General features: G+C 60.6%; 59 protein-coding genes, 4 pseudogenes and 1 riboswitch (2 of these 64 cut by a window edge). Of the genes and pseudogenes, 27 read left to right on the top strand and 36 right to left on the bottom strand.

All coding sequences use genetic code 11. From position 1 onward, the window contains the following. The 7 genes from ABIE33_RS17300 to ABIE33_RS17270 form a co-directional block, all read left to right on the top strand. Window positions 1-317, top strand: the final stretch of a protein-coding gene (locus tag ABIE33_RS17300; RefSeq protein WP_429127178.1) for an ABC transporter ATP-binding protein. The gene continues 832 nt to the left of window position 1, outside the view; the window shows 317 of its 1,149 coding nt (coding positions 833-1,149); the start codon falls outside the window, past its left edge; it ends in the stop codon at window positions 315-317. A gap of 20 nt (window positions 318-337) precedes the next feature. Next, complete coding sequence (locus ABIE33_RS17295; RefSeq protein WP_429127175.1) at window positions 338-1,570, top strand: ABC transporter substrate-binding protein; 1,233 nt, start codon at window positions 338-340, stop codon at window positions 1,568-1,570. Between the two features lie 19 nt (window positions 1,571-1,589). After that, window positions 1,590-2,546, top strand: a complete 957-nt coding sequence (locus ABIE33_RS17290; RefSeq protein ID WP_429127172.1) for a carbohydrate ABC transporter permease — start codon at window positions 1,590-1,592, stop codon at window positions 2,544-2,546. Further along, window positions 2,539-3,351, top strand: a complete 813-nt coding sequence (locus tag ABIE33_RS17285; RefSeq protein WP_025429197.1) for a carbohydrate ABC transporter permease — start codon at window positions 2,539-2,541, stop codon at window positions 3,349-3,351. Before ABIE33_RS17290 ends, ABIE33_RS17285 begins: the two co-directional genes overlap by 8 nt. A 3-nt stretch (window positions 3,352-3,354) precedes the next feature. Then, window positions 3,355-5,058: an amylo-alpha-1,6-glucosidase gene (locus ABIE33_RS17280; RefSeq protein WP_429127169.1), complete on the top strand. Its 1,704-nt coding sequence runs from the start codon at window positions 3,355-3,357 to the stop codon at window positions 5,056-5,058. Between the two features lie 127 nt (window positions 5,059-5,185). Next, window positions 5,186-6,220 carry a LacI family DNA-binding transcriptional regulator gene (locus ABIE33_RS17275; RefSeq protein ID WP_429127167.1) on the top strand — a complete coding sequence of 345 codons (1,035 nt, stop codon included), beginning with the start codon at window positions 5,186-5,188 and terminating at the stop codon, window positions 6,218-6,220. 127 nt (window positions 6,221-6,347) lie between these two features. Continuing rightward, entirely contained in the window at window positions 6,348-8,360 is a 2,013-nt protein-coding gene (locus tag ABIE33_RS17270) for a beta-galactosidase (RefSeq protein WP_429127164.1), read from the top strand. Between the two features lie 45 nt (window positions 8,361-8,405). Here ABIE33_RS17270 and ABIE33_RS17265 read toward each other — a convergent pair whose 3' ends face one another. Both ABIE33_RS17265 and ABIE33_RS17260 read right to left on the bottom strand, forming a co-directional pair. After that, entirely contained in the window at window positions 8,406-8,900 is a 495-nt protein-coding gene (locus tag ABIE33_RS17265; RefSeq protein WP_429127161.1) for an SRPBCC family protein, read from the bottom strand. Window position 8,901: 1 nt separating this feature from the next. Next, a complete protein-coding gene (locus tag ABIE33_RS17260) occupies window positions 8,902-9,285 on the bottom strand; it encodes an ArsR/SmtB family transcription factor (RefSeq protein WP_429127159.1) in 384 nt (127 codons plus the stop codon). Between the two features lie 147 nt (window positions 9,286-9,432). Between ABIE33_RS17260 and ABIE33_RS17255 the strand changes: the two genes are divergently transcribed. After that, the gene (locus ABIE33_RS17255; protein ID WP_429127482.1) at window positions 9,433-9,594 is read left to right on the top strand and encodes a hypothetical protein; all 162 of its coding nucleotides are present in this window, start codon (window positions 9,433-9,435) and stop codon (window positions 9,592-9,594) included. Window positions 9,595-9,614: 20 nt separating this feature from the next. Then, window positions 9,615-10,034 carry a DUF2165 family protein gene (locus ABIE33_RS17250; protein ID WP_429127471.1) on the top strand — a complete coding sequence of 140 codons (420 nt, stop codon included), beginning with the start codon at window positions 9,615-9,617 and terminating at the stop codon, window positions 10,032-10,034. Between the two features lie 96 nt (window positions 10,035-10,130). Here ABIE33_RS17250 and pcaF read toward each other — a convergent pair whose 3' ends face one another. The 3 genes from pcaF to ABIE33_RS17235 are packed head-to-tail and all read right to left on the bottom strand — an operon-like array spanning window position 10,131 to window position 12,989. Then, complete coding sequence (gene pcaF / locus ABIE33_RS17245; protein ID WP_429127156.1) at window positions 10,131-11,336, bottom strand: 3-oxoadipyl-CoA thiolase; 1,206 nt, start codon at window positions 11,334-11,336, stop codon at window positions 10,131-10,133. Continuing rightward, a complete protein-coding gene (locus ABIE33_RS17240) occupies window positions 11,336-12,118 on the bottom strand; it encodes a CoA-transferase subunit beta (RefSeq protein ID WP_429127154.1) in 783 nt (260 codons plus the stop codon). Before ABIE33_RS17240 ends, pcaF begins: the two co-directional genes overlap by 1 nt. Before the next feature lie 10 nt (window positions 12,119-12,128). Next, entirely contained in the window at window positions 12,129-12,989 is an 861-nt protein-coding gene (locus ABIE33_RS17235; protein ID WP_429127151.1) for a CoA transferase subunit A, read from the bottom strand. A 241-nt stretch (window positions 12,990-13,230) separates the two neighbouring features. Between ABIE33_RS17235 and ABIE33_RS17230 the strand changes: the two genes are divergently transcribed. Continuing rightward, a complete protein-coding gene (locus ABIE33_RS17230; protein ID WP_429127148.1) occupies window positions 13,231-13,986 on the top strand; it encodes an IclR family transcriptional regulator in 756 nt (251 codons plus the stop codon). A 111-nt stretch (window positions 13,987-14,097) separates the two neighbouring features. Here the strand turns inward: ABIE33_RS17230 and ABIE33_RS17225 are convergent, their stop codons facing one another. The 5 genes from ABIE33_RS17225 to ABIE33_RS17205 form a co-directional block, all read right to left on the bottom strand. Then, window positions 14,098-14,763, bottom strand: coding sequence for a thiamine phosphate synthase (locus tag ABIE33_RS17225; RefSeq protein ID WP_429127145.1), 666 nt, complete (start codon window positions 14,761-14,763; stop codon window positions 14,098-14,100). Further along, entirely contained in the window at window positions 14,760-15,533 is a 774-nt protein-coding gene (locus ABIE33_RS17220) for a thiazole synthase (RefSeq protein ID WP_429127142.1), read from the bottom strand. Before ABIE33_RS17220 ends, ABIE33_RS17225 begins: the two co-directional genes overlap by 4 nt. Before the next feature lie 2 nt (window positions 15,534-15,535). Further along, a complete protein-coding gene (gene thiS, locus ABIE33_RS17215) occupies window positions 15,536-15,733 on the bottom strand; it encodes a sulfur carrier protein ThiS (protein WP_429127140.1) in 198 nt (65 codons plus the stop codon). Then, window positions 15,723-16,718 (bottom strand): glycine oxidase ThiO, encoded by a 996-nt coding sequence (gene thiO, locus ABIE33_RS17210; protein WP_429127137.1) that lies wholly within the window; start codon window positions 16,716-16,718, stop codon window positions 15,723-15,725. The genes thiS and thiO overlap by 11 nt, the downstream gene beginning before the upstream one ends. Window positions 16,719-16,941: 223 nt before the next feature. Next, window positions 16,942-17,072, bottom strand: a riboswitch (TPP riboswitch). A 284-nt stretch (window positions 17,073-17,356) separates the two neighbouring features. Then, complete coding sequence (locus tag ABIE33_RS17205; protein ID WP_429127134.1) at window positions 17,357-17,611, bottom strand: hypothetical protein; 255 nt, start codon at window positions 17,609-17,611, stop codon at window positions 17,357-17,359. A gap of 14 nt (window positions 17,612-17,625) precedes the next feature. Between ABIE33_RS17205 and ABIE33_RS17200 the strand changes: the two are divergent. Further along, window positions 17,626-17,805 (top strand): annotated as a pseudogene (locus tag ABIE33_RS17200) (aspartate 1-decarboxylase); the annotation flags it as partial. Between the two features lie 275 nt (window positions 17,806-18,080). Here the strand turns inward: ABIE33_RS17200 and ABIE33_RS17195 are convergent. From ABIE33_RS17195 to ABIE33_RS17175, 5 genes and pseudogenes are all read right to left on the bottom strand, one after another. Beyond that, entirely contained in the window at window positions 18,081-18,464 is a 384-nt protein-coding gene (locus ABIE33_RS17195; protein ID WP_429127131.1) for a type II toxin-antitoxin system VapC family toxin, read from the bottom strand. Beyond that, a complete protein-coding gene (locus tag ABIE33_RS17190) occupies window positions 18,461-18,661 on the bottom strand; it encodes a type II toxin-antitoxin system VapB family antitoxin (RefSeq protein WP_429127129.1) in 201 nt (66 codons plus the stop codon). Before ABIE33_RS17190 ends, ABIE33_RS17195 begins: the two co-directional genes overlap by 4 nt. A 399-nt stretch (window positions 18,662-19,060) precedes the next feature. After that, window positions 19,061-19,261 carry a hypothetical protein gene (locus ABIE33_RS17185; RefSeq protein WP_429127126.1) on the bottom strand — a complete coding sequence of 67 codons (201 nt, stop codon included), beginning with the start codon at window positions 19,259-19,261 and terminating at the stop codon, window positions 19,061-19,063. A 490-nt stretch (window positions 19,262-19,751) separates the two neighbouring features. Beyond that, window positions 19,752-20,019, bottom strand: a pseudogene (locus ABIE33_RS17180) (YMGG-like glycine zipper-containing protein). Window positions 20,020-20,434: 415 nt separating this feature from the next. Further along, entirely contained in the window at window positions 20,435-21,238 is an 804-nt protein-coding gene (locus ABIE33_RS17175) for a L,D-transpeptidase (protein ID WP_429127123.1), read from the bottom strand. A 414-nt stretch (window positions 21,239-21,652) separates the two neighbouring features. Here ABIE33_RS17175 and ABIE33_RS17170 point away from each other — a divergent pair, with 414 nt between their 5' ends. Together ABIE33_RS17170 and ABIE33_RS17165 are read left to right on the top strand one after the other, a co-directional pair. Further along, window positions 21,653-22,423 (top strand): SDR family NAD(P)-dependent oxidoreductase, encoded by a 771-nt coding sequence (locus ABIE33_RS17170; RefSeq protein WP_429127120.1) that lies wholly within the window; start codon window positions 21,653-21,655, stop codon window positions 22,421-22,423. 225 nt (window positions 22,424-22,648) lie between these two features. Then, on the top strand, window positions 22,649-24,538 hold the full coding sequence (locus tag ABIE33_RS17165) for an adenylate/guanylate cyclase domain-containing protein (RefSeq protein WP_429127117.1): 1,890 nt from the start codon (window positions 22,649-22,651) through the stop codon (window positions 24,536-24,538). Between the two features lie 160 nt (window positions 24,539-24,698). Here the strand turns inward: ABIE33_RS17165 and ABIE33_RS17160 are convergent, their stop codons facing one another. The 3 genes from ABIE33_RS17160 to ABIE33_RS17150 all read right to left on the bottom strand — a co-directional run bounded on the left by ABIE33_RS17160 (window position 24,699) and on the right by ABIE33_RS17150 (window position 25,626). Beyond that, entirely contained in the window at window positions 24,699-24,899 is a 201-nt protein-coding gene (locus tag ABIE33_RS17160) for a helix-turn-helix domain-containing protein (protein WP_429127468.1), read from the bottom strand. Window positions 24,900-25,080: 181 nt separating this feature from the next. Then, window positions 25,081-25,317 carry a hypothetical protein gene (locus ABIE33_RS17155; RefSeq protein WP_429127114.1) on the bottom strand — a complete coding sequence of 79 codons (237 nt, stop codon included), beginning with the start codon at window positions 25,315-25,317 and terminating at the stop codon, window positions 25,081-25,083. A 21-nt stretch (window positions 25,318-25,338) separates the two neighbouring features. Beyond that, window positions 25,339-25,626, bottom strand: a complete 288-nt coding sequence (locus tag ABIE33_RS17150; protein WP_429127113.1) for a hypothetical protein — start codon at window positions 25,624-25,626, stop codon at window positions 25,339-25,341. A gap of 389 nt (window positions 25,627-26,015) precedes the next feature. Between ABIE33_RS17150 and ABIE33_RS17145 the strand changes: the two genes are divergently transcribed. From ABIE33_RS17145 to ABIE33_RS17135, 3 genes are all read left to right on the top strand, one after another. Further along, on the top strand, window positions 26,016-26,249 hold the full coding sequence (locus ABIE33_RS17145) for a hypothetical protein (protein ID WP_429127110.1): 234 nt from the start codon (window positions 26,016-26,018) through the stop codon (window positions 26,247-26,249). Between the two features lie 517 nt (window positions 26,250-26,766). Beyond that, the gene (locus ABIE33_RS17140; protein ID WP_429127107.1) at window positions 26,767-27,138 is read left to right on the top strand and encodes a COG4315 family predicted lipoprotein; all 372 of its coding nucleotides are present in this window, start codon (window positions 26,767-26,769) and stop codon (window positions 27,136-27,138) included. Between the two features lie 579 nt (window positions 27,139-27,717). Beyond that, window positions 27,718-28,830, top strand: a complete 1,113-nt coding sequence (locus ABIE33_RS17135) for an AI-2E family transporter (RefSeq protein WP_429127106.1) — start codon at window positions 27,718-27,720, stop codon at window positions 28,828-28,830. Between the two features lie 116 nt (window positions 28,831-28,946). Here ABIE33_RS17135 and ABIE33_RS17130 read toward each other — a convergent pair whose 3' ends face one another. The 7 genes and pseudogenes from ABIE33_RS17130 to ABIE33_RS17100 form a co-directional block, all read right to left on the bottom strand. Further along, entirely contained in the window at window positions 28,947-29,255 is a 309-nt protein-coding gene (locus ABIE33_RS17130; protein ID WP_429127104.1) for a hypothetical protein, read from the bottom strand. 243 nt (window positions 29,256-29,498) lie between these two features. Next, on the bottom strand, window positions 29,499-30,002 hold the full coding sequence (locus ABIE33_RS17125) for a ferritin-like domain-containing protein (protein ID WP_429127102.1): 504 nt from the start codon (window positions 30,000-30,002) through the stop codon (window positions 29,499-29,501). Between the two features lie 534 nt (window positions 30,003-30,536). Beyond that, a complete protein-coding gene (locus ABIE33_RS17120) occupies window positions 30,537-30,854 on the bottom strand; it encodes a hypothetical protein (RefSeq protein ID WP_429127100.1) in 318 nt (105 codons plus the stop codon). 129 nt (window positions 30,855-30,983) lie between these two features. Beyond that, window positions 30,984-31,196, bottom strand: coding sequence for a hypothetical protein (locus tag ABIE33_RS17115; RefSeq protein WP_429127098.1), 213 nt, complete (start codon window positions 31,194-31,196; stop codon window positions 30,984-30,986). Window positions 31,197-31,410: 214 nt separating this feature from the next. Then, window positions 31,411-31,593, bottom strand: coding sequence for a hypothetical protein (locus tag ABIE33_RS17110; protein ID WP_429127096.1), 183 nt, complete (start codon window positions 31,591-31,593; stop codon window positions 31,411-31,413). Beyond that, on the bottom strand, window positions 31,577-32,668 hold the full coding sequence (locus tag ABIE33_RS17105; RefSeq protein ID WP_429127094.1) for an NAD(P)-binding domain-containing protein: 1,092 nt from the start codon (window positions 32,666-32,668) through the stop codon (window positions 31,577-31,579). Before ABIE33_RS17105 ends, ABIE33_RS17110 begins: the two co-directional genes overlap by 17 nt. Window positions 32,669-32,822: 154 nt before the next feature. Further along, a pseudogene (locus ABIE33_RS17100) lies at window positions 32,823-33,388 on the bottom strand (IS66 family transposase); the annotation flags it as partial. 234 nt (window positions 33,389-33,622) lie between these two features. On the opposite strand from ABIE33_RS17100, the gene ABIE33_RS17095 reads away from it, so the two are divergent. The 8 genes from ABIE33_RS17095 (at window position 33,623) to ABIE33_RS17060 (ending at window position 41,489) form a co-directional block, all read left to right on the top strand. Beyond that, the gene (locus ABIE33_RS17095) at window positions 33,623-34,279 is read left to right on the top strand and encodes an ABC transporter ATP-binding protein (protein ID WP_429127092.1); all 657 of its coding nucleotides are present in this window, start codon (window positions 33,623-33,625) and stop codon (window positions 34,277-34,279) included. Continuing rightward, the gene (locus tag ABIE33_RS17090; protein ID WP_429127090.1) at window positions 34,279-36,690 is read left to right on the top strand and encodes an FtsX-like permease family protein; all 2,412 of its coding nucleotides are present in this window, start codon (window positions 34,279-34,281) and stop codon (window positions 36,688-36,690) included. Before ABIE33_RS17095 ends, ABIE33_RS17090 begins: the two co-directional genes overlap by 1 nt. Next, entirely contained in the window at window positions 36,680-37,753 is a 1,074-nt protein-coding gene (locus ABIE33_RS17085; RefSeq protein ID WP_429127087.1) for a lipocalin-like domain-containing protein, read from the top strand. The genes ABIE33_RS17090 and ABIE33_RS17085 overlap by 11 nt, the downstream gene beginning before the upstream one ends. A gap of 388 nt (window positions 37,754-38,141) precedes the next feature. After that, window positions 38,142-38,855 (top strand): hypothetical protein, encoded by a 714-nt coding sequence (locus ABIE33_RS17080; protein WP_429127085.1) that lies wholly within the window; start codon window positions 38,142-38,144, stop codon window positions 38,853-38,855. A gap of 205 nt (window positions 38,856-39,060) precedes the next feature. Next, window positions 39,061-39,504 (top strand): thiosulfate oxidation carrier protein SoxY, encoded by a 444-nt coding sequence (locus tag ABIE33_RS17075; RefSeq protein ID WP_429127082.1) that lies wholly within the window; start codon window positions 39,061-39,063, stop codon window positions 39,502-39,504. A gap of 17 nt (window positions 39,505-39,521) precedes the next feature. Continuing rightward, on the top strand, window positions 39,522-39,848 hold the full coding sequence (gene soxZ, locus ABIE33_RS17070; RefSeq protein WP_429127080.1) for a thiosulfate oxidation carrier complex protein SoxZ: 327 nt from the start codon (window positions 39,522-39,524) through the stop codon (window positions 39,846-39,848). A 1-nt stretch (window position 39,849) separates the two neighbouring features. Then, the gene (locus tag ABIE33_RS17065) at window positions 39,850-40,218 is read left to right on the top strand and encodes a c-type cytochrome (protein WP_429127077.1); all 369 of its coding nucleotides are present in this window, start codon (window positions 39,850-39,852) and stop codon (window positions 40,216-40,218) included. After that, window positions 40,215-41,489: an FCSD flavin-binding domain-containing protein gene (locus ABIE33_RS17060; protein ID WP_429127074.1), complete on the top strand. Its 1,275-nt coding sequence runs from the start codon at window positions 40,215-40,217 to the stop codon at window positions 41,487-41,489. The genes ABIE33_RS17065 and ABIE33_RS17060 overlap by 4 nt, the downstream gene beginning before the upstream one ends. On the opposite strand, the gene ABIE33_RS17055 is transcribed toward ABIE33_RS17060, so the two are convergent. The 10 genes from ABIE33_RS17055 to ABIE33_RS17010 form a co-directional block, all read right to left on the bottom strand. Beyond that, window positions 41,432-43,609: a heavy metal translocating P-type ATPase gene (locus ABIE33_RS17055; RefSeq protein WP_429127071.1), complete on the bottom strand. Its 2,178-nt coding sequence runs from the start codon at window positions 43,607-43,609 to the stop codon at window positions 41,432-41,434. The two genes, ABIE33_RS17060 and ABIE33_RS17055, sit on opposite strands and share 58 nt — an antisense overlap. Then, window positions 43,606-44,319, bottom strand: a complete 714-nt coding sequence (locus ABIE33_RS17050) for a sulfite exporter TauE/SafE family protein (protein WP_429127068.1) — start codon at window positions 44,317-44,319, stop codon at window positions 43,606-43,608. The genes ABIE33_RS17055 and ABIE33_RS17050 overlap by 4 nt, the downstream gene beginning before the upstream one ends. A 55-nt stretch (window positions 44,320-44,374) precedes the next feature. After that, window positions 44,375-44,497: a hypothetical protein gene (locus tag ABIE33_RS17045; RefSeq protein WP_429127065.1), complete on the bottom strand. Its 123-nt coding sequence runs from the start codon at window positions 44,495-44,497 to the stop codon at window positions 44,375-44,377. Between the two features lie 150 nt (window positions 44,498-44,647). Further along, on the bottom strand, window positions 44,648-44,869 hold the full coding sequence (locus tag ABIE33_RS17040; protein WP_429127062.1) for a hypothetical protein: 222 nt from the start codon (window positions 44,867-44,869) through the stop codon (window positions 44,648-44,650). Next, on the bottom strand, window positions 44,826-45,017 hold the full coding sequence (locus tag ABIE33_RS17035; RefSeq protein WP_429127059.1) for a hypothetical protein: 192 nt from the start codon (window positions 45,015-45,017) through the stop codon (window positions 44,826-44,828). Before ABIE33_RS17035 ends, ABIE33_RS17040 begins: the two co-directional genes overlap by 44 nt. A 2-nt stretch (window positions 45,018-45,019) precedes the next feature. After that, window positions 45,020-46,681 (bottom strand): cbb3-type cytochrome c oxidase subunit II, encoded by a 1,662-nt coding sequence (locus tag ABIE33_RS17030; RefSeq protein WP_429127057.1) that lies wholly within the window; start codon window positions 46,679-46,681, stop codon window positions 45,020-45,022. Next, window positions 46,678-48,129, bottom strand: a complete 1,452-nt coding sequence (locus tag ABIE33_RS17025; protein WP_429127054.1) for a cbb3-type cytochrome c oxidase subunit I — start codon at window positions 48,127-48,129, stop codon at window positions 46,678-46,680. Before ABIE33_RS17025 ends, ABIE33_RS17030 begins: the two co-directional genes overlap by 4 nt. 64 nt (window positions 48,130-48,193) lie before the next feature. Beyond that, window positions 48,194-48,661 (bottom strand): c-type cytochrome, encoded by a 468-nt coding sequence (locus ABIE33_RS17020; protein WP_429127052.1) that lies wholly within the window; start codon window positions 48,659-48,661, stop codon window positions 48,194-48,196. Window positions 48,662-48,674: 13 nt separating this feature from the next. Beyond that, complete coding sequence (locus ABIE33_RS17015; protein ID WP_429127049.1) at window positions 48,675-49,811, bottom strand: metallophosphoesterase family protein; 1,137 nt, start codon at window positions 49,809-49,811, stop codon at window positions 48,675-48,677. Between the two features lie 106 nt (window positions 49,812-49,917). Further along, window positions 49,918-50,589, bottom strand: a complete 672-nt coding sequence (locus ABIE33_RS17010) for a carboxypeptidase regulatory-like domain-containing protein (protein WP_429127046.1) — start codon at window positions 50,587-50,589, stop codon at window positions 49,918-49,920. A 296-nt stretch (window positions 50,590-50,885) separates the two neighbouring features. On the opposite strand from ABIE33_RS17010, the gene ABIE33_RS17005 reads away from it, so the two are divergent. From ABIE33_RS17005 to groL, 3 genes and pseudogenes are all read left to right on the top strand, one after another. After that, a complete protein-coding gene (locus tag ABIE33_RS17005) occupies window positions 50,886-51,497 on the top strand; it encodes an SCO family protein (RefSeq protein WP_429127044.1) in 612 nt (203 codons plus the stop codon). 197 nt (window positions 51,498-51,694) lie between these two features. Then, a pseudogene (locus ABIE33_RS17000) lies at window positions 51,695-52,117 on the top strand (aminotransferase class I/II-fold pyridoxal phosphate-dependent enzyme); the annotation flags it as partial. 76 nt (window positions 52,118-52,193) lie between these two features. Then, a complete protein-coding gene (gene groL, locus ABIE33_RS16995) occupies window positions 52,194-53,834 on the top strand; it encodes a chaperonin GroEL (protein WP_429127042.1) in 1,641 nt (546 codons plus the stop codon). A gap of 480 nt (window positions 53,835-54,314) precedes the next feature. Here groL and ABIE33_RS16990 read toward each other — a convergent pair whose 3' ends face one another. Further along, window positions 54,315-54,446 carry the 3' portion of an FMN-dependent NADH-azoreductase gene (locus ABIE33_RS16990; protein ID WP_429127040.1) on the bottom strand. Its footprint extends 489 nt past the window's final position, so the window shows 132 of its 621 coding nt (coding positions 490-621); its start codon lies off the right edge, out of view; its stop codon occupies window positions 54,315-54,317.

Below are 54,446 nucleotides of genomic sequence, written 5' to 3'. Positions count from 1 at the left end.
ACAAGCCGGTGACGATCGGCATCCGGCCGGACAAGCTCGAACTGGTTTCGCCTGAAGAGGCGCATCTGGTCGGCGATGTTCGCCTGGTCGAGCGGCTCGGCACCGAAAGCCACGTTCACATCGGGCTTGAGAACGGTTCCGACATGACGGCGGTCGTGCGCGGCACGCATCCGGTTTCAAACCGCGAGCGCATCCATCTGCGCATCCCTGCCGAGCATTGCCATCTGTTCGATGCTGACGGCATGGCGATCGCCCGTACGCTCGATCCCGAGACGCAGATGCTGATCAATCAGGAAAAAAGCAAAAGGGTCGCGTGACCCGAATGAGGAGGAGAAGCATGCAGAACAAGACGAAGTCGCTCATCGGCTCGCTGATGGTGCTGGCGATGACCGGAACTGCCACGGCCCGCGCTGAAGAGACCTTGCGCTTTGCCACCTGGGACACCGATGAGAGCCTGGCGATCCAGCAGGCAATCGCCAAGAAGTTCGAGGAAAAGCATCCGGGCGTGAAGGTTCAGGTCGAGCCCTATGCCGACGGCTACGATCAGAAACTGATCGCCGCCTTCGGCGCCGGCAGTCCGCCCGACGTCATGTATATGTGGAATTTCCCGCAGTACTACACTTCGCTGATGCCGCTCGACGACCTGATCGCGCGCGACGCCGCCGAAGTGAAGCCGGACGATTTCCCCAAGGGCCTGATGAACACGACACGCGTCGAGGGCAAGACCTACGGCATGCCGTCAGGCTTCACGACCCAGGTCGTCTTCTACAACAAGGACATGTTCGCCAAGGCCGGCGTCGAGGAGCCGAAGGACGGCTGGACCTGGGACGACCTGCGCGCCAAGGCCGCCAAATTCCGTGACGAGAAGAACAAGGTCTACGGCTTTGCCGTCGACGCCAAGCCGGATCCTTACGACTTCGAGCAGTTCCTGTGGTCGAACGGCACCAAGTACATCTCCGACGACGGCAAGCAGATCGACGGCTACATGAACAGCGATGCGGCTGCCCACGTCCTCGACATGTTCGGCGACATGGCCAAGAAGCAGGAAGCGATCACGCTCAACCTCGGCGACGACACCTCGGGCAGCACGCTGTTCAAGGGTGGCAAGATCGCCATGTTCCAGAGCGCTATGTGGTCGAAGGCAGGCATCGATGCCGCTGGCTTCAAATATGGTGTCGCGCCGCTGCCGAAGTTCGGCGACAAGACGGCCCATTCTGCACTCGGCGTCTCGGCGATCTCGATCGCCAAAGATGCCGCCCATGCCGATCTCGCCTGGGAATTCGTCAAGTTCTTCTCCTCGCCCGAAGCCGTTGCCATGCGGACCAATGACCTGCCGGTTCGCACCAGCGTCGCTGAAGAAAAGGGCATGACCACGGACGCGATCTACAAGCCGTTCTTCGACATTCTTGGCACCTCGAACACCGAAACCCACGCGTTCCTGAAGAACGCCAACTGGGGCAAGGTGCAGGACAATGTCGCGCGCGCCATCGAAGCAACCATGATCGACCAGGGCAACGCCAAGCAGCATCTGGACGATGCCGTCAGCCGTTCCAAGCGGCTGATCAAGTAAGCAAAGGGAGTACGGGGAGATGGATATGACCTATGCCGGGGCAGAGCCTAAGGTGGTAAGGCGCAAGCGCTCCGCCATCGCACGCTATGCAGCGCCTTATCTGTTCATCTCCCCGTGGATCCTCGGGTTCCTGTTCTTCACGCTTGGCCCCCTCGTCTTCTCCCTGACGATGAGCTTCTACGACTGGCCCGTCGTCGGTGAGCGGACCTTCGTCGGTCTCGACAACTACCGCTCAATGCTGTTCGACGATCCGCAGTTTTGGGAGAGCCTCTGGATCACGGTGAAGTTCGCGGCGATCTACGTGCCGTTCAACATTATCATGTCGTTCCTGCTGGCGATGATGCTGCACAACATCACCTTTGCCAGCGGCTTCTTCCGCACTGCCTTCTATCTGCCGAGCGTCATTTCCGGCGTCGCCCTGGTGACGATCTGGAGCTGGATCTACAGCAAGGAATATGGCCTCCTGAACTTCATGCTGTCGCTCGTCGGCATCGATGGGCCGAACTGGCTCGGCGATCCGAATCTCGCAATCGTCGCGATCATCATCGCCAGCCTCTGGGGGCTCGGCGGTACCATGTTGATCCTTCTGACCGGCCTGAAGGCCATTCCGAAGGAGCTTTACGAGGCGGCGACCGTGTCGGGCGTTCCCGGCTGGGCGCAGATGCTGTTCATCACCCTGCCGATGCTCGGGCCGATGCTGCTCTTCACCTTCATCACCTCAATCATCTCGGCCTTCCAGCAGTTGACCATCGCCCTGCTTCTGACCAAGGGCGGCCCGCTCGGCTCCACCTATTTCTTTGCCATGTACATCTACGACAACGCCTTCAAATATTTCGACATGGGTTATGCCGCCGCCGGCTCCTGGGTGATGTTCATCATCGTTCTGGCGCTCAGCCTCGGCGTCATGCGCTGGTCGGCCGCCTGGGTCTACTACGAAGGCGAAGTCCGCCAGAACGATGGAGAAGGCCATGCGTAAGACGCTGCTCTATTCCGCACTGATCCTGCTCTCGGCCCTGTTCATCGCGCCGTTCTATTGGACCTTCATGACGGCGATCAAAAGCACCGCCGACCTCTACCAGTTCCCGCCGGTCTTCTGGCCGTCGGAATGGCATTGGGAGAATTTTGCCGCCGCCTGGAACAAGCAGCCTTTCGGTACCTACCTGACCAACTCGGTCATCGTCGTGGTGTTTTCGACCATCGGGCAGCTGATCTCGAGCTCGCTGGTCGCCTATGGCTTCGCCCGCTTCCGCTTCCCCGGCCGCGATCCGCTGTTCATCGTGCTTTTGGCCACCATGATGATCCCGTGGGACGTGAAGATGATTCCGCTCTACATGGAATTCAACATGCTCGGCTGGATCAACACGCTGAAGCCGCTGATCGTGCCTGCCTATTTCGCCGACGCCTTCTTCGTCTTCCTGCTTCGCCAGTACATCATGACCGTGCCGATGGAGATCGACGAAGCGGCACGCATGGATGGCGCCAACGCCTTCGACATCTATTGGCGCATCCACCTGCCGCTGATGATGCCGGCCCTGGTGCTGGTCGGCACCTTCCACTTCATGAACGCGTGGAACGACTATCTCGGTCCGCTGATCTTCCTCAACGACCAGTCGAAATACACGCTGACGCTCGGACTTTCGATGTTCAAGGGCCTGCATGAGGTCGACGTCACCTCGATCGCTGCGATCACGGTGATCCTCTGCCTGCCGCCGCTGGCACTCTTCTTCGTCGCCCAGCGCTACATCATGGACGGCGCGGTCGGCTCGTCGGTGAAGGGATAAGCGATGCTGTTCGATATCGATCATATCCCCTTCAGCCGCAGGGGCCGGTTCCTGACGCTTTCGATGATGAAGGTGCCGGGCGGCGACGGCGCGCGTGCGCTGTACCTGCGCTTCGTTGCCGGCGGCGACGAACGGCCCTCGCTCGGGCGCCTTTGCCGCGTCGAGTTCCTCGATGCCATGGGCAAGCTGGCTGAGGCGACCTTCGACCTTTCGCCGGAGCGGCTCGACGTTCGCGTTGGTGAGGGCGAGGTCGCGTTCGTCATCGGCGAGGGCGAGCGGCTGCATGTCAGCGGCGAAAACGCCGGCGTGCGCTTCCATCTCGAAGGCTCGCGCTATGACTACGTTTATCGCACGCCCAACGGCGATGATTGCCTGGTGGCGGCCGTCGAGAACGTCAAGTTCATTCCCCGCGCAGTATCTGGCACGCTTGACGTGTCGGGCGCCTGGCAGCGCGATCACTCGGCCGACGTCTCCTTCGCCTTCACGGGCACAGGCGTTTTCGAGGGCAACGTCGACTTCTTCCGCACCGTGCCGCCGACAGCGCCGCTTGAGAGCTTCGCGGATGCGCTTTCCGACGTCACTGTCGAGTTCGAGAAGTGGCACCGCACCGTGCCAAACGGCACGCTCGGCCAGGACGAGGCACATCGGCTGGCAAGCTATCTGCTGTGGGCAAACGGCGTACCAACAGGCGGACAGCTGACACGGCCAGCGATCTACATGTCCAAAAACCACATGATCAACATCTGGAGCTGGGATAACGCCTTTTCGGCACTGGGTGTGGCGGCCGTCGACGCCGAGTTGGCCTTCGACCAGTTCGCGGCCATCTTCGATCACCAGGATGGGTCCGGCCTGCTGCCGGATTACATCAACGATCGCGACGTGCTCTTCGCCTTCACCAAGCCGCCTGTGCATGGTTGGGCGGTGTCTCTGATCGCGGCAAGGCATCCGGATTTCCTCACAGTGGAGCGCAAGGCCTATCTGCGCGATGCGATCGGCAAGCAGGTTGACTACTGGATGACCCATGCGCGTGCGGACGCAACGTCGCTGCCGAGCTACTTTCACGGCAACGACAGCGGTTGGGACAACGCGACCTTCTTTGCCGAGGGCGGGCCGGTCATCTCGCCTGATCTGCCGGTGTTTCTCATTCTTGCCTGCGAGACGCTTGCGACCTTGCTTGAGAGCGATCCGTCGTGTGCGGCAGAATGGAACGCCAAGGCAGACGGCCTGCAGGCGCTGCTGTTTGAGCGTCTCTGGACCGGCGAAACCTTCGGCGCCCGGCTCGCGCGCGAACCGGATCGGATCCTGCCGGGCGAAAACCTGATCCAATTCATGCCGCTGTTGCTCGGCGCGCGTCTGCCGACCGAGATGCGCGAAAAGCTCGTTGCCCGTCTCGTTTCGGGCGGCTTCATCACCGCGTGGGGGCCGGCAACGGAAAGCCCGAAAAGCTCGTTCTATGAGGATGACGGCTACTGGCGCGGCCCGATCTGGGCGCCGACGACGCTTCTTCTCTGGGATGGCCTTCGCCGGCAAGGGGAGATTGAACTGACGCGCGAAATCGCGGAAAAGTTCTGTTCACTTGCCAGCAAAAGCGGTATGGCCGAAAACTTCGATGCGCGGTCAGGGAGGGGCCTTCGCGATCGGGCTTTCGCCTGGACATCCGCAGTCTATCTCCTGCTGGCGGCATCGCTCAGCGATAGAGCGGGATGAGGAAAAATGCGCGCAGTTTTCCGCCCGCATCCCGCTCTAACTTATGAGAATCGATCACGTTCATGATTTCGGGTCGAGCCGACCCAAGATCATCGTGATCTAGCAACCCGTGACGAGCCGAGACGCCATGCAGAGACCGACGATCAAGACCATTGCGCAGGAAACGGGGCTGTCGATCGCCACCGTTTCCAAGGCCCTGAAGCATTCGCCTCAGGTTCGCCCGGAGACGCGCGCGATCGTGATCGAGGCGGCAGAGCGCGTCGGCTACGAACTCAACATGCATGGCGTGCAGTTGCGCACCGGCAAGACCTACCAGGTCGCAGCGATCATGACCGCGCCGGGACCGAAGCAGAACGAGTGGGAAGGCGTGGAATACGCCCAGCTCCTGAGTGGCATCTCCTGGGCGCTGGAAGACAGCCCTTACCGGGTCTCGCTCTATGCGGTCAGGAATTTCGAGGAAAGCCAGGCGATCATCAAGCAGATCGTGTCGCTGAAGAAGGCCGACGGCATCATCATCTCGGGCACGCGCGCCGACGATCCGCGCATCCGCACGATGCAGGCGGCGGATTTTCCCTTCGTCACCTATGGCACGAGCGTGCACAATGCGCCGCATGCCTATGTCGATGCCGACAACGAGCAGATGATCCGCGTTTCGATGGCGAGACTGGTCGAGCGCGGCCACCGCCGCATCGCACTTCTCAACCCTTTGTCGGATCTGAGCTACGGCATCACCCGGTTTGAAAGCTACAGGCGTGCGCTCGAGGTCGCCGGCCTGCCCTTCGATCCGGCTCTGGTCGCACATGGGCGGCTGACGCCGGCCTTCGGGCGGGAAAACGTGCTGACGATGGCGGATCTTTCCAATCCGCCGACTGCCTATATCTGCGCCAACGAGGCGTCTGCGCTCGGTGCCTTCTCCGGCTTCCATGAGCGCGGCCTGGTGCATGGCCGCGACGCCGTCATCAACGCCACCGACGATCTCAACGTCAGCCAGTATTTCGCGCCGCCGATCACCACATACTACTTGCCGATCAGCGAACCGAGCAGCCTGCTCGGCGCCTACATCCTTCGCCGGATGGAAGGCGAGCCGCCAGAAGCGCTGCAGACGCTGCTGATGCCGAAGCTGATCGAACGCTGCGACGACCGCCTGACCCCGAACCGCTGAACACGACAACGAACCCAAGACCACACGAATGCGCCCGCTGATATAAACGTTTATATCCCTGAGGGCGCTCGCATCGAAGACGAGGTGCCGGGTGAAGCCGGCCGAGAGCATGACGAAGGACCCGATCTTGCATATGCCCCTGACGCGACCGAACCGTTTCAACGCCGACCAGCAGGAGACCGACATGCTCGAACTCGGCGTCTGCTACTATCCGGAGCAATGGCCACGCGAGAAATGGGAAGAGGACGCCCGCCGCATGGTCGAGCTTGGGCTCGCCTGGGTGCGCATCGGTGAATTCGCCTGGGCGAAGATCGAACCCCGGCCGGGCGAGTTTCATTGGGAATGGCTGGATGACGCGATCGACGTTCTCGGCAGCGCCGGTCTCAAGGTCATTTTGGGCACCCCGACCGCCGCACCGCCGAAGTGGCTGATCGACCGCCACCCCGATATCCTGCCGGTCGACGTCAATGGCGTGGTGCGCAAGTTCGGTGCTCGGCGTCATTACTGCTTCTCCAGCCGCACCTACCGCGTCGAGGCCGCGCGCATTTCCGATGCCATGGCCGAACGCTACGGTAAGAACGCCTTCGTTCATGCCTGGCAGACGGATAACGAGTATGGCGATCACGATACGATCTACAGCTATTCGGCCGAAGCCGAGCGGGCGTTTCGCCTGTGGCTCGCAGAACGCTACGGCACGACCGACGAGCTGAACCGCGCCTGGGGTACTTCCTTCTGGGCAATGAACTACAACAGCTTCGACGAAGTCGAGCTGCCGAACAATCTCGTTGAGGAGCCGAGCCCGACGCATATCGTCGACTTCATCCGCTTCTCGTCCGATCAGGTGAAGAGCTTCAACAAGGCGCAGGTCGATATCATCCGCAGCCATGCGCCCGGCCGCCCGGTGACGCACAATTTCATGTCGCACAACACCGACTTCGATCACTACAAGGTGGGAGAAGACATCGATATCGCCTCCTGGGACGTCTATCCGATGGGCGGGCTTCTGAACGGGCGCCTCTCGCCGGAGGACAAGGGCCATTACCTGCGTGTCGGCGATCCGGACCAGCCGGCCTTCAACCACGATCTCTACCGCACCGTCGGCCGCGGACGCGTCTGGGTGATGGAGCAGCAGCCGGGTCCGGTCAACTGGGCGGCGCACAACCAGTCGCCTGCCGATGGCATGGTGCGGCTCTGGACCTGGCTTGCCTATGCGCACGGCGTCGACATGGTCTCCTATTTCCGCTGGCGGCAGGTGCCGTTTGCGCAGGAGCAATTCCATGCCGGCCTCCTGCTTCCCAACAGTGAACCGGACCAGGGCTATCTCGAAGTGGCGCAGGTGGCCGAAGAGATGAAGCGGCTGCCGAGGGGCGAGGCGCGCGCCAAGGCCAAGGTCGCGATCCTGCTCGATTATAATTCGCGCTGGGCGACGCGCGCCCTGCCGCAGGGCCGGACCTACTCGGCCTCGGCGACCGCGCTTGACTGGTACTCAACCGTGTCGCGTCTTGGCGTAGACGTCGATTTCATCGGCCAGCATTCCGACATCGACGGCTACCAGCTGGTGCTGGCGCCAGACCTTGTCATCGCCAATCAGGCCTTCGTCGAGAAGCTGGCGAAGTCTGAGGCCAAGGTATTGTTCGGACCGCGCAGCGGCAGCAAGACCGAGGACATGCACATCCCAGAGGGATTGCCGCCGGGACCGCTTGCGGCCCTCATCGACGTCAGCGTCGCCCGTGTCGAGTCTCTGCCGGAGTTTCATGGCGAGACGGTGCTTTACGGCAACGAGATCTACCCGTCCGGTATCTGGCGGGAGACCGTGCGCACGAGCGAAACGGTGCTTGCGACCTTCGAAAGCGAGTATCGCAACGGTGCGCCGGCGCTCGTCGGCAACGACAAGGCACGCTACATGGCAGCGGCTGCCCGCGGCGACTTCTTGAAGAAGGTGATCAATGATGCGCTCGGCTGGGCATCGGTCGAAGCGCTGGCCGATCTCGGCGATCTGCGCATCACTCGCCGCGGCAAGCTCAACTTCGCCTTCAACTACGGCAAAGGGGCGGCCGAAGTGCCGGCTGGTGCAGGTGCTGTCTTCCACGTGGGAGGCCGCAAGCTCGGTCCGGTCGACGTCGCGATCTGGACGGAATGAGACTTGGGTCGTGGGCGGATCAAACCGCCCACGACCTTCCCGTGACTATTTTGCAAACTCGGATGTGAGAATGCCTTCGAGCCGGTCGTAGCCGATCGCAATGCCGCTTTCCATCGGTGATTTCAGCACGGCATCGCGCGTCTCGGTCGAGGAGTAAACGACAGCCGTCGTCACGGTGGTGCGCCCGCCCTCTTCGACGAAGTGGGTCGTCACTTGTGTCTGGCCGCCGGTCCAGTCCTCGTCAAAAAGTTCCTCATGCACGATCCGGTCCGGCGCATCGATCTCGCGATAGGTGCCGCCCATGCCCATCTCGGTGCCTTCCGTATTCTTCCAGACATAACGAAACGTTCCACCGGGCCGGAGGTCGATCTCGCACACGGGCAGGGACCAGCCGTCCGGGCCGGTCAGCCAGCGCTTGACGAGCGCCGGTTTGGTAAAAGCATCGAAAACCAGCCGGCGCGGCGCGTCGAACGTCCTGATGACGCGAATTTCCCGGTCGCCATGGGCGGTGACAACAAGTTTGTTGGATGCGGCAGTCATGTCAGTCCTCCTTCGTGGTGAAATCGGTGGGGTGCACGGCTGGCGCCTGTGACGTGGCATCCGCCTTCAATTCCTCGAGCAGGGTGTCGAGGCGGGCGAAATTCGCTTCCCAAAGTTTGCGGTAGTCCGCGAGCCAGTCGGTTGCCTCGGTGAGCGGATCGATCTCGATGCGGCACGGACGGCGCTGCGCGTCGCGGCTGCGCGAAACCAATCCGGCGCGCTCCAGCACCTTCAGGTGTTTCGACACTGCCGGTTGGCTCATGGCGAAGGGTTCGGCAAGCTCGAGGACCGACGCCTCGCCCAGCGCCAGACGGGCAAGGATCGCCCGTCGTGTCGGGTCGGCGAGAGCTGCAAAGGTGGCGTCGAGGCGTTCAGATGGGGTCATTTAGATAACCAAAGAGTTTTAGAACCATGTGGTTATCTAACGCCTTGCGACAGAAGTCAAGATGCACGGGAACGGGAAGATCGCAGCCTGTTCTGCTGGCGTTCTGCCGGAGTGCATATGCATCATCCTGCAAGTTGTGGAAGAGACATGTTGCAGCCCCGTTCTCCGCTGCCGGCGGCTATGGCTGGACTGATGCCGGTCAGATTCGGCCCGGATTTTGGGCGTACCGGCAGTGGACAGGAGTACCAGACCATGAAAATCATTCGGATTGCCAAAGCCGCGGCCGTCGCTGCGATCGCCTTGTTTTAACGCTTGTCGCCTTCGGCAACATCACCGACTACGCCACGAACTTCGCCTTCGTTCAGCACGTGATGATGATGGATACGATCTTTCCCGACGCCGCGATCAAATATCGCGCCATCACCAGTCCGGCGCTGCACAACCTGCTCTATGTCGTGATCATCGCGGCAGAGACGCTGACGGCGCTGCTTTGCTGGCTCGGCGCCTACAGGTTGGCGATAAATCTGAACGGCGGCGCGCGCGAGTTCAACCGGCCGAAAACCGTGGCGATCGCCAGTCTGACGCTCGGCTTCCTCGTTTGGCAGGTTGGGTTCATGTCGGTCGGTGGTGAATGGTTCGGCATGTGGATGTCGAAACAATGGAACGGCGTTCCTGACGCGTTCCGCTTCTTCATCACCATCCTGCTGGTGCTGATCTTCGTGGCGCGGCGCGACGAAGAGACCGTGTGATGCAAAGGGGAGCCGTCACTGACGGCTCCCGGTCCGCTCTTGTTTTTGCGCATGTCGTTATCGCAAAAACCGCTGCACGCTTTTGCGCGACATGCTTCAGACGCGCTCCAGCGCCACCGCAATTCCCTGGCCGACGCCGATGCACATGGTCGAAAGTGCGTAGCGGCCGCCGGTTTCTGCGAGCTCAAGTGCCGCTGTTCCGGTGATCCGGGCGCCGGACATGCCGAGAGGATGACCAAGCGCAATGGCGCCGCCATTGCGGTTGACGCGGTCATCGTCGTCGGCAATGCCGAGATCGCGAAGCGTCGCCAGTCCCTGCGACGCGAAAGCCTCGTTTAGTTCGATGACATCGAACTGCTCCTGGGTCAGATCGAGACGCGCCATCAGTTTCTTCGAGGCCGGAGCCGGGCCGAAGCCCATGATGCGCGGCGCAACACCGGCGGTGGCCCCACCGAGGATTCGGGCGATCGGCCGAAGGCCGTATCTTTTGGCTGAAGCCTCAGAGGCGATGATCAGTGCCGCTGCGCCATCGTTGACGCCGGAGGCATTGCCGGCGGTCACGGTGCCGCCTTCTCGTCTGAAGGGCGTGCCGAGCTTGGCAAGCGCCTCCATCGTCGTGGCGCGAGGGTGCTCGTCTCTTTCGACGATGGTCGGGTCGCCCCTTCGCTGTGGGATGGTGACGGCGACGATCTCCTTTGCCAGGCGACCGCTACCTTGTGCGGCTGCTGCCTTCGCCTGGCTGCGCAGCGCAAAGGCGTCCTGGTCTTCTCGGCTTACCTTGAAGTCTTCGGCGACGTTTTCGCCGGTCTCCGGCATGGAATCGACGCCGTATTGCTTCTTCATCAGCGGGTTGATGAAACGCCAGCCGATGGTGGTGTCATAAATCTCGGCATTGCGCGAAAAAGCACTCTCCGCCTTAGGCATGACGAAGGGCGCACGCGACATGCTCTCGACGCCGCCCGCAATCATCAGTTCGGCTTCGCCCGCTTTGATGGAGCGCGCGGCTGCGATGACGGCATCCATGCCTGAGCCACAGAGGCGGTTGATCGTGGTGCCCGTCACGCTTGCCGGCAGCCCGGCCAGGAGCAGCGACATGCGTGCGACGTTGCGATTGTCTTCACCGGCCTGATTGGCGCAACCGAAGATCACGTCATCGACTGCTTCCCAGTCGAGCGATGGGTTGCGCTCCATCAGAGCCTTCAGCGGTATGGCGCCGAGGTCGTCTGCCCTGACCGACGAGAGCGCGCCGCCAAAGCGACCGATCGGTGTGCGGATATAATCGCAGATATAGGCGTCAGTCATTATGCGGCCTCCCTGTCGCCCTGGTGGGCCTTCTTGGTGCGCGCGTTGATGTCGCGAAGCGTCACCAGCTCGACCTCCGTCGGCACCGGCGTCTCAATCACTTGGTTGGCAAACTTGATCGGCCAGCCGCAGTTTTCGACGATCTGTTCGCGTGTGACGCCCTGATGGATCGACACGACAGTCAGTTCCTTGGTGACGGGATCGGGCTCGAGAATGCAGAGGTCGGTGATAACGCGGGTCGGCCCCTTGGTCTTCATGCCGAGCCTTTCGCGATGATTGCCGCCTTCGCCATGGCCCATCGAGGTGATGAAGGGCAGCTTTTCGACGAAGCCGCGTTTGGAGAGCGCCATGGTGATGAAGATGCGGCCGCAATTCGACGCGATCTCCGGCGCGCCGCCGCCACCGGGCAGGCGGACCTTCGGATGGTCGTAAGGCCCGACCACCGTGGTGTTGAGATTGGCGAATTTATCGATCTGCGCGCCGCCGAGAAACCCGGTGGTGATGCGGCCGCCCTGCAGCCAGTAGCGAAACATTTCCGGCACGGAGACGGTGAAGAGTGCGGTATCGCAAAGCTCGCCGTCACCGATCGATAGCGGCAGCACATCCGGCTTGGTGCCGACGGTTCCGCTTTCATAGATCAGCGTGATGTCGGGGGCGTGGGTCAACCGCGCCACGTTGCAGGCGGCCGAGGGCGCACCGATGCCGACAAAGCAGACGTCGTCGTTGGACAGCTCGCGCGAGGCAGCGATGGTCATCATCTCGGTGGGGGTGAAATCCGTCATCATTGCCTCCTCAAGCGGCCTTCGCCGGCTTCTTGCCAGCGTGCCGTGCGAAATCTTCGGGCCCTGCGTCGAGCACGTTCTCTTTGATCCAGGCGGCAAAACTCTCGCGGTCGCGGGCGATTTCGTCCCAGCCGATGTAGAAGGCATTCGAGCGCGGATAGTAGCCGTGGGCGTAGGAGGGGAAGGCGCCTCCGGGCACGTGGCTGACCGCCGTTACCGCCCAGGTGGGCAGGACGACGGAGTTGGGCGAAGGCGGCGCAAGTTCGTCGACGATTTCCTCGACCGTGACGATCGAACGCCTGGCCGCAAGCACCGCCTCTTTCTGCACGCCGACGATGCCTTCGAGCAGCACATTGCCCTTCCGGTCAGCGCGCTGAGCATGGATGATGGTGACGTCGGGCCGGATCGCCGGAACGGCGGCAAGCACTTCAGACGTAAACGGGCAGGTGACCTGCTTGATGTTCGGGTTCACCTTGGGAAGATCGGCACCGATATAGCCGCGCAACATCGCAAACGGCAGGTTGGCGGCACCCGCTTCGTAGGCATTGGCCATGGCCGCATGAGAATGTTCTTCGATTTCGAGCGGGCGCGGCCACTGGTTTTCGACCGCATCGCGGAAGCGATGAAGCGAGCCGACGCCGGGATTACCGCCCCAGGAAAATTTCATGCCGCGGGCAGCACCCACGCCGATCAGCTGATCGTAGAGAATGTCCGGCGTCATACGCACGAGAAACAGGTCCTTGCGACCCTGGCGGATCACTTCATGCCCGGCCGCATAGGGGATCAGGTGGGTAAAGCCCTCCATGGCGACGGTGTCGCCATCCCTGACATTGCCGCCGATGGCCTCGGCGAGTGACACGATCTTCGCCATGTTTCCTCTCTTCTGATTTGAACGTTGCCGCCAATCGGCGGGCGCATGGTTGTCTGCAGGCGGTTGGGAACTGGCGCGCCCGTCTTCGCGGCCCATCGAGTGCGGGCCGGTAAGAGGCCTCCCTTGCCTGTATTGGTGCGAAATAGGCTCTCAAAAACGGCGAGCGTCAAACGTTTTGTGCGATATTTGACATTTGTTCGTATATCGCACAAAATGAACGCCGGTAAATCGAGGAAGGCCCATGAGAGAAACCGATTTCGTCAGCGGGTTTGCCCGCGGGCTGACCGTTATCGAGGCTTTTGGCGAGACGCAGCAGAAGTTGACGATCACAGAGGCAGCAAAGATCACCGGACTGGACCGGGCGACCGTACGCCGTTCGCTGCTGACGCTGTCGGAACTTGGATATGCCGACTACGACGGAAAATTCTTTTCGCTGACACCGAAGATCCTGCGGCTCGGGCATGCTTATCTCTCCGCGACGCCTTTGCCGGCGATTGTCCAGCCCTATCTCGACCAGCTCTCGGAAAGAGCCGGACAGAGTGCCTCTGCCTCGGTGCTTGACGGCACGGAGATCGTCTATATCGCCCGTGCTTCACAAAGGCGGGTGATGTCGATCAGCCTGATTCCGGGCTCCCGTCTTCCTGCCTATTGCGCCTCGATGGGGCGCGTGTGGCTCGCGGCCTTGCCGGAGCCGCAGGCGAGGGACGTGCTCGCCCGCACCGATCTCAGGGCGAACACGCCTTACACGAGGACTGATACGGAAGAACTGATGGCCGAGATCGGCCGCGTGCGTCACCAAGGCTATGCGATCATCGACCAGGAGCTGGAAATCGGCCTTTGCTCCATCGCCGTTCCGCTTCAAAACGACCGCAACCAGATCGTGGCGGCACTCAACATCGGTGCGCCTGCCGCCCATGTGCCGGCTGCCGAAATGGTGGCGCGCTACCTGCCGCTGCTGAAGGAGACGCAAGCGGCGCTCCGGATTGTATTGCGCTAGCAGCGATGTCGGCGCCGATGCTTGACGGAAACTGCGACGGGCCTTCTAATCCGGGCAGACCGGAGAAGCACGCCATGGCCTGGACAGGGCTTTAGAACCTTCATGCGCACCCTACTTCGGACAAGGAGAGGGCCGGCTTGGCTTTCCTAAGATCCTGTCGGTCGACGGCGCAACGCGCCATCTTGAGGTTGCCGCGATCCATTGTCGTGTTCGGCCCTCGGGATCCTGGCTACGTGTGATGTCGGTCACGACGGCGGCACAATCCGCGCCATGGGTGAGGACGCCATCAATGCGTTCAATGTTCAGTCCACCGATCGCAACCAGCGGGGTCGATCCGATTTTCTTCTTCCATGTGGCGAGGCGGGTCAGTCCCTGCGGCTCCCATTTCATCTTCTTCAGAACCGTCGGATAGACCGGTCCCAGCGCGACATAGTCGGGCGCGACGGTGAGCGCCGTATCGAGTTCTGCCTCGTCATGAGTGCTGATGCCGAGCTTCAGTCCGGCCCCACGGATCGCGGCTACATCGGCTTGCTCCAGATCTTCCTGACCGAGATGAACGAAATCGCAGCCTTCGTCGATTGCCATGCGCCAATGGTCGTTGACGACAAGTTGGCAACCGTGTCTGTCGCATATGGTCCTGGCGATGCGGATATCGTTACGTACTTCGCTATCGGGTCTGTCCTTGATGCGAAGCTGGACCAGCCTGACCCCGATTGGAACGAGGCGTTCGATCCAATGGGCGCTGTCGACAATGAGGTAAAAGGGGTCGAGCGTCATGAGAAGACCGCCTTTCCGATCACCGGGGTGGAGGGGACCGCCATGTCGCGCGGGTCGAGCATGCCGGCTTCAAAAGCCTGGCGACCAGCCTCGATCGCCTTGGCAAAACCCGATGCCATCATGGCAGGATTTCCCGCACCAGCCACCGCGGTATTCAGGAGCACGGCATCGAAACCGAGCTCCATCACCGTTGCTGCATGCGAAGGGCGGCCGATACCCGCATCGACAATCAACGGCACGTCCGGGAAATTCGCGCGCATCGATCTCAAGGCAGACAGGTTTTGCGGGCCCATGGCACTGCCGATCGGAGCGCACCAGGGCATCAACACGCGGCAGCCAGCTTCCAGCAGGCGCTCGGCAACAACCAGATCATCGGTCGTATAGGGAAAGACCTCGAAGCCTTCGTTCGAAAGGACCCGTGCGGCTTCGACCAGAGCGAACACATCCGGCTGCAGCGTGTCGTGATTGCCGATCACCTCGAGCTTGATCCAGTTCGTCCCAAAAACCTCACGCGCCATCTTGGCAGTCAGCACCGCCTCCTTGGTGGTGTGGCAGCCGGCGGTGTTCGGCAGTATCTTCGTCCCGAGCTCCCGGATCAGTTCGAAAAACGCACCTCCGGCTTTGCCACCGGCCGTCTCTCTCCTCAAAGAGACCGTGATGATTTGTGTCTGTGAAGCCCGTACGGCGTCCGCAAGCACGGCTGGAGATGGATAGCCTGCTGTGCCCAGGAGCAGTCGAGAGGTGATTTCCGTGTCGTAGACGTGCAGCATGTTCAGCCACCTTTCATCGGCGAGAGAATTTCGATGCGATCATGCTCGCGCAAGCGCCATCCATCGCGGTCGGCCGCGTGAACGAGATCTCCGTTAACGGCGGTCGCCAGCCAGCTTCCTTCATATTCGAGTGCTGCCATCAGTTCGGCGAGCGTCGAGCAGGCGATCTCATGTTCGTCGCCGTTGACGTTAAGGTTCATCATGGAACTCCGATTGGTGGTCCGGGTTGAGCAGACGTTCGGTAACGTCGTGCGCAAGGGTCGGCGAGAGCAGGAAGCCGTGTCGATACAGACCGTTCACGCAAAAGTTCGAGCCGCTTCGGGTGATCCTTGGAAGGTTGTCCGGATAGGCAGGGCGAACACCAGTCCCGGTCTCGGTGATCTGCGCTTCGCCGAAGGCCGGGTGCAGGGCGTAGGCTGCGTTCAAGAGTTCCATCAGCGACCGTGCCGTGATGGGACCGGACAGATCGCTCTCGATCATCGTTGCCCCGACCATGAAGACACCCTGGCGACGTGGAACGACATAGATCGGGTGTCGCGGATGCAGCAAGCGCACTGGGCGCGACAGTTGAATGTCGCCGGTGCGCAGGTAGAGCATCTCGCCACGCACGCCCCGCAGAGCGGGGTCATTCGGGAGCCTGGCATGGCCGGTGCAATCGATATGCCAACCGAAACGGTGGCTGACGGCAGCATCGGTCGTCAGGCCGAAGTGAAAACGCACCCCCATGGCCATTAATGTGTCACGGAGTGACGACAGCGCCTCTCTCGGATCGAGATGCGCCTCCCTCGGGAAGTAGAGTGCACGCGAGAAGCGACCGGCGAGATCCGGTTCCAGTTGTGCTATCTGGTCTGCATCAAGCCAATTGTGACCTGTGGTTCGCGCCGCGAAGCGGTCGAGCTCACGTGTGTCGCGCGCGGCGGCGACGACGAGTGTGCCCTCTTGCGCGACTTTGTCAGGCAGCATGGCCTTCCACCACTCAATGGCTGTTGCGCCGATGCGTTCAACCTTCTCATCGGCACTTTCGCGCTCACACCAGGGCGCCAGCATGCCGCCGGCAAACCAGGATGCACCGGCGCCAATCCGTTCGGATCGCTCGATGACGTCGACCTCAATGCCGCGTCGCGCCAGCTCGTAGGCAGTGACAAGACCGACGACACCCGCCCCTTTGACCAGCACCGGCTTCATTTGGCAGCCGTTCGAGCCGTTGCCTGGTTGGCGCTGTGGGGCCATCCACCCGTGTGCCGGTCCGCTAACGTGCGTAGATGTTGCCGTCTATGCCCGGCTTTTCGATCGTGTGCGGCATCTGCAAAATCCATTGGCTGCTCCAACCATAACGTTTGGAGACCCAGATCTTGGAGCTGGAAAGATAGAGACACGTCCACGCGATCGCAAAAAGGAGCTGTCGCGACAGCCGTCGTTCCCACCGTCCCTACGCCAGCATGAACTGGATCAGGTTCAACGGGTCATTGCGCTACGGTCGAAAAGACGATCCGCCCAGCAATATCTCAGCCCCTTGTCGGGACCCCCCTGGTGAATGAACTGAGTTGAACGACGATAGCCGAACTCTGTCAAGTGTTGGAGCAGAATGATGGTTGAAAACGCCGCTGCAGGGAACCGCGCTCAAACGATGGATGCGTTCCGCAGGGCAACTCAGCAACGCAGTGTGGACGGCCGGTGTTCAAACCGCCTTCGGCCACATGAGATGCGCTGGTCGCGGAAACGCGCTCAAATCTTGCTCAATGTTCGGACCACAACCGATTACGCGCCAGTCGCATTGTCCACCCACGGCCTAGCGCGGAGAGACGTTAGAGCATGGCGCATTGCTATGTCATTCTTCGAACAACCCAGAGCGACCGGCTCGCATGAGCGATTCCGGACACGAGCCGCAGGCGAGGATCACCCTTGAGCCGCTCAGCCTCAGCCGCATCAAGACGCAGGACCGTCTGATCGGTTTCGTTCGCGTTCGGCGTAATCCACCAGCGCTGATCCTCGCAGCAAAGCCCGGCATCCGGATGTTCCTGGAGATACTCGATCGCATACTCGGCGTTCACTTTTCGCGGTCCGGCGTCCTCGGACATTTGTTTTTTCCTCCATCTCACATTCCTTGAGCCGGCTCGATGGCATCTCCGCGACGGAGTCAAACCTCAACTATAATGGATCAACTACGCTAGATCCTGATCATTGCGAGGAAGCCGGCATCCTGCCCATGGAGTTTGTCGAGATTTGGAACAAGAATTCCGGCGCTCGGATCTCCACTTACGTCATCCTTGGATAACGTGGATCTGCCTAACCGCAAGTTCGAGCTCAGACCTGTGCGTGGCGTCGAACTCAAGATCGGGCTTGGGGTTGAAGGCCCGGTGCCGGCAATATGCCGAGGGCAGCTATGGGGCGGGGCAATCGTTCCACACGACCCTCGTGCGCGGCTGACTGCGAAGATGTTCACGCCTCGTGCTCAAAGCTCGCATAATGAATCGAGGGGAACTCTGCGCTCTGGCGGCTAAATCCTCAGACCAAGCATGAGCAACGGCGATCGCTATGGTTCAGCCTTTAGTTCCGCGCATTGGCAGGGGTATGCAGCAAAGCCCCGGCCTTTTCAGCCGCTGCCCGCAGACGCTTGTCTCTGGTCCACAAGGCCGCTCGCTGATCAAGGAGAACCGAGGCAAGCAAATGGGCATCTGTGTAGCCAATGCCCATACTGAAAATGGCGTGGCGATCAATCATCATCATGACTTCGTCGTGCGTTGCGACGAACGCCTCACGCTGAGCCTGAAGGAAAGCTATCACGCTCCCGCGATCCCGAAGGCTGCCAAGTGCCAGTTCGCTAATCACAGCCGGATGGCAGAGTAGACGATCGTCCTCAATAATCCTACGCAGATCTGCATCGGCATGCCGGAAATGATCATTCCAGATGGACGTGTCTGCAAGTATCACTTGGCCGCTACGCTCCGGCGGCGTGGCGCTGCCTCCGCATCCGGCATAGTTCCTCCGAGCGCGATGAGGCGTTTTCCCGACTCTACACGAACAAGCGTCTCCAACGCTTGGCGGACTAAAGCGGCGGTTTCTTTCGTGCCGGTTAGGGACCTGGCCCTTTCCACGAGTGTGTCGTCGAGGTTGATAGTCGATCGCATCGTTTGGTTTCCTGGTTCTGGTGTTTACAAATAGCACCATTTGGTGATGTAATCTACGCCTCGTCTCCAATCTGATACGTCCGTCGTAGGATTTGCAAAGCCGGCAACGTGGGCATGTTTGCACCGTCGCGGGCGCCGCCAAGAGTGAAGCGAGTGCGCGGCCTAGCCGGCGAGATGCGTCGACATCGTACCCATGAAACTCAAAAACTGCCGGGGGCCGCGGATTCGTACCCCATCAAGAGCAGAGATTCGTGGCGACTTTCGGCCCACAGCGGGCGTCGCGGGCGCTAGTCGGCATCCAGGGGCTTGACGTGGTCAGGTACCCAGCGAGTGAAGACAAGACCATCGCACATCTGGCAAAAGTCGAAACTTTGACCGGCATCCGCAGCCAAGTAAGTGTCAGCGGTAGAGGAGCAGGCGTTCCAGACTTTCCATCTGATCAGGGCGCCATCCCTGTTTGTATGAGGCAGCGAGGCCGCGCCAGTTGGGCTTACCCAGTTCGCGGGCGATGATTTCCAACGCGGCAATATGTTGAACACGTTGCGCATGAGCGAAGCGCTTGGCGACGGATTTGATAATGGTGAGAATGTCGGTGGCCATGGTGGTCCATTCCTTTGAAACGAATCCAACCGGTGCCACTGCCGACCGGAACCGTCCGAAGGAAAGGCGTCAGTCATGATCATACGCAGCGTGCTGCTTGAGCTTCGCGTGGTGGGCGCACCGGCCCGCGAGTCAAGGCCAAGTGCGTCGTGCCTTTACAGAGCCTCCAGCATCAATAGGCGTTGAGAATTGCTCTCGAGACCGTCAGGCCTAGCGGCGGCCGATGTCAGCGCAGCTTATTGGCTCAGATGTTCCGGTTCTAAGCCTGGGTGCGTGATTGAGCTCTGGGTCAAAAGCAAACGTCGAACTGACGTCGTTTGGCGTTGCCGCGTCTTTCAAGGGGGCGTCTTGATTGACGTCGTCACGATGTTCTTGGCGCTCATTCGTCTGAATGCCTACGGAAACCCGAGCGAAGCGACCCGTTGCTTCGGTCTCCCAACCGGTACCCTAACTACCATCGCCTGGCTTCAGCGGCACGAACCGGGTGTTTTTACTGGCACCGTGCAACAATAAATGTGCCGTCCGGTTGTCTATATCGGCAGTTTCCACGATTTTCCGGCGCGGTTGTTGCGGTCCCGACCGCCCCACCGACCAGCGCGCCGCCGGCCGCACCGACGAGCGTGCTCGTTGTGTTCCCACCAATTACCTGCCCGGCGACGGCACCTGTTCCGGCGCCTAAGGCCGCGCTGGTTCTGTTGTTGGGTTGCGCAGCCGACAGCTATCGCGGCCACAGTCGCAAGTGTGAGAGGGAATACCATGCTTCGAATCATCGCATTTCTCCTTGGCGAGAGTGGCCAATGTTTGCAACATCGAGCTTAGAGTCGGGCGGGGGCGACAGTCGCTGCCAGCCCCCATCTTCAATCCAGGCACAGCGCCGACAGCCATGCCGGCACGAGCGAAAGGATAGCTCCTGCTCAGCATTATCACGATCCCGTTTCACGCGGATGCGCAAGATTAGGGACGTCTGCGCAGAGGAGAACGCTGAACAATTCTGTGTATCTCTCGTTTTTTACATGCGAGCTTGTTGAAAGCCTACGCCAGATTCCATGCCGTTGGAGAATCTGTCGCCAATATCGTGCTGAGATTAAGTGGAAAATAGCGCGTAATACTCAGAATTTCCAGAGACAATCGATGGTCTAGTGCAAAAGCTACTCGCTCCGCGCGAAGCGCCTTTTACGCCACCACAATCGGGACTTTGGTCGGCGACGCCTTGACCCGGTTGTAGAGGTCGATGACGTCCTGGTTGATCATGCGCACGCAACCGGAAGAGGCCTGAGTGCCGATGGTCCACCATTCGGGTGAGCCGTGCACGCGATAGCCAGTGTCGTGGCCGTCCTTGTAGATATAGTGTGCGCGGGCGCCGAGCGGGTTGTCGAGGCCACCCGGCTGGCCGCCCGTCCATTTCACCAGCTCCGGCTTGCGCGCGATCATCTCTTTGGGTGGCGTCCAGGTCGGCCATTCCTTGGTGTACTGGATCTCCGCGCGACCGTTCCATTCGAAGCCGGCCTTGCCGATGCCGACGCCGTAACGGATCGCTTCGCCGCCTTCCTGCACCCAATAGAGATGCCGCTCGTTGAGCCGCACCACGATCGTGCCCGGCGCCTCGCCGGTCGGGTCGACAACGATCTGACGACGGAATTCCGGCCTGACCTTCTGGAATGGGATTGCCGGGATCACGATGCCGTTGTCGGTCAGCGAGGCATACATCGTGCTATTGGCGGTAATGTTGCTGTCGACGCTGATCGGTGGGATCGGGCGGATCGAACCGGTCGGCATGTGGTCAACGCCCACAGGCGGCATACCACCCGACGGCTCGATTGGTCCCAGCGACGGGAGTTCGAGCGTCGGCGAGCAGCCGGAGGCGCCAAGCAGGGTCATGACACCGAGGCCCGAAAGGACGGTGCGGCGGGAGACGACGTAGCCGGACTCCGGGATGATAGCGCCGGAGGGCAGCGTCTGATCTTGCGGCTTACGCATGCACTCTTTACCCCAAACGAACGGTCGGCATCATACCCACCGGATGGGCGAATTTTCACAATGCATGGTTAAGAAAGCGTGAAATCATTATCGGCCGTCCCCAGCCGCTTCCCATTTGCAAGTGCAGGCCCTGTGGCAGACTCCATCTCGAGGGCTCGAGCGGCTGGATGGTATAACCCACCTGTTCGTCGCAGCCGCTACATTTTGGGTCCTGCGGCAGCAGTTCTGTGCTCCAATGATTCCAGAGCGAGCAGCATGGGTCCGTGGTTAGGTTCTCTTCAAGAGCAGAGATTCTATGGTCGGCTTCCGGCCCATTGCGGGCGTGGTCAAGGGATGCTCCGCAACATGCGTTGACAGTCTGGCATCCGCATGCCGACGCTGCCATGAATGAGCTTTATCAAGGGAGGTATCATAATGCAGAAGAATGCGCCGGATTTCAGCCTTGACGGCAAAGTGACGTTCGTGACGGGAGCGAGCCGTGGCATCGGTCGTGCTTGCGCAATTGCCTGTGCCGCAGCAGGGTCCGATATCGTCCTGGGAGTCCGCGACATCGCGGCGTCGGCTGGCCTGGTTAGCGAACTCGAGAGCGCCGGAGGCAAAGTCCTCCCGGTTGAGCTGGACATTCCCAATAAGGCCCATATCGCACAAGCAGTGGATGCGGCCCTTACAACGTTCGGTCGGATCGACGTCCTCATCAACAACGTCGGAGTTGCTCCGGGCAATCTCGCGGAACTCGTTGAGGAAAAGGACCTTGACCAGATACTCGATGTCAACATCAAGGGCACCTTTCTGATGACGCAGGCAATAGGTCGGCATATGATCCAGCGTAAAGAGGGCCGGATCATCAACATAAGTTCGCAGGCCGGTACAGTGGCACTGCGCGGCGAGGCGATCTATTGCATGAGCAAGGCGGCGATTAATCACCTGACGCGCTGCCTTGCAGCCGAGTGGGCGCGCCACAACGTCACGGTAAATACCGTATCGCCGACCTTCATCCACACCGATGGCACCGCACCTTTCCTATCCAATCCCGACAATCGCCAAGCGACGCTCGGTCACATTCCACTCGGCCGGATCGGTGAAACCGACGATGTAGTGGGTGCTGTGGTCTTCCTTGCGTCACCGGCTGCGAGCCTAATCACCGGCGCGAACCTGCTGGTGGACGGTGGATGGTCCGTCGCCTGAGGCGGGGGAGTGGGGCTGCGTTCGACGACGGTCCTCACATTGCAAGCGACTTGCGGGAGGCACACGAATAATTGGGCTCACATGGGGCATTCCACGCCGAGGGACTGCCGGCGGCGTTCAGTCGTAGTGTTGGATGAAACGCGGGTTCCCCTGAAGCGCTGTTGAGGTCGGCCGTTTTATTTAAGTGCGACCAGTCCTATAATGCGGTGAGGTTGGGCCGAACCAATGGACCGCAAGCTTTCCACCATCCTCGCTGCTGATGTCGTGGGCTATTCCGCGCTGATGGAGCGCGACGAGGCTGGCACATTCGAGCGCCTTCGTGCGGGACGCAAGGAACTGTTTGAGCCGGAGATTGCTCGCCATCACGGCCAGATTTTCAAGCTTATGGGCGACGGGATGCTCGCCGAATTTGGCAGCGTGGTGGACGCCGTGGAATGCGCCGTCTCGCTGCAGCGCGGGCTGGCGGAACGGAATGCCGCCGTTCCCGAGGACCAGCGGATCCGGGTCAGGATCGGGATCAATCTCGGCGAGATGATCGTTGAGGGCGAGGACCGGTATGGCGAGGGCGTCAATGTCGCGGCCAGGCTTCAGCAGCTGGCAGACCCGGGCGGCATCTGTGTTTCGGGAAAGGTCGCCAGGGAGGTTGAGAAGAAGCTGGCTTTCGGCTTCGAGCCGATGGGCGAGCAGAAAATGAAGAATATCGCCGAACCGGTGCAGGCCTTCCGCATCATCCTTGAGGGACAAGCCCCACGCCAACCAGCGCGGTCATCGCCTCCGCGCTGGGTTTGGGCAGCAGCAACCGTGCCAGTCCTTGTTCTGGTTTTGGCCGGGCTGGTCTGGCAATTCTGGCCGACTGCGACAGTAAGCGGAAAACCTTCGGTAGCGGTGCTGCCGTTCGACAACTATGGCGGAAACGAGGCGACCGGACGCCTCGCCGATGGCCTCACTGAAGACATAATCACCGACCTGGCGGGGTTCCCTGAATTCCAGGTGATCGCCCGTAACTCGACTGACCAATACCGGGGCAAACCAGCCGTGCCAAGTGAAGTGGGTAAGGCGCTTGGCGCAGGATTTGTGGTCGAGGGTTCCGTCCAGCGTCAGTCTGACCGCGTAAGAATTACGGCGCAGCTCATCGACGCCAAAACGGGCAAGCATCTTTGGTCGCAGCGCTGGGACCGGCCGGACGAGGACTTGTTCGCAATCCAGATCGAAATTTCCGAGCAGATTTCGAACCGCCTCGGTGGCGGTGCTGGTTTGGTCCAGGAGGCGGGCCGCATCACCGCCCACCGAAAGCCGCCCGAGAATCTCAATGCCTACGAACTTTATCTGCTCGGCACCGAAAAACTCGAGCAAGTCAATCAGGCGGATGTCGAGGAGGCCGTCAGGCTGCTCACCCGCGCGGTCGAACTGGACCCCGGCCTTGCCCGCGCCTGGGTCGAACTTAGTCATTCCCATGGTGTCTTGATAGGTTTTGGGGTTGAACCCGACAAGAACCGGGCTCTCTCTGCCGAAGCTGCCGAGCGCGCCGTCCAGCTCGACCCGAGCGATGCCGAGGCGCACGCTGCTTATGCCATGATTTTAGGTGACAGAGGCGAATTCGAACGCGCCAAGGCAGAGTTCGATACAGCACTGCGCCTCGCTCCCGGTCAATTCGAAGTTCTGACTTTCTATATCGATTGGGCCTCGACCTTCGGCGAGCCTGAGCGCATCGCGGAACTGGTCGACAAGGCGGTCAGTCTCAACCCCGGTTTCCCGATGTGGAGTGCCAGGATTTTCACTCATGCCTACTTCATGGCTGGCCGGCATGAAGATGCCCTGCGGATGCTGGACCGCTTGACGCCGGAAAACTATGGAAGGAAACACTGGGTAATGCGTTCTGGCGCGCTTGCGGCTCTTGGCCGAACTGAAGAGGCGAAGGTCACAGTAACGGACGCACTCAGGCGGTTTCCCAATTTGACCGTCGAGGGATTTGTCAATATTCCCGGATTCAACGAAGCGGAGCGCCAGCGGTTGATCGAAACCATGCGGCTCGTCGGCTTTCCTGATTGCGCCAAGGCGGAAGAGCTCGCGAAGATAATGAAGCCGCAGCGCCTGCCAGAGTGTGCTTCGCCGTAATCGCGTTGAATGGCGGCCACGGAGGACACACGTCTCGAAGGCTCCGAGACGCGACCCGCGTTTCACTGACCACAAAAACCCAGATGTGGCGCTCGCCGCTCGTTCCAGTCGACGAGACGTATGGCAGGAAACCACCCAAAGCAGACCGCCGCCCGTCTCGCTACCTCGGTTTTCTGCCAGCCTTCATCGGGTCTGGGCAAGGGGCGGACTCCGGGCGATCGACGAATAGATCTGAGATGTCGACGTTCAATGCGGTAACAAGTCGATCCAGCAGGTCAACAAGGGTTGTACTCCCCCGCTCGATACCGCTGATCGCGGTTCTGTCCACATTCGCGTCAACCGCCAGATGCTCCTGCGTGATCTTCGGCTCGCTCAGGTTCTTCTCGATCGCGCATGAGCGCCATCATCGATATCGCGCGGGTCGTTGGTGAGGGCCGGCAGATGAGGGAGGAGGTGCCGGACCGTTACGTTCGGCGCGTGTCCTCGATTGATGGCTGCTATCGCGTCGGTGCTTCGCGACCGTGTTCAAAAGCCTTTTAGCCTCAAGTCTCGTCCAGCGTGTTGAGAACGTCGAGCGCCTGGTGAGCATTCTGACGATTGAGGCCAATCATTTTCCACGCGCCAACCTGGGCAGGCTTACCGCTGAAGACGTGGTAGATCGTCCAGGATCCATCGACTTCTACGCGGCGGCCGAACTGATATCGCCCGAGGACATCGTGGGGTGCGCGGCCCTCGTTTCTCCAGCGTATTATGGTGCGCGCATGCTCTTGGTGGACCATCGTCATTCTCCAGTTCTTGCTTCAAGCGTGCGGGTGGGAGGCGGGGATGTTCTCGCCGCCATCCAGCTTGATGATGCGGTCGAGTTCTTCTGGTTCGATCGCAAGCAGGCGCATTCGATACTGATTTTCGATCGTAGCCGGCACTTTGATGAACGTTGCAACGCGACGATAGGCAAGTCTGGAAAGTCCTTCGATAAGGATTTCATCTTCGTCGACGTCGTAGTCACCGGCCGCGAATATCTCGTCGGTGTCGGGTAAACGAAACGGACGATTGAAGTGAATGGAACGATGGTTGGTTCGATCAAACATGATGTCTCCTTTTGACGCCGGCTTGTGCGCGGCGGCGCGCTCACTCGAGCGTTATGCTTTGGCGAGGCCAGAGTCGGAGAACAGACGTCACTAGAGAGATCTGCTTCGGTACGAAAAGCTGGCCGCAAGCACTGAAATCGAGCTTGCCAGTCTGTCGAGAATTTAGGGGATTGGGGCGGTTCGAAGTTCTGATTCCGCGAAAGCCACATCGGCCAAATCAACTTGCCTCTACCATAGCGCGTCGACTGGGTTTTTATTGAGGCGGTCGTGCCTGTTCACCGAATTGAACTGTTATATTCGTCCGGGCGGTGGCAGGCGTCGGGTGGTCGCGTTCGCCGCGCCGAGGTCGTCGCATCCGCAAGGTGTCTCAAAAAGCGAGGGGTGAGCCATTGATTGATTCAAAGCCAGATATCTTGGATGTGGCCCTAGCTGATTTGATCAGCGATCAAATTGAGAAACGTCATGCAACCGAGCTTCGAGCCGTGCTCTCAACGGGTAACGAGATCACCATGCATGGGACGTTCACCATCGGCCGTGACTTCATCATTTACAGAACCGCTAGAGATGATAACGGCAGGTGGGCGATGACGCCTTTCTCCCACATCGTGCAACTGATCGTTTGACGCGGCGGTTCCCCCGCGTTTGCAAGCAAGATCTGTGATACACTTGCGTCTGTTGCCATGCGGCGACCGGATACCTGAAACTGCTCCCGAACCGCACGGACCGCGAGGCCACAAGGAAGGCTCTCGCGCGTCTCCTTGCCAGAAATGTTCGACCTGACAACGGCGACGAATGCTGCCACCCGCATTCACAGCGCTCCAACTATGGAGGAAGGCGCCATGTCAAAACGTCTCGTTTTCTCTCTCCTTATCGTCACTATGAGTATTCTGCTGGTCTGGGCATTTAGGCCCGCAACGATCATGTTTACAGGATCCGCGCAGACAACACAGTCCGGTTCCCTGACCCAGTGACCTTATAAAACGCTGCGGGTCTACAGTGCGTCCGGTTTGTCAGTATCTGCCACTCATGCAGTGCACTTCGAGACGGTGCGTCATGGAACCGCCACCGAAGCTACGCGTTTCTGTGCGTTAGACTTCGGGCACTACCGGCATTCCGCCGGCATCCCGATGGGAAAAAATCATGAAAACCGTTCTAATCGCATTGGGCGTAGCCGCCGCTACGTCATGGTCGGCCTTTGCCGCTGAACCGGCCAAGATGGTCGACACGAAGGTGGGCAAGGTCATGACCACGGAAAAGGGCATGACCCTCTACACGTTCGACAAGGATACGAAGGGCCAGTCCAATTGCGACGCCGATTGCCTGAAGAAGTGGCCGGCGTTCCACGCCGCAGCGAAATCGAAGGCGGAAGGCGAATGGTCGTTGGTCAAGGATACGGCCGGCAAGGAGATGTGGGCCTACGATGGCAAGCCGCTTTACACCTATGCCGAAGACAAGAAGGCTGGAGACGTCAAGGGTGACGGCGTCAACGGTGTCTGGCGCCGCGCCAAATAGCCCATTCAACCGATGCGGGGCGGCTTTCTGGCCGCCCTATACTCGGGCTGGAACGAAGCCACATCTGGCGCGTTACATTACGTTGGAGTACAGCAAAAAATAGCATCGTCCATCATCGTGATTGACGATCAGCAGGGTACTCCTAGGAGACCCAAATGGATATCACCACACTACTCATCATAGTTCTGATCGTTCTCGTGCTCAGCGGTGGCTGGTACGGTCGCGGGCGCTGGTATTGAACATTCGTCAATGGGCGGACACTCGCCCATGCCCTTCTTGGACTGATCGGGTTTTCCCGCGGAGGTCCTCGAAGGGAGCGACCCAATTTTGCGCGGTGCGGGTTCTCGAGAACACCTCACTGCGACCACTCAAATCTCCTAGCTTCGAAGCGGCAACGAGTTTGCGGTGCTCGTCGGCGCATGCCGATAGTGCACTCGCGTTGCCGACACAGGTTCGCCGTTTGCGCGTGCGCTGGCGCTCGACTTGACTAGCCACACCCACTCGCGCTGAGCGTTCGCGGAGAACGGCGAGTGGATATGGCTGTGGCGAAGGTGTCAGGGAAAAGAGGCGGATGGAGCAATGTCAGATCTTCGCAGATGGATAGGACCTGTTCTCGGTATCGGTGCGCTTGCACTGTTGGTTGTCGCTTGCGCCCTGGTTCTTTGGCCCTTCATGTCCGCGATCTTGTGGGCTGCGGTAATCTGTTTCTCGACATGGCCGCTCTATCGCCAATGCGAACGTGCGGTCGGGGGATACCGCGCAGCTGCCGCCGCAATAATGACGATGCTGGTTGTCCTTGTTTTGGCCGCACCACTTGCTTTCCTGGTGACGACGCTTGCCGACGACATAAGAAATCTGGCCGAGGGAATTGCGCACGTCTTGGAGGAGGGACCTTCGGCGCCACCCAACTGGGTTAGGGGCCTGCCGCTCATTGGCGAAGGCGTGGCGGCCTACTGGGAAAACCTTGCTCATGACGCCCCGGCGTTCATCGTCGAACTCAAGAAACTGACTGGTCCCGTCACCGATATTGCTCTTGCAGGCGGAGCCGCCCTCGGCGGCGTGCTCCTTGAACTCGCGCTCAGCATTTTCATCACGTTCTTTTTGTTCCTGCATGGTCGCCGCATGATCGGCTTCATGCGCCAGATCAGTGAGCGCGTTGCCGGTCCCCGGGCCAAAAGATTGCTGACGGTCATCGGTATGACCGTGAAGGGTGTCGTCTACGGGATGATCGGAACCGCACTTGCGCAGGGCCTGCTGGCCGGCATCGGTTTCTGGATCGTCGGGGTGCCTCAGGCCCTGCTGTTGGGCAGCCTGACATTCGCGCTGTCATTCGTGCCGGGAGGCCCGCCCTTCGTCTGGGGACCAGTTGCACTCTGGTTGCTCTTTCAAGGTTCCATTGGGTGGGCAATCTTCGTCGCCATCTGGGGCCTGCTTCTGGTCAGCAGCATTGACAATTTTCTTCGCCCCTACCTGCTCAACCAAAACAGCAACCTCCCGGTGTTGCTGAGCTTGTTCGGGCTCGTGGGTGGTGTACTGGCCTTTGGGCTGATCGGACTTTTTCTTGGGCCCACCTTGTTGGCTGTCGCATACCATTTGTTTCTCGAGTGGGTCGCAACCGAACTCGAAGAGCGGACGCAATCGGCGTCGCATTGCGTCGTGCCGGAGAACATCGGAGCGGCCCCAAAGGGCTGAGTTGCCAACTCAGTGCGTCAGTTTGAAAGATAAAATCGATGGCCTCGACGCCCCGCTTGACGTTGCCGAGTTTCACACCCCCGGATGCATGTCGCGAGAATTGGTGCTCGATCCGATCAATGGATTGTTTCGGGTGCCGGGGAGCGATCAAACGCCATGCCGCCACCTTCGTTCTCCCACCGGTCCAAATCTTCAGACGAAAAAGGCGAGGAGAGCATCTCTATCTGGCTTATCAAAATGGTGACGAGCGCTGCCTCCGAGTGGATGCCGCCCTGAAATGCCGCGATCAGAAATCGAGTTGCCGTCCGTCTTTTCGCTCGGTGCCAGGCGCTTCTGACGTTGAACAGCCCGGCGGTGTCGAGCACCCGCTTCAACATCTCGATATTGAGGGGAATGGGAGTATGGGAAGCTACGTTGGAAGACATTTGGTCCTCCTTTGGTTGGGGGCATATCCGCAGGAAGCCGTGGCTTAGGGCCTGCTCGAAACTTTGCCTGACACCACTGTGGTCTCCTTCCCTACAAATGCAATCGATAACCGCGAGATTAGACCCCTGCGTCAGTGTAGCGCCGTGGAGCGCTCGAGATATAACCCACGATCATATCCGCTTCTCGTGCGCGCTGGCCGAGGCCGCAGTCGCCTTTGCCCGGCTCGATAGGCGATGTTGGCGTTAGGCCGCTTTTTCTGCAGTCTGATTTACGCCCTTCGTGGCGATCGCGGTCAGAGCAATGTCTGTCGCCTGCTCTTCGTCGAGCGTCGTCTGAAGAAGCTTGGCGGCATCTTTCATGCCCAGCTCCAGCGCCCAGGTGCGTAAAGTGCCATAGCGTGACATTTCGTAGTGTTCGACCGCCTGTGCGGCGGCAAGCAATCCGGCGTCGAGCGCGGGCGAGCCTTCATACTCGTCCATGACCGAGGCGCCTTCTTTGATGATGCCCATGATCGCGTCACATGTCTTCTTTTCAGGCTTTTTGCCGATGATCTTGAAGACCTGCTCGAGCCGCTCGACATGGACCTTTGTCTCAGCGAGATGCTTGATGAACGCATCCTTGAGCGGCTTGCTCTTGGCGGCATCGCGCATCTTCGGCAGCGTGTCGACGATCTTGCTTTCGGCGAAATAGACGTCCTTCAATGTGTCGTGAAAAAGCACGTCCAATGTTTTGATTTCCTTGGCCATGATGGCTCCTGTGGTTAGAGGGGTCTGCCATGCTCCAGGCGACGCGCCTGGCCGTGCTGGCTGCCCATGAGGGGCGGCCAGGTATATGAGGTCGGATAGTTGGCGGACGGCGCTAGCTGCGTGGGGTTAGACGGCTAGCGAGCGCCTCGATCGTGAGGAGCACCCGTTGTGGGTATTTGGCCGGGATCGCGGCCCTCACGCGTTCTTGCTGTTCGGGTATCGACGATTGAGTGGCTCTTCGGCTTGGACGGAATCCGTCGCGTCTCGTGCCATAGGGCACATTCGAGAAGGGACCCTTCATCGGTGTTGCCGAACCGGAACTCGTCCATGATGAACCTGGCCAGACGATCGGCCTGTATGCCGCGCTCCTGGATCCGTGTTTTCAAGCAGGTGGCTTCAAAGACCCTCCGGACCACTGCAAGGTCCTGGGGGCTGAGGTGGTGACCTGTCAGGCTGGGCAGTGTGTGCATGGAATTCTCCCGTTTGGACGAAAGGAAGCGCTGACGGCCGATCGGTTGACATTCCTAGTGGCGGTCAGCCTGTTGACCGGGCGGAGACGCTTGAAACAGCGCCGCCTTCGTCATCCCATCGGTCTATCGCCTCGGCTTTCGTCTGCTGAGGCGTCTGGTGTTCTCCGCTTGAGGCATCGCCACGCTCGACAAGGGCGGTAGCAAGCATCTCATTCGTGTTGATGCCGTTTTCGAGCGCAGTTAACAGGAAGCGTGCGGCGGCAATCCGCCCACTTGGATCTGCCTTGGCTGTCGTTCCGTAGAAACCCGCAGCGGTAAGTACCTCGACCAATAGGGTGAGGTCGTCGGCATCAAGATAGTGTTCTGGATGGCTGGAAGACATGATGTCCTCCTTTGGTTGGGGCACAGGCACACAAAGACCCGTTCGCGACAGCGCCCGCTTCAATCGCTGTCGACGAAACACCCTGCGCGCAATATCACGCTGAGGCAACAGCCTGCTGGCAGGCGGCAGTCATAACTGCGTTATCGACCAGTGGTGTGTCACTGCCATCGCTCGTGCATTCATCGCATTGGCAAGATCGAGCCTGCGGGGGCCAGCTTTTGCAAAGATCTCGCGCGCGGCAAGTGGTGCCAAACGATAGGCCTGGATGAATTCTTCCAGGTCGTAGACTGCGTCCCAACCGCGAAGCAGAGCCTCTTTTTCATACTTGACATGCCTGGTCATTGAAACGCTCCCGCGTGTCGGATCTCGGCGCAAAAACGGCCATTTGTCAGGCGGCGGAGGAAGCGTCAGACGAGTATGTGTGCTGACTAAACGGCCTGGGGCGCACATAGTTCCCAAATAGGGAGTCTGTATCGGACCTGATGTTGTGACCGCCTGTGCAGCCCCCAACGTATTCGGCCCGCGGCAAGGAGCTTCTCGACTATGCCAAAGGCGGTCACGAATGCCCTACGATGTGTTCGACAAGGCGAGGTGCTTCCTTGGCGATCGCCAATATTATGCCTGACTTGCGTGTGGAGGCGAAATCCAGTCCGGCGAAGTAGAGGCCCGGCAGAACGCCTACGCCATCCGTGTGAACGGGCTGTCCGGCAGCGTCGAGCGCATCAGGAAGTCCGGACATAGCTGAAATCGCCCTTGAAGCCTGTGCACCACACAACGCTCGTGATGCCGAACCGGGAAAGATCGAGCAAACCGATGGCGGGATCCGGCTGACGCCACGCGACCGTCTCCGCAAGGTCGGGCTCCGAAACGGGTGCGTCGATTCCGGTTCGGCCGATATAGTCGTCGATATGGCATTTGACCTTGTCGGAGGCTTCATCGCCAAAGCGAATATTTGCTTCGACATCGTCGGCGAACGAGAGGCGACCGCCATCCGCAACGCCGGTCAATCGCCCGAGAAGCACAATACCTTGGGCGCCGAGCGCCTGAAGGCTTATCGTGTGCTGCGACCCGAGCACACCACGCGGCGGGATGCGTCCCGCAAGCCGAATGACCTCCTCCCGCCGCACGTCGAGAAATCCGCTTTCCTCGGGCCAGATCATGACGTCGCGCCCCCGATAACGCCGTGGGAGCCGCCCGACACGACTGGTCGCGAGGAAGACCGTCCGGCCCGCTTCCGCCAGTTCCTCCGCGATCTGGGCGCCTGATTGACCGCTTCCGACCACCAACACCGCTCCGCCGGGTAGATCGGCAGCGCTGCGATAGCCGGATGCGTCGATCTGGTAAATGTCAGACGGCAACGCATCCGACGAGATCGGGCGCACAGGACAATTCAGGTTGCCGCTTGCGACGATCACGTTGCGCGCTCGAAGCGTGCCGTGCGAGGTGGTCAGCCGATAGACGCCATTCTCCTGCGCGAGTTCTCTCACCGCAGTATCCGTTTCGATCGGCAGCCCATTTCTCCCGGCGAAGTCCTCAAGGAGAGCGACGAACTGGTCGCGCATGAGGACGCCATACGGATCCTGACCCTCATAGCGGTCGCCGGGCATGACGGTCTGCACGTTGGGCGTATTCATACGAAAGCAAGCCCACCGCTGCGTGCGCCAGGTCTCGCCTATGCGACCCCGCTCCAGGACGCTATGGCGCAGGCCCCTTCGTGCCAGCCAATAGCTGACGCCGAGGCCCGCCCAGCCGGCGCCGACGACGACAGCGTCGAGAACATCGGCACTACCATTCATTTGCCGCGGTGATCGCATGATCGGCATCCCCCAGCCATCCCCGCGCGGCATTAAGCCGTGTTCATGGCAATGAGTCCAGCGTCGCTGATCTCCGTCCGACAGGCGGATACAGCCGTTCTCCAACTGACGCTACATGCCCGCACGGGGGCTGAATGCCGTCTTTATGTACGGGTTACTCCGCCGGATAGTTCCACGGTAGGAGTTCCTCAATCCGGCTCTGCTTGTGGCCTTCGACGATGGCGGTGAGCGTGCTGGTCAGATAAGCCAGCGGATCGACAGCATTGAGTTTGCAGTACGCGAGGCGATTGTAGCCTAGTTCACAGCTCCCGCGTCATGCCCTGCAAAGTGCGTTCTTTCGATTCAGGGCAGTCGGCCTGATGTTGCGCTCCACGCAGTTGTTATCGATCTCGATGCGGCCGCCGGTCAGAAAGAGGCACAGGCCGCCCGGTATTTTGCGGTGTAGGCAAGAGCCTCACCAAGCGGAGGCTTGGCCGTGACACGGGCAAGGTGATGGGCGAGCCAGGTATGGATGCCTGCGATCAGCGGCGCTGACCTTTCCTTCCTTCCAGCAAGGCGAGCTTCCCGTTCAAGGCCCCGCAATTCGGCCTCGATCCGATACAGTTCGCCGATCCGCTTCACGCCTTCCTCTGCAATCGGCGCGGGACCGGTGCGGGTGATCTCCGTCAGCTTGCGACGAGCGTGTGCCCAGCAATAGGCGAGCCGAATGTCCGTGCCAATGCATGACGTTGCCGATGTTGAGGCTGGCGATCAGCGTCCAAACGAGGCCTGCATGACTTGTGAGCAATTGCCGGCCGGGACTGATGCCGTAAGAGGGCGCGGCCATGCAATAGCTGTCCAGAGATATCAAGGAGCGAAACGCGTGTTTTTGACAGGGTTTCTGCGCGACACGGGTTCCAAACCCAGGAGGTTCTCCTACATATTCTGAGGTCCTTATCGATTGATCCGAGCCCTATGCTCCTCTCTTTGGAAAATGTCAGAAAATCCTACGCCACAGCCGAGGGACGCCTCGAAATCCTCAAGGGTATCGATCTGGATCTCGACGCCGGTGAGAGCGTCGCGCTGACCGGAGAGTCCGGGAGCGGTAAGAGCACCTTGCTCCACCTTGCGGGCGGTCTTGACCAACCCGATGCCGGGCAGATCCTGTCAGCCGGTCGAAACATCGCCGATCTCGATGATCGTGGGAGGGCCGCATATCGGCGCTCAGCGGTCGGACTGGTATTCCAGCATTTCAATTTGATTCCGTCACTCGACGTTGCTGCAAACATCTCATTTCACGCAAAGCTTGCCGGCCGGCACGATCCGGTGTGGGAGCGACAACTTGTGGAGAGGCTGGGCATCGACGCCCTACTGGCACGCTATCCCGAGCAGCTTTCAGGAGGCCAGCAGCAGCGCGTGGCAATCGGCAGGACGCTGGCGGCGCGACCACCGCTGGTTCTTGCCGACGAACCGACCGGTAATCTCGACGAAGCGAGCGCTGATGCCGTGCTCGGCATCATGCTGTCGCTAACGAAAAGTGCGGGGGCAGCCCTTCTGGTGGTGACGCATTCTTCAAGGCTGGCACAGATGCTCGACCGTACCGTCCGCCTCTCTGGGGGCAAGATTGCCTGATGCTCTGGACCGCGGCAACGGCTCTTTTCTCGCATTGGCACCGCCGGCCTCTTCAATTTGTAACGCTTGTCCTGGGCCTTTCGCTTGCGACTGCGCTGTGGTCGGGCGTCCAGGCAATCAATGCCGAAGCGCGGGCGAGCTACGCCCGGGCCGCTTCAATCCTTGATCAAAATGAACGAACACAACTCGTGCCGCGCGAAGGCAACTCCATCCCTCACAGCACATATGTCAAATTGAGGCGGGCGGGCTGGAATGTCTCGCCCGTGGTCGAGGGCGATCATCGCTTCGACAACATACGCGTCCGTCTTATCGGGATTGAGCCGCTGACGATGCCGATGGGGAACTTAAGATTGGGGGTCAAGGATTCCAGTGATCTCGCCGCCTTCTTGTCGGATCCAGGCGTGCTTGTCGTGTCAAAAGTCACTGCGCTCAAACTTAAAGGGCGCACTGACATGCAACTCAGTATCTCGCCGGATATGCCGGATGAGGCCGCATTTGTCGATATCGGCATCGCAGAACGCATGCTTGAAAGACGCGGCGAAGTGAGCCGGCTTGTCATCGCGCCTGAACAACGAGCTGGACTGCCAGCGCTGGATACGCTCGCCCCGGGGCTAGCAATCGCGACGCCGGGCGACCCGCCCGATGTCGCGCAACTCACCGACAGCTTCCATCTGAATTTGACGGCTTTTGGTTTCCTCGCCTTTGCTGTTGGATTTTTTATCGTCTACGCGACGATCGGGCTCGCCTTCGAGCAGCGCCGTGCAACCTTCCGAACCTTGCGGTCGCTCGGCCTCTCCCTGTCTTCGCTGATCCTCTTGCTCATGACGGAGCTTCTGCTGCTCGCGGCTCTTGCCGGGTTCGTCGGTGTGGTGATGGGGTATTTCGTCGCCTCCTTTCTGCTGCCGGGAGTGGCGGCGACCCTGCAGGGCCTGTACGGAGCAAACGTGCCAGGCACACTCTCCATCCGGCCCGAGTGGTGGGCAACTGGTCTCGGACTAGCGCTTGCAGGAACCATTGTCTCGTCGGGCCAGAGCCTATGGCGGGTCGGCAGCATGCCGTTGCTGGCATCGGCGCAACCGCGCGCCTGGGCGCGTGCGGCCTCAACCGGCATCCGGCTGCAACTCGCTGCCGGTCTGCTCCTGTTGATCACGTCAGGGGCCTTGGTCACGTTTGGAGAGGGGCTGGTGGTTGGGTTTGCGGTTCTGGGCTGTCTGCTGTTGGGAGCAGCGCTGATGCTGCCGAGCATGTTGTCCGCATGTCTTGCGTTTATGCAGAGGCGTTCGTCGCGGATCCTGGTCACCTGGTTCTGGGCCGATACGCGGCAACAACTGCCGGGGCTCAGCCTCGCTCTGATGGCACTGCTCCTTGCATTGGCTACGAATGTCGGTGTCAGCACAATGGTTTCCAGCTTCCGCCTGACCTTCACGGGCTGGCTCGATCAGCGGCTCGCCGCCGAACTTTATGTGACGGCCCGGGATGAAGACGAAGCGTCGAGGCTGCGGGCATGGCTGCCAACCTATTCGACGTCGGTGCTTCCCATCTGGAGTGTGGATAGCGAGGTGCTCGGGCAAAGACTGCAAATATTTGGTGCCGCGGCGGACGATACGACGTATCGCGACCACTGGCCGCTCTTGTTAGGCACCGCCGATGTCTGGGACCGTGTCGCGGCGGGACAGGGCGCACTCGTCAACGAACAGCTCTGGCGTAGGAATGGGCTTAACATTGGAGATAGCTTAGCTTTGCCGCACGGATGGGCGCTTCCGGTCGTCGGGGTTTATTCCGACTACGGCAATCCGAAAGGGCAGGTCATCGTCGGTGTCGATGCGCTGACTGCGCATTTTCCAGATGTTCCGAAGCTGCGGTACGGCGTGCGCATCAACCCAGATGACGCCCCGGCACTAAAGGAGCGGCTTACGACCCAATTCGGCTTGCCACCGAAAAACGTCGTCGATCAGTTCTCCTTGAAGAGGCAATCGCAAGCAGTCTTCGACCAGACATTTGCCGTAACCGGCGCGCTGAATATCTTTACTCTCGGCATTGCGGGGTTTGCGATGTTCTCAAGCCTGCTTACGCTGTCGGGTATCAGATTACCTCAACTCGCCCCGATGTGGGCGATGGGTATCAGGCGTCGCGATCTTGCTCTGCTCGAATTATTGCGTACCCTTTCGCTGTGGCTTGCGACCTTCGTTGTCGCCGTTCCCGTCGGCCTAGCGCTTGCATGGGTACTGTTGTCGATTGTGAATGTGGAGGCTTTCGGCTGGCGATTGCCAATGCGGATGTTTCCGATGGATTGGCTGGTCCTCGGGCTGGTGGCGCTCATTGCGGCTGTCGTGTCGGCCTTCTTTCCGCTCCGGCATCTGGCAGCGACCCGTCCGTCGGATTTGCTGAGGGTGTTTGCCAATGAACGTTAGGAGAGTGTTGACTGCTCTACTTTTAATCGCGTTGGCGCTATTCTTGCCAGCTGCCGCGATCCCCCAAGGTTTTGCGGGGCTGGGCTCGACTGCTGAGGGCTTTGCCATTCCTCAACCGGGCAGGCAATTCCGGTTCCCCGCAGATCACGGTCCCCATCCCGATTTCCGAATCGAGTGGTGGTACGTCACGGCAAACCTTCAGAGCGAAAACGGAACGCTGTTTGGAGTTCAATGGACACTTTTCCGTTCTGCCGTTGCACCCAAGACGGAGAGCGGGTGGTCCGATCCTCAGATCTGGATGGGTCATGCCGCTATCACCACGAAGGACCGGCATCTTGTCGCTGAAAAACTTTCCCGCGGAGGGGTCGGTCAAGCCGGTGTGGTCTCCGAGCCATTTTCTGGCTGGATCGACGACTGGGAAATGAAGAGCCTCTCAAAGGTCGGAGCCGACCAACTCGACAAGGTGAGCCTGCGCGCGAACGGGAGGGATTTCGGCTATACGCTCGAACTCTCAGCCCACGGTCCTCTCGTGCTGCAGGGAGACAAGGGCTATTCGGTAAAATCGGCAGAGGGGCAGGCGAGCTATTATTATTCGCAGCCGTTCTACAACGCGTCCGGTTCTCTCGACATTGCCGGCGAGATCGTCCGCGTCAAAGGCAAGGCGTGGCTCGACCGGGAATGGTCCTCTCAGCCCCTGGCCGAGGACCAGACGGGATGGGAGTGGTTTTCCCTTCACCTCGATTCTGGCGAAAAGGTGATGGCATTCCGGCTACGCGACCGGAGCGGTGGCTTCACATCGGCGAACTGGATTGCGCGAGATGGGAAGCCTACGCCCTTGTCGCCCGGATCGCTGAAGATAACCGCCATCCGCACGGCCCGCGTTGGAAACCGGGACATCCCCGTGGCATGGCGTGTCCAGATACCCGGCAGCGAGTTCGACGTGTCCACCAGCCCATTGAATGACCGGGCCTGGATGGAAACCACCACGCCTTACTGGGAAGGTCCGATCTCCTTTGCTGGAAGTGCCACAGGACGGGGATACCTTGAAATGACCGGATACTAACGGCGCCAGCCGCCGCGCGAAGGCGATGTGCCTGAAGCGCAGCGCTTGCGAATGCTTGATGATTGCTGACCTTGCCGCACGACTTAATGGTGACCTGGTACTCAATCGCGATTGCGGCTCTTTGGCGCCGTCGGCCAGTGTCGTTTCGTGTGTGGGTGAAGACGTAAGGGCGGATCAAGGACGGCGGAAAACGATGACGCTTGTAACTAACGGTCGGCTGGATCATCATCGCCCACCAGCAGCCATTGGCTTCAGCCACGTCAACCTGAGATCAACCCATGAGTATGAGGCCTTGGACCGCCAAAATCGGGCGCGGTCTGACCGAGATACCAGCAGGGCCTATGAAACACTTCGGGGGACGACGAAGGAAGAGAAGGAGTTTCTGAAAATGACGAAGCATCTTCTGGCCGGCGTCTTCATCGCCGGCATCCCGTTTTGCGCTGGTTCGGTCTTCGCGCATCCGATCACCGCCAAGCCGTCCGAAGCCGTCAAGGCATCCTTCGATATCATCGAGACGAGTATCGTTACCAAGGGCGATACGGCGATCTTCTCGACCCGCGTGCGCGGCGAAGCGGGGTCAGAGAAGCCGGTCGCCACCGGCAACTTCGCTGGATCGGAGGTCTACGCCTATGTCTGGCCGACATCGCTCAACAGCAGCGATATCGGATTTGAAAGGGACCAGGGCATCGTTGCGCTTGCCGTGACCTTCCATCCCGATTTTGACGATGGCGCCAACGGCAAGAAGAACCGCGACGCCTGGCATCCGCATTGGGTTGTCCTCAACGAAGACAAGGCGTGCCGCGGCGGTCTGAAGGTGACCGACATTCCGGAAGGGACCAAGCCGAAGCTCCCTGCGACCTGGCCCAATGTTCCGCTGTTGATCGACAGCCCGGACTACCCGACAAGGTTCAAGAGCGATGCGGTCGAGGTTTCCATACCGCTGTCGTTTCTTGGCGCAATAGCGGCTGCTTCTTATGATGGCGTCACGGCGGGGTTGAAGATAAATGCCAACCTTCACGCGCCGCTATTGTGTGTCGACAATGTTTTCAAGGTCGCGTCGGGAAACCTCAGCCTGCCGGGCAAGGTCACAGCCGCCAAATGACCGCGGCGAGAGCTATCGGTTCCGCGGTTCGAGTGAGAAGAAACCGAAACCTGAACACCCGATGCCATGATCGATTTACGGGACAGGGGGACCGGGTGTACTCTTCTTCCGGGAACTGCGGCGGCGGTTTAACCTCAGGGGGCCGGGATGGCGGAGTCTCTGTGATGGACGGCAACGCACCCTAGAAGGCGCCGGAGACGGGACGATGAGCTTGACACGCCGCCATATGCTGACGGGCACAATCGGGGTCGCGGCCCTTGTTCTCTCGGCGCCGAAGCCGACGCAGGCAGCGGATGATGTGGCGGATTTCCTCTGGCAGCGGACAGGTCGAACGGCAATGCCTTCGGATCGTGTTCGGCTCGAGATGCCGGCGGAGTTCGCCACAGGCTACACGGTGCCCATGGACATTTCGGTCGACAGTCCGATGACGAAGACCGACTACGTCAAGTCGCTCAGGGTTTTCGCTCCGAAGAATCCGCTCGTAGAAGTCGTTCAGCTCCATTTCGTGCCGGAGCGTAGCCTCGCGCGCATCTCGACGCGCATTCGTCTGGCCGCCCCGCAACACGTCGTGGCGCTTGCCGAGATGAGCGATGGCAGCCTGTTGATGACGAAGGCCTGGGTCACCGTCGCCACCAATGGCTGTCTCTAGGATCGGGAGGTCGGGCGATGACCACACCTGTCCCTCGCGTACTGGTTCCAGGCTCCGTGTCCAGGAACGAGGTGTTCCAGATAAAGGCGATTATCCAACACGAGATGGAAACGGGCCTGCGTACCGACAGCGCGGGTCAAGTGATCCCGCGCAAGATCATCAACCGGTTTGTTTGCCGTTACGGTGGCGTCGAGGTGTTCCGTGCCGACTTGCACGAGGCGGTCTCGGCCAATCCGTTCCTGGAGTTCTACCTGCGCGCAACGGAGAGCGGACGGCTCGAGTTCATCTGGGAGGAGGACGGCGGCGCCGTCTATTCGCTGTATCACGACATGGCGGTCACCTGACATGAGCGCGAAATCGAGGGCCATGGCAGTTCGGCGCTGCAAGGCGGTTGCAAGCGACGTCGGCTTGGTGCTCGGACTTTGGCTGTCGGCCCTGCTTGTTTCGGGAGGCGCGATCGCTGCGGATGCGAGCCAAGGGGCCCAGATCGCAGCCACCTGTGCATCCTGCCACGACCCGGGCGGCCGCGGCCACGCGATCCCGCCGGTCACGTCGCACGACGAGCAGACGATCATCAGGTTGATGCACAACTACCGGTCAAGCGGAGGCCTGAGCCATGTGATGCACGCCGTCGCGCTGTCGCTGTCGGAAGAGGAACTGGTCGCGGTGGCGCGTCACCTTGCGTCCAAAGCCGGGGATCGAGGCTCGCCATGACGGACTGGACGCGTCGGCAGATCTGCGGGGTGGCTGGAGGTGTGCTGGCCACAGTCGCTACGCCGCACGTCGGACGAAGCCAGAACGGGCCGCGCGTCGTCGTGATCGGCGGCGGCATCGGCGGCGCGACGGTCGCCCGATATCTTGGCGACCTGAGAACGGTGGACGTGACCCTCGTCGAGCCGAAACGCCGCTACATCACCTGTTTCTTCAGCAATCTTTACCTCGCCGGACTTCGTTCGCTCACCAGCCTGACCTTCGGTTTCGAGGCGTTGGTCGAACGCCATGGCGTCAAAGTGATCCATCAGGCGGCAACGGCGGTCGATCCGGATACGAAGACGGTGACGCTTCAAAGCGGGGAGAAGCTGGTCTATGACCGGCTGGTGGTCGCCCCGGGCATAGCCTTCGCATCCGGCACGATCGGCAATTACGACGCGTCGACCGCAGAAGTCATGCCCCATGCCTGGAATGCCGGACCCCAGAGCGAGCTGCTGCGACGACAGCTCGAAAGCATGGAGGATGGCGGCGTGTTCGTGATCGTCGCCCCCCCAAATCCGTTCCGTTGTCCGCCGGCGCCATACGAACGAGCCTCGCTCGTCGCCTACTATTTCAAGCAGTTCAAGCCGAGGTCGAAGATCATTGTCGTGGATGCCAAGGATAGCTTCTCCGGCCAGGAACTGTTCCAGGAGTCCTGGGGGCGCCACTATCCCGGCATGATCGAGTGGCTTCCGTCCCAATTCACGGGCGCAGTCAAGGCCGTCGACGTCGCGGCGCGATTGGTGGTGACCGAAGGCGAGACGTTCAATGCAGCGGTCGCCAACGTCATACCGGCCCAAAAGGCCGGGCTCATCGCCGAGCAGGCGGGCCTCACCGACGTGTCCGGCTGGTGTCCGGTCGATCCTGTGACTTTCGAGTCGACGCTCCGGCCCGGTATCCATGTCGTAGGCGACGCGATCGTTGGCGGCGACATGCCGAAGTCCGCCTTCTCTGCCAACAGCCAGGCCAAGGCCTGCGCTTTTGCCATTGCAGCTGCGTTCAGGGGCTCGCAGCACTTTCCGCCGCACCTGTTCAACTCATGCTATACGTTCATGGCACCCGATGACGCGTTTACCAATGCGATTACCTTCGCAGCCGAGGACGGGAAGATAAAGGCCACCCGAACCTTCATGAGCAAGTTGGGCGAGAGCCCCGAGGTCCGCCGCCGTACGGCCCATCAGGCCGTCGGCTGGTATTCGGCGTTCACGACAGACGTGTTCGGCGGAGGCTCCTGATGGAGTTTTTGACCTTGCTGGCCATCGATGTCTGATGGGACCGGCTCCGGCAGGCGCAGGAGCCGGATCGAATTCATCACCACCAGAACGCTCGATCCGGCCATGACGGCCGCCGCGAGGATCGGCTGCAGAAGGCCAAGCGCCGCCGCCGTCAAGGCGATGAAATTGTACCCGAAGGCCCAAAGAAGATTGGTGAGAATGGTCCGGCGAACCGCGCGGGCTACGTCGACGACCCAGGGCAGTAACCAGAGCCCGCCGTCGGGCAAGACGAGCGCTGCGGCTTCACGGGCGAGGTCGGTGGCCGAACCGACGGCGATGCCGACATCGGCGTCGGCCAGGACGGGGCCGTCATTGAGCCCGTCGCCGACCATGGCCACCATGCCCCGCGTCTGGCGCAGGCGGTGCAGGGCCCGCCGCTTCGCATCAGGCGAGAGGCCGGCCTCGATCTGAGCGATGCCAACGGTTGCCGCGATGCGTTGGGCCGTCCCGTGCAGGTCGCCGGTTAGGAGCACCGGATGCATTCCGCGGCTTTTGAGCACCCCGATCGTTGCCGATGCCTCGGGCCGCGGTGTGTCATCGAGCAACAGCAGCGCCCGAACACGGCCCCTCCAGCCGACATGCATGAGGGAATGGCCATCGGCCTCTGCGGCGCGGGCCCGCGCGGACAGGTGCGACGAAAGAGGCCACCGAAGGTCGTCCATCAGCAACGCGCTGCCTGCCGCGATCGCCTCGCCGTCGAGCGTGCCCACCATGCCCCGACCGGGGATGACACGTGCACCCTGCGCCGGCGCCGGCCGAACGCCGCTGGCGCCGGCGGTCGCGGTGACTGCCTTCGCCAGCGCATGATCGGAGTACTGGGTGAGACTGCTTGCGCGCGACAGGACATCGGTCGCCTCAACGCCATCGCGTTCCATCTCGACGATGGTGGGCTTGCCCGCCGTCAAGGTGCCCGTCTTGTCGAAAGCCACGCATTTTAGGCCGGCGAGCGCCTCCAGCACGCCGGGATCACGGACCAGGCAACCGCGACGCGCCAGCCGCCCGATGCCAAGCGTCGTTGCCAGCGGGGCGGCGAGTCCGACCGCGCATGGACAGGCCACGACAAGGACCGCCAGTCCGGTCAGCATCGCTTGGTCGAGGGGTAGGGACTGTGCCCAATACGTTGCCGTCAGTCCGCTAAGGACGAGGACAATCGGTACCGAAATCGTGACGATCCGGTCGGCGATGCACTGTGTTGGACTGCGGTGCGAGAGTGCATCACGCACGGATCGGCCGATCCGAGCCCATTGGGTGTCGCTACCGGCGCTGCTGCTGCGGATGAGCAGGGGGCCGTCGAAATTGATGCTGCCGGCGATCACAAAGGCGCCGGGCGCCTTGTGAAGCGACCGGCTTTCGCCGGTTATCACCGCCTCGTCGACGTTCGATTCTCCCTCGCGAACCAGGCCGTCAACGGGAATCCGCTCTCCCGGCAGCACCCGCACGAGCATGCCGACCATCACCTCACGAGCGGGACGGCGCGTGTCCACGCCGTCAAGCACGACGGTCGCGAACTCGCTTTCTGCCGCCAGCAAGGGCTCGAGGTCGCGGGCAGCATTGGCCCGCGCGGCGGCCTCGAGATAGCGCCCAAGCGTGAACAGAAACAGTACCATTGCCGCGGTATCGAAGTAGACATGCGCGCCTTCGAGCATGGCAAAGACGGAATAGAAATAGGCCGATGCTACCCCCACCACGATTAGCGCCGAGGAGGTCAGGCGCCCCGCCAGGGCGCGCTCGAACGTTTCCTGTAGGAAGGGGCCGCCTAGGAGCACGATCGCCGGCGTCGTGAACGCGAAGAGCAGCCCGTGAACCCATGGAAGCAGATAAGCATCGGCGTCGGAAATTGCGCCGGTGTAGAGAAAAAGACTGACGAGCATGATGTTCATGGAGAGGAAGGCCGCGACCCCGAGCCGGATCAGAAGCCACGCCGCCTCGGCCTCCTCGCCTCTGCCTTCCCTGACCTGATAAGCGATGCAGCAGCCGTAGCAGCAGAAGCTTTTCTCCGCTCCATTCAGCCTGCGCTGCAGCGGCCGCCGGCCGAGCGAAAGCAGGCAATGATCGCAGAACGCTTCGCCTTGCGCGCTCATAGGAGATGATCCCCATGGAAAAAGCCGACAGGCAGGACGCCACGGCCCAGCGTCACGAGGCCCAAAATCAGAATGAATGTACCGGCAATCCGGACGCCGCGCTGTCGCCACGAGGGTCGCAGGACACCGCCGACCCCGCCCATCATCAGCATCGCCGGAAAGGTTCCGAGCCCGAAGGCAGCCATTGTAAGAAAGCCGGAAACTGCCCCGGCCGTGCTCGCCGCCTGGGCGAGAAAGGCGTAGACGAGCGGACAGGGCAGGAAACCATTGAAGACCCCGAAGGCAAGCGGGGCAGCGGGTCCGGGAGCCTTCAGCACTCTGCCCAAGGTCGCGGCGAAAAGGCTGCCCCCAGGGCCGGTGGTCAAGCGGTGAAGCCTCCCGAGGAGGCCGAAAAACTGCAGGGCGATGACGATCATCAGGAGTCCCGCGACGATCGCCAACACACGCTGCGCGGCATCGACGGGTCCGGCCAGCGGCAATGTCGCGAAAGAGCCTGCGGAAGTGCAGACCACCTGGCCGAAGGCGCCGGCCAACGCGCCCAAAAAGCAATAGGTCGTCAATCGGCCGGTGTTGTAGAGGAGGTGCCGCAGCGCCGTGGCGCTGGGGCCATGCCGGTCGCGGCCAAGCGCGCAGGCGAAACCGCCGCACATGCCGACGCAGTGGAAACTGCCGGCAAACCCTGCCGCGAACAATACGAGGTATGGAAGCATCCATGATCCTCCTGCCCAACTCTGGCTGCTGCGGCGTCGATCCTTTCGCCACGGCCTATTTCCAGGCGAGGTATGCCACCCAGACGAAGAAGCCGATGTGGAAAATAGCGCCGCCGACGAAGGCCAGCGTCTGGATCAGTCCCGCATCGGCAAGCGAAAAGACGGTCTGCGGCAACATCGCGTTCCTCCCGTTAGCCCCAGAAAGCCAGGACGACATTCAGCGTCAACGCGGCGAGCAGAAGAACCAGGTTCAGCACTGCGACTGCTAGGATTATCCGGGCTGCCAACATTTCACACTTCCTGTTCCGCTGCCTTTGTCCTCAACACATCAGACCCGCCCTGGCCCCAGGCCGCCCCAATACCGGTAAGCGTAGTAGAGGGCCCAGGCGAAGAGCACGAAGTATACGACCAGCAGCCAGACGGGGATGGTGCCGTGGTGTGCCTTTATCGATCCGCCCGAATATTCCTCCAGGTCGTGGTGGGCCGGGTCGGGTAGCTCTGGCTCTTTACGCTTGCCGTTTTCGTCGTTGCTCGTGGGCACGTTCGTCATTTTCCATTTCCCTTTCGAAAAATTTCCTCGACGCCTCGTCAGTGTTGAACAGGGCCCCCGAGAGCACGCCCCAGATGAACAGGCACAGTGCGCCGAGGCTCATCAGAAGGGCACCGAGATAGGGCCCGGTAATTCCAAACTCGGTCATGCTCAGCCTCCTTGCGCCGTTCCAGCCGCTGCATCCGGCTCGCCGGCGCCAACTGCTGTGCCGCTTCCGGGCACATAGGCTTTCTCCGGCGTGGCCGCCTGGCGGGTAAGCTCGTCCAGCGCCTTGCGATCGGGCTCCGGAATGTTGAGCGGCTCGAGCGTGAGCGGGTCTTTGTAGGCCGAGAGCGCAATCACATGATAGGACAGCGCCCAGCGGTCCTCATCGGGAAACGCATCTCGATAAGACGGCATGGGCGTGCCGCTCAGGCCGGTGGATATCGTGCGAAAGATATCCTCGACCGCCGTACCCGACTTGAACTGGCCGCTTGTGAGGTCGGCCGGAACGATCGGGAAGCCGAGGTCGTCCTTAAGACCGGCGGCTTTCTGGCCATCACCCTTGCCCGTTTGGCCGTGACACTCCCAACACTTCGCCGCCTGCCAGATTTCCTGTCCTCGAGCGAGCATCTGCTGCGATGGGGCCGGCGCCCTGCCGATAATCAGCGGCGGGCCGGGCGGCTCCTCGACGAAGAACGTATAGGGCGCGGACGGATCCGAGCGGTCGACGGCAAGTTCGAATTTGATGTACTGGATGACGGAAAGGCGATCGTTGACCGGCAATTCGTGCCAGGCAGGCATGGCCGTGCCGCGAATGCCGCGCGTGATCGTGCGGAACAGGTCGCCATCCGTCGGCAAAGGTTCCTTGGTGAGCCTGAACTTGAACACGGCAGCCGAGAAATCGCGGGGACGCTGCTTGTAGAGGAAGGTCGCGGCCGGCCCGTTCCCGTCACCGTTGACTCCGTGGCATCCTACGCATCGCCGTTCGTAGACCTCCTTGCCATGGGCGATCCATTCGTCCGAACGCGGCAAGGTGACGTCGATCACTGCCAACTGCTGCGGTTCGAACAGGTCGCGCCATTTGCCGCGCTGCATGCCGAGTTTCTGGAGATAGGCGATGAGAGCTTGAAGCTCCTGCGTTTCAGCGGCGATTCTCACCGCATCGCCACCGAATTGTTCGCCGGGCGTAAGGACGACCGGCTTCTTGTCGCGCGCCGCCAGCGGCACGAAGAGCAGGCCGTCGGCATTCGGCGTCAGCGAGATCGTGGCCTGGCTATCGTAGTCGAAAAGGGCCTCGGTCGCCGGCGACCTTTCCAGTGTCCGGTTTCCCGCTCCATCGTCGACGATGGGAACTGAGGCGTCGAGTTCGTTGAAGAGGCCTCGATAGGGGGCCATCACCGAGTCGGGCGACAGCATCCGGGGATTCCAGAAATGAGCAAGATGCCACTCGTCGCTGAACTTGAGACCGACCCGCATGAGGTCCGGGCCGATCCGCCGGGTTCCGAACAGGTGAGGCACGTCAAAGGCAAATTCGCCGGCTTCGGTTACGGGCCCCCAGCGGCGCGTCTCGCCCGTGACGGGACGCACGAACTGGGAGTGGCAATACCAGCAGCCTTCGCGAAGGTAGATTGCGCGGCCCTCCTTCTGCAGCGGCGTGTAGTCCGTTGCGTCGGTGAGCATCCATTTGAGTTCGCCCATTCCCGTGCGGACTACGGCCGTCACCTTGGTGGTGCGTGCCGAGGGCTCGAAGAAGGGCAGGATGCCTTGCGTGAACACGGCCAGAAAGAAAAAGAGGACGCCTGCGACCAGGGCTACGAACCGCGCAGTCATTCGGCTAGCTCCCCGGCCGGCAGCGTGCTCGGACCCCGCCGCGGAGTAATCTCTCTCTCGACGCTGGGCTGGGCAAGCGTCGTCAATGCAAGATTGATCACCAGCAGCGCCATGCCGAGATCCATGCTGATGCCGGCAATAGTGCGGACGAACCAGTACGGCTTCATCTGGGCCACGGTGTCCAGCCATTCAACCCCGTTCATCCATTGGAAGCCCTGCTGCAGCCCGCCGGCGGTCAACACAAGACCCATCGTTGAGATGCCGACCGTGATCAGCCAGAACGACCAGTTGCCTAGTCTGAACGAATAGAGTTCTCGATTAAACAGGCGCGGCCAGACATAGATCAGCCCCCCCATCGCCCATACGACAAAGGTCCCAAACACCGTCAAGTGGGAGTGTGAGATGACGAAGTCGGTAAAATGTGTTGGCTGTTGCAGACTACGCAGCGCCTCGGTCGATCCCTGGAAGCACCCGATGAGATACATGATCGAGCCCATGATAAGGAACTTGGCCGGCAGGTTCCCGCCAAATTCATGCCACTTGCCCGTCATCGTGCCGAAGAAGTTCACGAGCACGGTCCAGACCGGGATGATCAGCAGCATGGAAGTGACGATTGCGATGGTCTCGGCCCAGTCGGCGATCGGACTGTAGAGATAGTGGTGAATGCCGACAAAAGGATAGAAGAGTGCGAGCGACCAGAAACCGACAAGCGACAGTTTGTGGGAAAAGAGCGGATTGCGGGCGCTGAGCGGCAGGAAGAAGTAGATCAGCACATAGCCCGCGGGCGTCAGCCAAAGCCCCACGATGTAGTGGATGTAGAGACCGTGGAACGCGGCGCTGTTGATGCCGGTGATCGTGTAGGGCAGGATAAAGCTGCCGAGCACAAGGTTCATCGTCGTCCAGACGAATGCGCCGATCAGGTACCACAATGCGACGTAGAGAGGAGGCTCGAGGCGCCTGGAGATGGTGATCAGGAACTGCGCGGTTACGGTCGCGACGATGGCGAAGATCGGGATCTCCGCGAATAGTGGCAGTTCTCCCGCTTCCAGGCCGTGGTTCTCCCCGAAAGTCAGAGAGACAAGAGCGGCGGCAAGCGCCACATTCCACAGCCATGCCAACGGCACGCCGAGGGCCGGCCATGGAACTCGCACGCCACAAAGACGCGGCACCAGGTAGTAGCACTCGCCAATGAACAGGGCCGAAAAGGCCCCGAAGATGACGCCATTGACATGGACCGGTCGCAGACGGCCGAAGGTCAGTTCGAGATTGCCCGTGCCGAGATAGTCGGGGAAGGTGAACAGCCCTGAAATGGCGACGCCGACCGAAGGCGTCACCATCAGCCAGAACATACCCCAGTAGAGCCACGTGCGCACCACAGGGCCGTCAACCAGCGCGTCCAGGTCGACGTCGGCGAACCTACCGCGCAGTACGACCGCGGTCTCTGCCAAGACACATCTCCTCTTCGCTGCGCCAGTTCGGTTCGCCGCAGTTGTTCAAGCCAGTCACGTGCCCCTAGAACTTCCCTGGCTGCAACACCGAACCGGTGTTTGACCAGGTTATATAGGCTTCGAGCGCCTTCATCGCGTCGGATTCCGGATCGATCTTCACGCCTTGGTTCGGCTTCTCGATGCACCAGTTGATCATGTCGCGCAGGGTTGCGAACTTGGCCATCTGCGCCTGGAACTTCGGGAAGGATTGCGGGTGGGTGTCCGACGCCATCGGATGACACATCGCGCAGGCCATGCCGGTTTTTGACAGGTCGTCGCCGACGCCCATCGTCTCGGCGGTTGCGGCATCGCCATGGAAGAGGAGGTCGCCCTTGCGGACCTCTTCCATGAAAACCTCCTGGTACGCCTTCAATTGTTCGGGCTTTACTGGATCCTTGTGAGCGTTGGTCGGTCCCGCCAAAATGGCGGCTACGGCAATACCCCCGATCAGGGGGACACGCCGCAGTGACCAGCGGAACTTCAGGGTTGTCATAACCGTTCCTCCGCTAATAGGGCCACATATTGTCGGCAATCCTTGGCCGGATCACCTCCGAGACATGCTTGTCGTGGTCTTCAGGCGATTGCACGAAGACTTCCTTACGGCCCCACATCACATATTCCGTTTCCACCTCGTCGGTGACCGCCACGTCGATCTTGCTCCAGCCGACACCGTCAAAAGGATCGCCGGGATCGACGCGGATCATTGGCTTGGTAAGTTTCGGCAAGCCTTCCGGCGCATAGGGCCAAGGCCACGACGTTGCCAGCATCCCGATCGACCGCAACGTGCCGATCTCGTTGTAGAGGACCTGGTGCACATGGCCGTGAATGTTGGTAACCTTGTTGAACGGCTTCAGCACTTCGTGCACTTCGCGCCAGTCACGAACCCAGAAATTCCAGGGCGGATAATATTCGTAGAGGGGATTGTGGCTAAAGATGACCACCGGCCGCGCCTTGTCCCAGTCGGCCAATGTCTTTTCCATCCAGTCGAGCTGGTCCCGGCCAACGCCGGCCCATGGCCCGGCGACTGTGCCGTCGAGCGTTGCCATATGGCCCATGCGCTCGTCGGGAGTCATGTTCCTGGCAGTCCAATAGTCCGGTCCTCGACTGACAGTGTCGAGGCCGATAAAGCGGACCCCCTTGTGGTCGAAGGACCAGTTGGGTTGGCCAAACAGCTCGCCCCATTTCTTGCCCATGTCGAGGTACCAATCGTGCTCGCCCGGGATGTAGTGTTTCGGGATCTTGATCTCTTTCAGCAGGTCGACGCCGAGTTCAAGCTCCTCGATCTTCCCGAGCTGCGCGAGGTCACCACCGAAGATCAGAAAGTCGGCGGGCGGATCCATCGCCTGGACTTCCTGCGCCGCACGCACGACCTTGTCGACGAAGCGCGTGTTCAGGGATCGTGGATAGAGATGGGTGTCCGAGATCCAGGCAAACTTGAAGGGCGTTTCGGCCGCATGTGCGATGTCAAGCGTGTTGAGCAGCGGCCACCACGCGAAGGCCTGGCCGACGGTTGCGGCGCCGAATATCAGTGACCCGTGAATGAACGTGCGGCGGGTGATTTTCAGCGAGTCGTCGGGTCGAACCCCTTCGGGTTGTAATACGGAATGCATTTCGCGACGAATGCGATCAAGTTCGTCAGACATGACGTTTCCTCCTTTGAGGCCGACAGAAGAACTCGGCCCTACAGAGGCAGACATGGCTTGAAGCCACGTCGTTACTTTTCTTGTTTTTACCGTGCTTTACTTCGCACTACTTCTTCTTGAGCTCGATATCGAGCGTCGTGGCCTTTCCGCCCTCAACGCTCACGGGTATTTCCATCGGCCCGATGAAGGGCTGAACCGCTACAAGTTTATACTCGCCCGGGGGCACATCCGTGATCGAGAATTTCCCGTCGGCCCCGGTAACCGCGTAGTAGGGATTGTCCACCACGTAGATCCAGCCTTCCATCCAACCATGTGCGTCGCAGTCGATGCGAACCGCGCCCGGGCGGGGCAATTCAACCGGGATGCGCTGGCCCTTGTTCGGCAGAGCCAGGTTGAAGGTCGTGCGCTTGCCGTAGTAGCCATGCGTATTGTGAAGCACCGGGTCCGAATTGACCACGTCGAGCGGTCCGGCGGCAATCACTTGCACTTCCGGTTCGAAGCGGCATTTCTCATTGTCGAGCTCAGGTGTCTTTCCGGCCGCCGGCCAATCCTTGCCGGAGGCCACCTCGACCAGGTACACGACTGCGCTTTCGACAGCCTGGTTTGCTCCAACGCGGATCAGCGGCTCTTCCCGCGGATCCCCGCAAACCTCGACATCCTTGGTCGGTATGATCTTCTGCGTCGGGACGTTGCCACGATAGACGATAACGCCTTCGATGGACCCACCTCCGGTTACGGCGCTTACCTCATAGGCCAGCGCGGGGGGTGCCATAGTCATCACTGCAGCGGCTACGAGAAACTCAGAGAAGTAGTGCCTACCCACAGCAAGCCTCCATCCCTAAGGGAAAGGTTGCATTTTCGTTCATAATGATTCTAATATCAAGACGAAATCGCGACTTCGGTAGGGCTGGCGAAGAGTGCAACACGCCAGCAGGAAAATGACCCGACCGCACCAGACCTCGCATCCACTTGCAAATCGGTTCTTCTGACCAGCCCGCCAGTCTCACCAGGCATCCGTTTGAATCGCTGCCGACGGCGTGCGGCGAAAACATCGGCTCGCGAGGAGGGAGGCACGTGGAAGGGCGGAATGATCGACGTTATGCTTCGGTTTTTCACCGCACGATCCTCTATGGCTTCCTCTCAGCCGCGGCATACATCATCACTGTGCCTGTTTTCGCCGCCTCGCCGGCGACGATCGGCGGACCGTTTAGCCTGATCGCACCGGACGGATCGACGGTAACTGATGCAAGCTTCCGTGGAAAATGGATGCTGGTCTTCTTCGGTTACACCTTTTGTCCCACCATCTGCCCCACGACACTGAGCGAGATTGCACTAGCCCTCGAGAGGCTTGGGCCCGACGCGGCGAAAGTGCAGCCGGTCTTCATCACCGTCGATCCCGAACGCGATACACCCGATGTGCTGGGGCAATATACCGGCGCGATCGACCCGCGTATCGTAGGATTGAGCGGGAGCCAGCGACAGATCGCCGCCGTATCGGAGGAATATGGCGCCTACAGCGAACGGCACGCATCGGCAACGAGCCCAGACGACTATGTCGTCGATCACAGCACGTACATTTACGTCATGGACCCGCAAGGCAGCTTTGTGCGCGGACTGAAGGCCGGAACGCCCGCTGACACCATAGCCGACACGCTGCGGCGGCTGATGAGAAAGGCCGGTCAGTAAAGCTACGTCGAAACGGATGCAACGCGGAGACAGGGAAGGCCATGCCGGAGCGGTTGTCGCATTCCGAAATGTCAGGGACGGTGCGTTACGATCGGTTCTGTGCCGATGCGATAGCGCAACTCCATACCGAGCAGCGCTATCGGGTGTTCGCGGACCTCGAACGGATCGCCGGTTGCTTTCCCCGCGCAATCTGGCATGCGTTGCCGCCACCGATCTGTGCCGCGGCCACCGCCGCGATCCGCCATTTGAAGGTGTCGCAGGCTGAACGCCAAGCTCATCAGGACCGTGTCCAGCGGGTGAAGGCGGAGCTAACTGCGGCGACGCTGCCAGCCATGACCAGCGACAGCCATATCGTTCCGGTGTGGATCGGCGATCCGGCGAAATGCAAGGCGGCGAGCGACATGCTGCTCGCCGACCTCGGCATCTATATCCAGCCGATCAACTTTCCAACTGTGGCGAGGGGAACCGAGCGGCTGCGTATCACGCCCTCTCCATGCCACGACGACATCATGATCGGGCAACTGGTGGCGGCGCTCAGCGACGTTTGGCACGAACTTGGCCTGCCGGGGGACCATGCCGCAAGCGCGGTAGAAAGCAGGGACTATCGCACAAAGTCTTAAATGGACAGCTCCACTACAAGGGTCATCGCGTCCTTGTTCATCTGCTCAGATGCGCGACCGATAAAGGGAGGGAGATATGACGGCCAAGGAGATCAAGCTCGCCTTCCAGGCGCGCGACAGCATGCTGCATGGCATCGATACGCTTGCCCGTGCCGTCGCGGTTACGCTTGGGCCGCGGGGTCGAAATGTTGCCATCAATCGCTCCTTCGGCACGAAGATCACCAAGGACGGTGTGACAGTTGCGAGAGAGATCGAACTCGAGGACAAGTTCGAGGACATGGGCGTTCAGTTGCTCAGGGAGGTTGCCATCAATACCTCCTATCAGGCCGGCGACGGCACGACGACGGCGGTAGTGCTCGCCGACGCAATCCTCAGGGGCGGTGTCCGGGTTGTCGCTGCTGGCATGAATCCGATGGACGTGAAGCGCGGGATAGATCGTGCGGTCGAGGCCGTCTGCGCGGCGTTGAAGCAGAATGCAAGATCTGTTGTTTCAAACAACGAAATCATGCAGGTCGCCACGATTTCGGCGAACGGAGACCGGGAGATCGGCCAGATCATCGCCGCGGCGATGGCGAAGGTCGGCAGCGACGGCGTGATCATGATCGAGGAGGGAAGGTCGCTCGAAACCGAAACTGAAGTAACAACCGGCATTCAGTTCGACCGCAGCTACATCTCTCCCTATTTCGTCACCAATCGAAACAAAATGCGGGTGGAGATGGAGGACGCGCTTGTCCTTGTTTGTGAGAAGAAGCTGGGGAGCCTTAGCGAAATCTTGCCACTTCTGGAAAAGGTCGTGCAGTCCGACAAACCGCTTTTCATCATCGCCGAGGACATCGAGGCCGAAGTCAGGGCTGCGCTGGTCGTCAACAGGCTTCGCGGCGGCCTCAAGGTGGCTGCCGTCAAGGCGCCGGCGTATGGTGAACTCCGTAAGGCGATCCTGCAGGACATAGCGCTGCTAACCGGCGGAACCGTTATCTCCGAGGATCTCGGCCTTAAGCTCGAGACAATATCGCTCAACGACCTCGGCCGTGCCCGGAAGATCACGGTCGATAAGCAGAACACCGCGATCGCGGACGGAGGCGGGTCAAGCACGGAAATCGCTGCACGGATCGCTGCTATCAAGGCCCAGCTCGGCCTGTCCCCATCCGACTTTGATCGGGAAAAGCTCCAGGAGCGACTGGCGCGGCTCTCCGCCGGGATTGCCGTCATCAGAGTCGGCGGTGCGACAGAATCGGAGGTCAGGGAGAAGAAGGATCGTATCCGCAACGCCATGCATGCCACCCGTGCTGCCGTAGAGGAGGGAATCCTGCCGGGCGGTGGCGTTGCTCTACTGCGCGCAAGCAAGACGATCCAGACGCTGAAGGCTGGGAACCCCGACCAGCAGGCCGGCATCAACATCGTCAGGGAAGCCGCAACCTGGCCAGCGAAACTGATTGCATCAAACGCGGGCGAGGATGGCTTGGTCGTAGCAGCTAGAATTCTCCAGAGGGATGACTACGACTGGGGTTACGATGCCCAAGCCGGAACGTTTCGCGATCTGCTGGTGGCGGGCATTGTCGATCCGGCCAAAGTCGTGCGCACGGCGCTGCAAGGTGCCGCCTCCGTGGCCGGCCTGATGATCATGACGGAAGCGATGGTGGCCGAGGTGCCTGGCCCACCGCCGCCTGAGCTTCCCGGCCACGATGACCACGAGGCCAATCTGGATATCGAATTCTAACCTGCATGAATTCTAACCGCGCTCAAGCGATGGATGCGTTACGCAGGGCAACTCGGCAATGCAGCGTGGACGGCCGGTGTTTAAAACGCCTTCGGCCAGATCGATGATGCGCGCAGCGGTTTTCTTTCATCCGATATCTAGGATCCTTCGACCAAATTGGACGAGGAAAACGAATGGCGGAAGCAATTCTCCTCTTGGGCCGGACGTTCGGCACGGCAAAAGGGTTTGTCCTGATCTCACATTTTGCCGCGACCATGCCAGAGTCGTCTTTTGGCTGGATCGGGCCAGCCTGCCGAACATATGATTTTCTCTAGTAACCGCGCGCCTTGGTGACGGTGGCTGACGGCAATTCTCCGAACTGAAGTCGATAGGCGGCCGAGAAGCGCCCGAAATGGCTGAAACCGTAGTGAGCGGCGACCGCGGTGACGCTGAAGCGATGCTTTTTACCGAAGCCGCGCGCGACCGGGCTCTACAACATGCTTATGCGATCTCTAGCTCGGCGACCTTTGCCTCTGCCGCCTTCAGCGATGAAGTTCGCTGCTCGGAACTTACGTTGACCCCATCGGCGGCGATAACCTCAAGATTGGCAATGCCGATGAAAGCCAGCACGCT

It is taken from the genome of Ensifer sp. 4252, from assembly GCF_050434565.1.
GTDB lineage: Bacteria > Pseudomonadota > Alphaproteobacteria > Rhizobiales > Rhizobiaceae > Ensifer.
The sequence above is the reverse complement of the archived record's forward strand: the minus strand, read 5'-3'. Positions and strand labels throughout refer to the sequence as shown.

What these genes read in the sequence shown, in the direction of transcription:
- ABIE33_RS17090 (WP_429127090.1), top strand. Translation starts at nt 34,279, where the DNA reads ATGCTCTGGACCGCGGCAACGGCTCTTTTCTCGCATTGGCACCGCCGG.
- ABIE33_RS17130 (WP_429127104.1), bottom strand. Translation starts at nt 29,255, where the DNA reads ATGTCTTCCAACGTAGCTTCCCATACTCCCATTCCCCTCAATATCGAG.
- ABIE33_RS17035 (WP_429127059.1), bottom strand. Translation starts at nt 45,017, where the DNA reads ATGACCGAGTTTGGAATTACCGGGCCCTATCTCGGTGCCCTTCTGATG.
- ABIE33_RS17120 (WP_429127100.1), bottom strand. Translation starts at nt 30,854, where the DNA reads ATGTCTTCCAGCCATCCAGAACACTATCTTGATGCCGACGACCTCACC.
- ABIE33_RS17045 (WP_429127065.1), bottom strand. Translation starts at nt 44,497, where the DNA reads ATGTTGCCGCAGACCGTCTTTTCGCTTGCCGATGCGGGACTGATCCAG.
- ABIE33_RS17050 (WP_429127068.1), bottom strand. Translation starts at nt 44,319, where the DNA reads ATGCTTCCATACCTCGTATTGTTCGCGGCAGGGTTTGCCGGCAGTTTC.
- ABIE33_RS17295 (WP_429127175.1), top strand. Translation starts at nt 338, where the DNA reads ATGCAGAACAAGACGAAGTCGCTCATCGGCTCGCTGATGGTGCTGGCG.
- ABIE33_RS17125 (WP_429127102.1), bottom strand. Translation starts at nt 30,002, where the DNA reads ATGGCCAAGGAAATCAAAACATTGGACGTGCTTTTTCACGACACATTG.
- ABIE33_RS17015 (WP_429127049.1), bottom strand. Translation starts at nt 49,811, where the DNA reads ATGTCTGACGAACTTGATCGCATTCGTCGCGAAATGCATTCCGTATTA.
- ABIE33_RS17020 (WP_429127052.1), bottom strand. Translation starts at nt 48,661, where the DNA reads ATGACAACCCTGAAGTTCCGCTGGTCACTGCGGCGTGTCCCCCTGATC.
- ABIE33_RS17290 (WP_429127172.1), top strand. Translation starts at nt 1,590, where the DNA reads ATGGATATGACCTATGCCGGGGCAGAGCCTAAGGTGGTAAGGCGCAAG.
- ABIE33_RS17085 (WP_429127087.1), top strand. Translation starts at nt 36,680, where the DNA reads ATGAACGTTAGGAGAGTGTTGACTGCTCTACTTTTAATCGCGTTGGCG.
- thiS (WP_429127140.1), bottom strand. Translation starts at nt 15,733, where the DNA reads ATGAACCTTAACGTCAACGGCGACGAACATGAGATCGCCTGCTCGACG.
- ABIE33_RS17275 (WP_429127167.1), top strand. Translation starts at nt 5,186, where the DNA reads ATGCAGAGACCGACGATCAAGACCATTGCGCAGGAAACGGGGCTGTCG.
- ABIE33_RS17115 (WP_429127098.1), bottom strand. Translation starts at nt 31,196, where the DNA reads ATGACCAGGCATGTCAAGTATGAAAAAGAGGCTCTGCTTCGCGGTTGG.
- groL (WP_429127042.1), top strand. Translation starts at nt 52,194, where the DNA reads ATGACGGCCAAGGAGATCAAGCTCGCCTTCCAGGCGCGCGACAGCATG.
- ABIE33_RS17040 (WP_429127062.1), bottom strand. Translation starts at nt 44,869, where the DNA reads ATGACGAACGTGCCCACGAGCAACGACGAAAACGGCAAGCGTAAAGAG.
- ABIE33_RS17150 (WP_429127113.1), bottom strand. Translation starts at nt 25,626, where the DNA reads ATGTTTGATCGAACCAACCATCGTTCCATTCACTTCAATCGTCCGTTT.
- ABIE33_RS17260 (WP_429127159.1), bottom strand. Translation starts at nt 9,285, where the DNA reads ATGACCCCATCTGAACGCCTCGACGCCACCTTTGCAGCTCTCGCCGAC.
- ABIE33_RS17080 (WP_429127085.1), top strand. Translation starts at nt 38,142, where the DNA reads ATGACGAAGCATCTTCTGGCCGGCGTCTTCATCGCCGGCATCCCGTTT.
- ABIE33_RS17170 (WP_429127120.1), top strand. Translation starts at nt 21,653, where the DNA reads ATGCAGAAGAATGCGCCGGATTTCAGCCTTGACGGCAAAGTGACGTTC.
- ABIE33_RS17155 (WP_429127114.1), bottom strand. Translation starts at nt 25,317, where the DNA reads ATGGTCCACCAAGAGCATGCGCGCACCATAATACGCTGGAGAAACGAG.
- ABIE33_RS17010 (WP_429127046.1), bottom strand. Translation starts at nt 50,589, where the DNA reads ATGACTATGGCACCCCCCGCGCTGGCCTATGAGGTAAGCGCCGTAACC.
- ABIE33_RS17240 (WP_429127154.1), bottom strand. Translation starts at nt 12,118, where the DNA reads ATGACGGATTTCACCCCCACCGAGATGATGACCATCGCTGCCTCGCGC.
- ABIE33_RS17280 (WP_429127169.1), top strand. Translation starts at nt 3,355, where the DNA reads ATGCTGTTCGATATCGATCATATCCCCTTCAGCCGCAGGGGCCGGTTC.
- ABIE33_RS17060 (WP_429127074.1), top strand. Translation starts at nt 40,215, where the DNA reads ATGACGGACTGGACGCGTCGGCAGATCTGCGGGGTGGCTGGAGGTGTG.
- pcaF (WP_429127156.1), bottom strand. Translation starts at nt 11,336, where the DNA reads ATGACTGACGCCTATATCTGCGATTATATCCGCACACCGATCGGTCGC.
- ABIE33_RS17220 (WP_429127142.1), bottom strand. Translation starts at nt 15,533, where the DNA reads ATGCTGCACGTCTACGACACGGAAATCACCTCTCGACTGCTCCTGGGC.
- ABIE33_RS17105 (WP_429127094.1), bottom strand. Translation starts at nt 32,668, where the DNA reads ATGCGATCACCGCGGCAAATGAATGGTAGTGCCGATGTTCTCGACGCT.
- ABIE33_RS17055 (WP_429127071.1), bottom strand. Translation starts at nt 43,609, where the DNA reads ATGAGCGCGCAAGGCGAAGCGTTCTGCGATCATTGCCTGCTTTCGCTC.
- ABIE33_RS17255 (WP_429127482.1), top strand. Translation starts at nt 9,433, where the DNA reads ATGTTGCAGCCCCGTTCTCCGCTGCCGGCGGCTATGGCTGGACTGATG.
- ABIE33_RS17230 (WP_429127148.1), top strand. Translation starts at nt 13,231, where the DNA reads ATGAGAGAAACCGATTTCGTCAGCGGGTTTGCCCGCGGGCTGACCGTT.
- soxZ (WP_429127080.1), top strand. Translation starts at nt 39,522, where the DNA reads ATGACCACACCTGTCCCTCGCGTACTGGTTCCAGGCTCCGTGTCCAGG.
- ABIE33_RS17175 (WP_429127123.1), bottom strand. Translation starts at nt 21,238, where the DNA reads ATGCGTAAGCCGCAAGATCAGACGCTGCCCTCCGGCGCTATCATCCCG.
- ABIE33_RS17185 (WP_429127126.1), bottom strand. Translation starts at nt 19,261, where the DNA reads ATGGCCACCGACATTCTCACCATTATCAAATCCGTCGCCAAGCGCTTC.
- ABIE33_RS17190 (WP_429127129.1), bottom strand. Translation starts at nt 18,661, where the DNA reads ATGCGATCGACTATCAACCTCGACGACACACTCGTGGAAAGGGCCAGG.
- ABIE33_RS17265 (WP_429127161.1), bottom strand. Translation starts at nt 8,900, where the DNA reads ATGACTGCCGCATCCAACAAACTTGTTGTCACCGCCCATGGCGACCGG.
- ABIE33_RS17065 (WP_429127077.1), top strand. Translation starts at nt 39,850, where the DNA reads ATGAGCGCGAAATCGAGGGCCATGGCAGTTCGGCGCTGCAAGGCGGTT.
- ABIE33_RS17285 (WP_025429197.1), top strand. Translation starts at nt 2,539, where the DNA reads ATGCGTAAGACGCTGCTCTATTCCGCACTGATCCTGCTCTCGGCCCTG.
- ABIE33_RS17110 (WP_429127096.1), bottom strand. Translation starts at nt 31,593, where the DNA reads ATGTCCGGACTTCCTGATGCGCTCGACGCTGCCGGACAGCCCGTTCAC.
- ABIE33_RS17140 (WP_429127107.1), top strand. Translation starts at nt 26,767, where the DNA reads ATGAAAACCGTTCTAATCGCATTGGGCGTAGCCGCCGCTACGTCATGG.
- ABIE33_RS17075 (WP_429127082.1), top strand. Translation starts at nt 39,061, where the DNA reads ATGAGCTTGACACGCCGCCATATGCTGACGGGCACAATCGGGGTCGCG.
- ABIE33_RS17205 (WP_429127134.1), bottom strand. Translation starts at nt 17,611, where the DNA reads ATGTCCGAGGACGCCGGACCGCGAAAAGTGAACGCCGAGTATGCGATC.
- ABIE33_RS17135 (WP_429127106.1), top strand. Translation starts at nt 27,718, where the DNA reads ATGTCAGATCTTCGCAGATGGATAGGACCTGTTCTCGGTATCGGTGCG.
- ABIE33_RS17235 (WP_429127151.1), bottom strand. Translation starts at nt 12,989, where the DNA reads ATGGCGAAGATCGTGTCACTCGCCGAGGCCATCGGCGGCAATGTCAGG.
- ABIE33_RS17225 (WP_429127145.1), bottom strand. Translation starts at nt 14,763, where the DNA reads ATGACGCTCGACCCCTTTTACCTCATTGTCGACAGCGCCCATTGGATC.
- thiO (WP_429127137.1), bottom strand. Translation starts at nt 16,718, where the DNA reads ATGAAGCCGGTGCTGGTCAAAGGGGCGGGTGTCGTCGGTCTTGTCACT.
- ABIE33_RS17030 (WP_429127057.1), bottom strand. Translation starts at nt 46,681, where the DNA reads ATGACTGCGCGGTTCGTAGCCCTGGTCGCAGGCGTCCTCTTTTTCTTT.
- ABIE33_RS17165 (WP_429127117.1), top strand. Translation starts at nt 22,649, where the DNA reads ATGGACCGCAAGCTTTCCACCATCCTCGCTGCTGATGTCGTGGGCTAT.
- ABIE33_RS17095 (WP_429127092.1), top strand. Translation starts at nt 33,623, where the DNA reads ATGCTCCTCTCTTTGGAAAATGTCAGAAAATCCTACGCCACAGCCGAG.